This is a genomic window from Sphingomonas sp. IC081, assembly GCF_006874585.1.
GTDB lineage: Bacteria > Pseudomonadota > Alphaproteobacteria > Sphingomonadales > Sphingomonadaceae > Novosphingobium.
The window spans coordinates 3,560,001-3,615,508 of record NZ_CP029761.1; the positions used below are offsets into that span (position 1 = coordinate 3,560,001).

At 66.7% G+C, this 55,508-nt stretch carries 55 protein-coding genes and 1 tRNA gene (2 of these 56 cut by a window edge); 35 read left to right on the plus strand and 21 right to left on the minus strand.

What is annotated here, in order from left to right; all coding sequences use genetic code 11:
- Nucleotides 1-550 carry the 5' portion of an OmpW/AlkL family protein gene (locus tag DM450_RS16855; RefSeq protein WP_142636725.1) on the minus strand. It extends 149 nt beyond the left edge of the window, so the window shows 550 of its 699 coding nt (coding positions 1-550); its start codon is at nt 548-550; its stop codon lies off the left edge, out of view.
- A gap of 232 nt (nt 551-782) precedes the next feature.
- Between DM450_RS16855 and ccoN the strand changes: the two genes are divergently transcribed.
- Genes ccoN through hemN form a run of 10 tightly spaced genes read left to right on the plus strand, consistent with a single transcriptional unit; the run spans nt 783 to nt 10,038 of the window.
- Complete coding sequence (gene ccoN / locus DM450_RS16860) at nt 783-2,441, plus strand: cytochrome-c oxidase, cbb3-type subunit I (RefSeq protein ID WP_142636727.1); 1,659 nt, start codon at nt 783-785, stop codon at nt 2,439-2,441.
- A gap of 25 nt (nt 2,442-2,466) precedes the next feature.
- Nucleotides 2,467-3,216 (plus strand): cytochrome-c oxidase, cbb3-type subunit II, encoded by a 750-nt coding sequence (ccoO, locus tag DM450_RS16865; protein ID WP_142636729.1) that lies wholly within the window; start codon nt 2,467-2,469, stop codon nt 3,214-3,216.
- Nucleotides 3,213-3,383, plus strand: a complete 171-nt coding sequence (locus tag DM450_RS16870) for a cbb3-type cytochrome c oxidase subunit 3 (protein WP_142636731.1) — start codon at nt 3,213-3,215, stop codon at nt 3,381-3,383. Before ccoO ends, DM450_RS16870 begins: the two co-directional genes overlap by 4 nt.
- Nucleotides 3,376-4,278: a cytochrome-c oxidase, cbb3-type subunit III gene (ccoP, locus tag DM450_RS16875; RefSeq protein WP_142636733.1), complete on the plus strand. Its 903-nt coding sequence runs from the start codon at nt 3,376-3,378 to the stop codon at nt 4,276-4,278. Before DM450_RS16870 ends, ccoP begins: the two co-directional genes overlap by 8 nt.
- Nucleotides 4,275-5,729 (plus strand): cytochrome c oxidase accessory protein CcoG, encoded by a 1,455-nt coding sequence (ccoG, locus tag DM450_RS16880; RefSeq protein WP_142636735.1) that lies wholly within the window; start codon nt 4,275-4,277, stop codon nt 5,727-5,729. The genes ccoP and ccoG overlap by 4 nt, the downstream gene beginning before the upstream one ends.
- On the plus strand, nt 5,726-6,181 hold the full coding sequence (locus tag DM450_RS16885) for a FixH family protein (protein WP_142636738.1): 456 nt from the start codon (nt 5,726-5,728) through the stop codon (nt 6,179-6,181). The genes ccoG and DM450_RS16885 overlap by 4 nt, the downstream gene beginning before the upstream one ends.
- Nucleotides 6,178-8,313, plus strand: a complete 2,136-nt coding sequence (locus DM450_RS16890; protein ID WP_142636740.1) for a heavy metal translocating P-type ATPase — start codon at nt 6,178-6,180, stop codon at nt 8,311-8,313. The genes DM450_RS16885 and DM450_RS16890 overlap by 4 nt, the downstream gene beginning before the upstream one ends.
- On the plus strand, nt 8,310-8,471 hold the full coding sequence (gene ccoS / locus DM450_RS16895; protein ID WP_142636742.1) for a cbb3-type cytochrome oxidase assembly protein CcoS: 162 nt from the start codon (nt 8,310-8,312) through the stop codon (nt 8,469-8,471). Before DM450_RS16890 ends, ccoS begins: the two co-directional genes overlap by 4 nt.
- A complete protein-coding gene (locus DM450_RS16900; RefSeq protein ID WP_142636744.1) occupies nt 8,468-8,692 on the plus strand; it encodes a hypothetical protein in 225 nt (74 codons plus the stop codon). The genes ccoS and DM450_RS16900 overlap by 4 nt, the downstream gene beginning before the upstream one ends.
- Nucleotides 8,693-8,724: 32 nt before the next feature.
- Nucleotides 8,725-10,038 carry an oxygen-independent coproporphyrinogen III oxidase gene (gene hemN, locus DM450_RS16905; RefSeq protein WP_142636746.1) on the plus strand — a complete coding sequence of 438 codons (1,314 nt, stop codon included), beginning with the start codon at nt 8,725-8,727 and terminating at the stop codon, nt 10,036-10,038.
- A 3-nt stretch (nt 10,039-10,041) separates the two neighbouring features.
- Here hemN and DM450_RS16910 read toward each other — a convergent pair whose 3' ends face one another.
- Together DM450_RS16910 and DM450_RS16915 are read right to left on the minus strand one after the other, a co-directional pair.
- Nucleotides 10,042-10,317 (minus strand): histidine kinase, encoded by a 276-nt coding sequence (locus tag DM450_RS16910; protein ID WP_142636748.1) that lies wholly within the window; start codon nt 10,315-10,317, stop codon nt 10,042-10,044.
- Nucleotides 10,318-10,555: 238 nt separating this feature from the next.
- The gene (locus tag DM450_RS16915; protein WP_142636750.1) at nt 10,556-11,314 is read right to left on the minus strand and encodes a sugar phosphate nucleotidyltransferase; all 759 of its coding nucleotides are present in this window, start codon (nt 11,312-11,314) and stop codon (nt 10,556-10,558) included.
- A 190-nt stretch (nt 11,315-11,504) separates the two neighbouring features.
- Here DM450_RS16915 and DM450_RS16920 point away from each other — a divergent pair, with 190 nt between their 5' ends.
- The 3 genes from DM450_RS16920 to DM450_RS16930 are packed head-to-tail and all read left to right on the plus strand — an operon-like array spanning nt 11,505 to nt 17,789.
- Nucleotides 11,505-12,905 (plus strand): lipopolysaccharide biosynthesis protein, encoded by a 1,401-nt coding sequence (locus DM450_RS16920; protein WP_142636752.1) that lies wholly within the window; start codon nt 11,505-11,507, stop codon nt 12,903-12,905.
- A 19-nt stretch (nt 12,906-12,924) separates the two neighbouring features.
- Entirely contained in the window at nt 12,925-14,142 is a 1,218-nt protein-coding gene (locus tag DM450_RS16925) for a M20 family metallopeptidase (protein WP_142636754.1), read from the plus strand.
- A 50-nt stretch (nt 14,143-14,192) separates the two neighbouring features.
- Nucleotides 14,193-17,789 carry a hydantoinase B/oxoprolinase family protein gene (locus DM450_RS16930; RefSeq protein ID WP_142636756.1) on the plus strand — a complete coding sequence of 1,199 codons (3,597 nt, stop codon included), beginning with the start codon at nt 14,193-14,195 and terminating at the stop codon, nt 17,787-17,789.
- 149 nt (nt 17,790-17,938) lie between these two features.
- Here DM450_RS16930 and DM450_RS16935 read toward each other — a convergent pair whose 3' ends face one another.
- Nucleotides 17,939-18,229 (minus strand): GNAT family N-acetyltransferase, encoded by a 291-nt coding sequence (locus DM450_RS16935; RefSeq protein WP_142636758.1) that lies wholly within the window; start codon nt 18,227-18,229, stop codon nt 17,939-17,941.
- 62 nt (nt 18,230-18,291) lie between these two features.
- On the opposite strand from DM450_RS16935, the gene DM450_RS16940 reads away from it, so the two are divergent.
- Entirely contained in the window at nt 18,292-19,287 is a 996-nt protein-coding gene (locus DM450_RS16940; protein ID WP_142636760.1) for a threonine aldolase family protein, read from the plus strand.
- On the plus strand, nt 19,284-20,201 hold the full coding sequence (locus DM450_RS16945) for a DMT family transporter (protein WP_142636762.1): 918 nt from the start codon (nt 19,284-19,286) through the stop codon (nt 20,199-20,201). The genes DM450_RS16940 and DM450_RS16945 overlap by 4 nt, the downstream gene beginning before the upstream one ends.
- Here DM450_RS16945 and DM450_RS16950 read toward each other — a convergent pair.
- Nucleotides 20,111-20,959: an SDR family NAD(P)-dependent oxidoreductase gene (locus tag DM450_RS16950; RefSeq protein ID WP_142636764.1), complete on the minus strand. Its 849-nt coding sequence runs from the start codon at nt 20,957-20,959 to the stop codon at nt 20,111-20,113. The two genes, DM450_RS16945 and DM450_RS16950, sit on opposite strands and share 91 nt — an antisense overlap.
- Nucleotides 20,960-21,043: 84 nt before the next feature.
- Between DM450_RS16950 and pepN the strand changes: the two genes are divergently transcribed.
- From pepN to DM450_RS16985, 7 genes are all read left to right on the plus strand, one after another.
- The gene (pepN, locus tag DM450_RS16955; RefSeq protein WP_142638053.1) at nt 21,044-23,677 is read left to right on the plus strand and encodes an aminopeptidase N; all 2,634 of its coding nucleotides are present in this window, start codon (nt 21,044-21,046) and stop codon (nt 23,675-23,677) included.
- Nucleotides 23,643-24,455 (plus strand): peptidoglycan editing factor PgeF, encoded by an 813-nt coding sequence (gene pgeF, locus DM450_RS16960; RefSeq protein ID WP_142636766.1) that lies wholly within the window; start codon nt 23,643-23,645, stop codon nt 24,453-24,455. The genes pepN and pgeF overlap by 35 nt, the downstream gene beginning before the upstream one ends.
- 337 nt (nt 24,456-24,792) lie before the next feature.
- Nucleotides 24,793-25,326 (plus strand): ubiquinol-cytochrome c reductase iron-sulfur subunit, encoded by a 534-nt coding sequence (gene petA / locus DM450_RS16965; RefSeq protein WP_142636768.1) that lies wholly within the window; start codon nt 24,793-24,795, stop codon nt 25,324-25,326.
- A gap of 23 nt (nt 25,327-25,349) precedes the next feature.
- The gene (locus DM450_RS16970; protein WP_142636770.1) at nt 25,350-26,642 is read left to right on the plus strand and encodes a cytochrome b; all 1,293 of its coding nucleotides are present in this window, start codon (nt 25,350-25,352) and stop codon (nt 26,640-26,642) included.
- A gap of 28 nt (nt 26,643-26,670) precedes the next feature.
- Nucleotides 26,671-27,483, plus strand: a complete 813-nt coding sequence (locus DM450_RS16975) for a cytochrome c1 (protein WP_142636772.1) — start codon at nt 26,671-26,673, stop codon at nt 27,481-27,483.
- A 93-nt stretch (nt 27,484-27,576) separates the two neighbouring features.
- Nucleotides 27,577-28,113, plus strand: a complete 537-nt coding sequence (locus DM450_RS16980; RefSeq protein ID WP_142636774.1) for an adenine phosphoribosyltransferase — start codon at nt 27,577-27,579, stop codon at nt 28,111-28,113.
- A 104-nt stretch (nt 28,114-28,217) separates the two neighbouring features.
- A tRNA-Gly gene (locus DM450_RS16985) sits at nt 28,218-28,291 on the plus strand.
- A gap of 24 nt (nt 28,292-28,315) precedes the next feature.
- Here DM450_RS16985 and DM450_RS16990 read toward each other — a convergent pair.
- On the minus strand, nt 28,316-28,501 hold the full coding sequence (locus DM450_RS16990; protein WP_142636776.1) for a hypothetical protein: 186 nt from the start codon (nt 28,499-28,501) through the stop codon (nt 28,316-28,318).
- Nucleotides 28,502-28,858: 357 nt separating this feature from the next.
- On the opposite strand from DM450_RS16990, the gene DM450_RS16995 reads away from it, so the two are divergent.
- Both DM450_RS16995 and DM450_RS17000 read left to right on the plus strand, forming a co-directional pair.
- The gene (locus tag DM450_RS16995) at nt 28,859-29,452 is read left to right on the plus strand and encodes a peroxiredoxin (protein ID WP_142638055.1); all 594 of its coding nucleotides are present in this window, start codon (nt 28,859-28,861) and stop codon (nt 29,450-29,452) included.
- A 37-nt stretch (nt 29,453-29,489) separates the two neighbouring features.
- Nucleotides 29,490-29,861, plus strand: coding sequence for an ArsR/SmtB family transcription factor (locus DM450_RS17000; RefSeq protein WP_142636778.1), 372 nt, complete (start codon nt 29,490-29,492; stop codon nt 29,859-29,861).
- A 31-nt stretch (nt 29,862-29,892) separates the two neighbouring features.
- Here the strand turns inward: DM450_RS17000 and DM450_RS17005 are convergent, their stop codons facing one another.
- Nucleotides 29,893-31,488: an amino acid ABC transporter ATP-binding/permease protein gene (locus DM450_RS17005; RefSeq protein WP_260609949.1), complete on the minus strand. Its 1,596-nt coding sequence runs from the start codon at nt 31,486-31,488 to the stop codon at nt 29,893-29,895.
- Entirely contained in the window at nt 31,485-32,729 is a 1,245-nt protein-coding gene (locus DM450_RS17010) for an ABC transporter ATP-binding protein/permease (RefSeq protein WP_260609950.1), read from the minus strand. The genes DM450_RS17005 and DM450_RS17010 overlap by 4 nt, the downstream gene beginning before the upstream one ends.
- A gap of 126 nt (nt 32,730-32,855) precedes the next feature.
- Here DM450_RS17010 and DM450_RS26280 point away from each other — a divergent pair, with 126 nt between their 5' ends.
- From DM450_RS26280 to cydX, 4 genes are all read left to right on the plus strand, one after another.
- Nucleotides 32,856-33,056: a hypothetical protein gene (locus DM450_RS26280; RefSeq protein WP_260609951.1), complete on the plus strand. Its 201-nt coding sequence runs from the start codon at nt 32,856-32,858 to the stop codon at nt 33,054-33,056.
- Nucleotides 33,057-33,164: 108 nt separating this feature from the next.
- Complete coding sequence (locus tag DM450_RS17015) at nt 33,165-34,751, plus strand: cytochrome ubiquinol oxidase subunit I (RefSeq protein ID WP_142636782.1); 1,587 nt, start codon at nt 33,165-33,167, stop codon at nt 34,749-34,751.
- Nucleotides 34,752-34,764: 13 nt separating this feature from the next.
- A complete protein-coding gene (cydB, locus tag DM450_RS17020; RefSeq protein ID WP_142636784.1) occupies nt 34,765-35,913 on the plus strand; it encodes a cytochrome d ubiquinol oxidase subunit II in 1,149 nt (382 codons plus the stop codon).
- 10 nt (nt 35,914-35,923) lie between these two features.
- On the plus strand, nt 35,924-36,040 hold the full coding sequence (cydX, locus tag DM450_RS17025; RefSeq protein ID WP_142636787.1) for a cytochrome bd-I oxidase subunit CydX: 117 nt from the start codon (nt 35,924-35,926) through the stop codon (nt 36,038-36,040).
- Nucleotides 36,041-36,194: 154 nt separating this feature from the next.
- On the opposite strand, the gene DM450_RS17030 is transcribed toward cydX, so the two are convergent.
- The 6 genes from DM450_RS17030 to panC form a co-directional block, all read right to left on the minus strand.
- Nucleotides 36,195-36,815, minus strand: a complete 621-nt coding sequence (locus tag DM450_RS17030) for a hypothetical protein (protein ID WP_260609953.1) — start codon at nt 36,813-36,815, stop codon at nt 36,195-36,197.
- 3 nt (nt 36,816-36,818) lie between these two features.
- Nucleotides 36,819-38,189, minus strand: a complete 1,371-nt coding sequence (locus DM450_RS17035; protein WP_260609954.1) for a sensor histidine kinase KdpD — start codon at nt 38,187-38,189, stop codon at nt 36,819-36,821.
- Nucleotides 38,190-38,297: 108 nt separating this feature from the next.
- The gene (locus tag DM450_RS17040; RefSeq protein ID WP_142637381.1) at nt 38,298-39,230 is read right to left on the minus strand and encodes an IS5 family transposase; all 933 of its coding nucleotides are present in this window, start codon (nt 39,228-39,230) and stop codon (nt 38,298-38,300) included.
- A 39-nt stretch (nt 39,231-39,269) separates the two neighbouring features.
- Nucleotides 39,270-39,704 (minus strand): response regulator transcription factor, encoded by a 435-nt coding sequence (locus DM450_RS17045; RefSeq protein WP_312846152.1) that lies wholly within the window; start codon nt 39,702-39,704, stop codon nt 39,270-39,272.
- A gap of 155 nt (nt 39,705-39,859) precedes the next feature.
- Entirely contained in the window at nt 39,860-40,630 is a 771-nt protein-coding gene (locus DM450_RS17050) for a CsgG/HfaB family protein (protein WP_142636791.1), read from the minus strand.
- Between the two features lie 197 nt (nt 40,631-40,827).
- Complete coding sequence (gene panC, locus DM450_RS17055) at nt 40,828-41,685, minus strand: pantoate--beta-alanine ligase (protein WP_142636793.1); 858 nt, start codon at nt 41,683-41,685, stop codon at nt 40,828-40,830.
- A gap of 159 nt (nt 41,686-41,844) precedes the next feature.
- Here panC and DM450_RS17060 point away from each other — a divergent pair, with 159 nt between their 5' ends.
- Genes DM450_RS17060 through pgmG form a run of 3 tightly spaced genes read left to right on the plus strand, consistent with a single transcriptional unit; the run spans nt 41,845 to nt 44,415 of the window.
- Entirely contained in the window at nt 41,845-42,657 is an 813-nt protein-coding gene (locus DM450_RS17060; protein WP_142636796.1) for a division plane positioning ATPase MipZ, read from the plus strand.
- Nucleotides 42,658-42,667: 10 nt separating this feature from the next.
- On the plus strand, nt 42,668-42,991 hold the full coding sequence (locus tag DM450_RS17065; RefSeq protein WP_142636798.1) for a molecular chaperone DnaJ: 324 nt from the start codon (nt 42,668-42,670) through the stop codon (nt 42,989-42,991).
- 23 nt (nt 42,992-43,014) lie between these two features.
- Nucleotides 43,015-44,415 carry a phosphoglucomutase/phosphomannomutase PgmG gene (gene pgmG / locus DM450_RS17070; protein ID WP_142638061.1) on the plus strand — a complete coding sequence of 467 codons (1,401 nt, stop codon included), beginning with the start codon at nt 43,015-43,017 and terminating at the stop codon, nt 44,413-44,415.
- 20 nt (nt 44,416-44,435) lie between these two features.
- Here the strand turns inward: pgmG and DM450_RS17075 are convergent, their stop codons facing one another.
- Nucleotides 44,436-45,752, minus strand: coding sequence for an MgtC/SapB family protein (locus DM450_RS17075; protein ID WP_142636800.1), 1,317 nt, complete (start codon nt 45,750-45,752; stop codon nt 44,436-44,438).
- A 152-nt stretch (nt 45,753-45,904) separates the two neighbouring features.
- Between DM450_RS17075 and DM450_RS17080 the strand changes: the two genes are divergently transcribed.
- Nucleotides 45,905-48,367, plus strand: a complete 2,463-nt coding sequence (locus tag DM450_RS17080; RefSeq protein WP_142636802.1) for a ligase-associated DNA damage response DEXH box helicase — start codon at nt 45,905-45,907, stop codon at nt 48,365-48,367.
- 18 nt (nt 48,368-48,385) lie between these two features.
- On the opposite strand, the gene DM450_RS17085 is transcribed toward DM450_RS17080, so the two are convergent.
- The 5 genes from DM450_RS17085 to DM450_RS17105 form a co-directional block, all read right to left on the minus strand.
- The gene (locus DM450_RS17085) at nt 48,386-48,805 is read right to left on the minus strand and encodes a biopolymer transporter ExbD (RefSeq protein ID WP_142636804.1); all 420 of its coding nucleotides are present in this window, start codon (nt 48,803-48,805) and stop codon (nt 48,386-48,388) included.
- Nucleotides 48,806-49,003: 198 nt separating this feature from the next.
- A complete protein-coding gene (locus DM450_RS17090; RefSeq protein WP_142636806.1) occupies nt 49,004-49,438 on the minus strand; it encodes an ExbD/TolR family protein in 435 nt (144 codons plus the stop codon).
- 23 nt (nt 49,439-49,461) lie between these two features.
- Nucleotides 49,462-49,995, minus strand: coding sequence for an ExbD/TolR family protein (locus tag DM450_RS17095; protein WP_185928641.1), 534 nt, complete (start codon nt 49,993-49,995; stop codon nt 49,462-49,464).
- A 109-nt stretch (nt 49,996-50,104) separates the two neighbouring features.
- The gene (locus DM450_RS17100) at nt 50,105-50,878 is read right to left on the minus strand and encodes a MotA/TolQ/ExbB proton channel family protein (protein ID WP_142636810.1); all 774 of its coding nucleotides are present in this window, start codon (nt 50,876-50,878) and stop codon (nt 50,105-50,107) included.
- Nucleotides 50,879-50,950: 72 nt separating this feature from the next.
- Nucleotides 50,951-51,619 (minus strand): TonB family protein, encoded by a 669-nt coding sequence (locus DM450_RS17105; RefSeq protein ID WP_142636812.1) that lies wholly within the window; start codon nt 51,617-51,619, stop codon nt 50,951-50,953.
- A 392-nt stretch (nt 51,620-52,011) separates the two neighbouring features.
- Here DM450_RS17105 and DM450_RS17110 point away from each other — a divergent pair, with 392 nt between their 5' ends.
- Nucleotides 52,012-52,869, plus strand: a complete 858-nt coding sequence (locus tag DM450_RS17110; RefSeq protein WP_142636814.1) for a hypothetical protein — start codon at nt 52,012-52,014, stop codon at nt 52,867-52,869.
- Nucleotides 52,870-52,945: 76 nt separating this feature from the next.
- A complete protein-coding gene (locus DM450_RS17115) occupies nt 52,946-54,253 on the plus strand; it encodes a homoserine dehydrogenase (RefSeq protein WP_142636816.1) in 1,308 nt (435 codons plus the stop codon).
- Between the two features lie 111 nt (nt 54,254-54,364).
- On the opposite strand, the gene DM450_RS17120 is transcribed toward DM450_RS17115, so the two are convergent.
- Nucleotides 54,365-54,871 (minus strand): hypothetical protein, encoded by a 507-nt coding sequence (locus tag DM450_RS17120; protein WP_260609956.1) that lies wholly within the window; start codon nt 54,869-54,871, stop codon nt 54,365-54,367.
- 66 nt (nt 54,872-54,937) lie between these two features.
- Here DM450_RS17120 and glpX point away from each other — a divergent pair, with 66 nt between their 5' ends.
- Nucleotides 54,938-55,508, plus strand: partial view of a class II fructose-bisphosphatase gene (gene glpX / locus DM450_RS17125; RefSeq protein ID WP_142636819.1) — the 5' portion only. 404 nt of this gene lie beyond the right edge of the window; 571 of the gene's 975 nt are visible here — the first part of the coding sequence; its start codon is at nt 54,938-54,940; the stop codon falls past the right edge of the window.

A 55,508-nucleotide genomic window follows, 5' to 3' on the forward strand; every position in this document is an offset into this window, starting at 1 on the left:
TGATCGCGATGTCGACGCCGCCCTGCAGTGCAAAGCCGACCTTGTTCGACATCTTCACCTTGTCGACGCCCAGCGCCTTGGCGGTTTCGCCGGGCTTTTCGTCAAACACGAAGAACCAGGCCGGACCGGCACCGACATAGGGCTTGAACGGGGTCCCGGTGTCGAGGTGCGCCTTGGCGGTCACCGTGGCGGGCAGGATCAGCACGTGGTTGACGAGACCGGCGCCGGCAACGTCGCCGGTGCCCTTCACGTGATGCTGGGTGAAGCAGCAGATCGTCTCGACCGAGAAGGTCTTGTTGAAGAAGTATTCGACCGCGAGCGTGGGCACGACATTGTCGTTGGCCTTGGTGCCGACGCTGTCGAGCGATGCCAGCGTGCTGCCGAGCGTGGTGTCGGTGTCGATCGACTTGATCTTGTCGATGCCGCCGTCGGGAAGCACGGCACTGCCCAGCACCTTGACCTGCCACTTGCCATCGGGGCTGCCGGCGAGCGCCGGAGTGGTGATCGCGCTGGCGACAGCGAGCGCTGCGAGCATGGTCCGTTTACGCATGTCTCTTCTTTCCATCGCCGCCGGGGCCGCACCGTGCGATCCCCCCTCTTGAGCGGCTGCGGTCATGCTTTTGGGCGTCTTGCCGCCTGATTGAATTGATTGTGCGCAAAATCCGCAAAATTTCGAATTGACCTGAAAGTCAGGGAAATTTGACTCGCGTCAATGTCGCCGGCGATGTTAGCGTTCATCTGCGCTTCAGGTTTCGTAACTGCCTCGAAAAAAGAGAAGGCCCATGACAACGGTACTGGGGAGGGCAGGCCTTTGGCTTGCCGTGCTGTTTCTTGCCATAATGGCTGCTGCAGGGGCGGCGGACCGAAATTTCTCTATTCACATGGCAATTGTTGGCTTGGCGGCTTTTATTGCCCTGTGTGTCACGGTGAGCGGGGCGGACTACGCCGGAATCGCGCGTGGCTTCCTCAAGATGCCGGACGAGGGCCGTTATGACGACGACCCGATCCGCTGGGGCGTGATCGCCACGGTGTTCTGGGGCATGGCCGGCTTTGCCGCGGGACTGTTCATCGCGCTCCAGCTGACCTGGCCGGTGCTGAACCTCGAACCCTGGCTCAACTTCGGGCGGGTGCGCCCGCTGCATACGTCCGCGGTGATCTTTGCCTTCGGCGGCAATGCCCTGATCGCGACCAGCTATTACGTGGTGCAGCGGACCTGCCGTGCCCGGCTTGCCTTTCCAGGGCTCGCCCGTTTCGTGTTCTGGGGCTACCAGCTGTTCATCGTGCTGGCCGCTACCGGCTATCTGCTCGGCAGCACCCAGGGCAAGGAATATGCCGAGCCCGAATGGTATGTCGACTGGTGGCTGACGATCGTATGGGTCTGCTATCTCGCGGTCTTTGTCGGCACCGTGGTCAAGCGCAGCGAGCCGCATATCTACGTGGCCAACTGGTTCTACCTCGCCTTCATCATCACCGTTGCCATGCTGCACGTCGTCAACAACCTCGACGTGCCGGTCAGCCTGCTGGGATCGAAGAGCTATCCGCTGTTCGGCGGCGTGCAGGGCGCGCTGGTGCAGTGGTGGTACGGGCACAATGCCGTGGGCTTTTTCCTCACCGCCGGCTTCCTGGCGATGATGTACTACTTTGTGCCCAAGCAGGCCGAGCGCCCGATCTATTCCTACCGGCTCTCGATCATCCACTTCTGGTCGCTGATCTTCCTCTACATCTGGGCGGGTCCGCACCATCTCCACTACACCGCGCTGCCCGACTGGGCGCAGACGCTGGGCATGGTCTTCTCGATCATGCTGTGGATGCCGAGCTGGGGCGGCATGATCAACGGGCTGATGACGCTCAACGGCGCCTGGGACAAGGTGCGTACCGATCCGATCATCCGCATGATGGTGATGGCGCTGGCGTTCTACGGCATGAGCACGTTCGAGGGCCCGATGATGAGCGTGAAGAGCGTCAACTCGCTCTCGCACTATACCGACTGGACGATCGGGCATGTCCATTCCGGCGCGCTGGGCTGGAACGGGATGATCACCTTCGGGGCGCTCTACTACCTGGTGCCGCGCCTCTGGGGTCGTGAGCGGCTCTATTCGCTGCGCATGGTCAACTGGCACTTCTGGCTCGCCACCGTGGGCATCGTCTTCTACGCCGCCTCGATGTGGGTGGCGGGCATCACCCAGGGCTTGATGTGGCGTGAATACGGCGCGGACGGCTACCTCGTGAACTCCTTCGCGGACAGCGTCGCGGCGCTCCACCCGATGTACATGCTGCGCGCCTTCGGCGGCCTGCTCTACCTCTCGGGCGCGGTGGTCATGGTGGTGAACGTCTGGGCGACGATCCTCGGCAAGCTGCGCGAGGAAGCCCCGATGCGCGATGCCGCCTTCGATCCGGCCAGGGACCGCCCGATCGTCCATGTCCCGGCAGCGGCCGAATAAGCCAGCCCAACAGGGAACCTCAGCCATGACTTCCATGACCGAACGGCACAAGACGCTCGAGAAGAACGTCACCCTGCTCGGCGTCTGCGCGCTGGTCGCCGTCGCCATCGGCGGCATCGTCGAGATCGCCCCGCTGTTCTGGATCGACAACACGATCGAGAAAGTCGAGGGCATGCGGCCCTATACCCCGCTCGAACAGGCGGGCCGCGACATCTATGTGCGCGAGGGCTGCTACGTCTGCCACAGCCAGATGATCCGCCCGTTCCGCGACGAGACCGAACGTTACGGACACTACTCGCTTGCCGCTGAATCGATGTACGATCATCCGTTCCAGTGGGGCTCCAAGCGCACCGGGCCGGACCTTGCCCGTGTCGGCGGCAAGTATTCCGATGGCTGGCATGTCCAGCACCTCACCGATCCCGAATCGGTGGTGCCCGAAAGCGTGATGCCCAAGTACGGCTTCCTTGCGAAGAACGCGCTCGAGGTGCCCGACATTGCGGCCAACCTCACCGCGCTGCGCCATGTCGGCGTGCCCTATAGCGACAAGGACGTCGCCATGGCCGCCGCCGACCTCAAGGCCCAGGCCGACCCGGAAGCCGACCAGGGCGATTTCGCGGCGCGTTATCCCAAGGCCCAGGTCCGCGATTTCGACGGCGATCCCGGGCGTCTCACCGAGATGGATGCGCTGGTCGCCTACCTGCAGGTGCTGGGCACCATGGTCGACGTCAACGGCGCCGCCGCGCAGGAGGAACTCGCCGCGGAGCACGGCCGATGAGCACGCACTCCACTTACGACATGCTGCGCCATCTCGCCGACAGCTGGGGGCTGGTGGCGATGGGGGTGGTCTTCCTCGTGCTGGTCGCCTGGCCCTTCCGCGGGGCCTTGCGCGAACGCAACGAAGCGGCCGCGCGGATGATCTTCGAGGACGAGAACGATGGCTGACAGGAAGATCGACGAAGCCACGCAGACCGAGACCGTCGGCCATGAATGGGACGGGATCGAGGAACTCAACACCCCGCTGCCGCGCTGGTGGCTATGGACCTTCTACGCGACGATCGTCTTCGCGCTGGGCTACGTGATCGCCTATCCGGCGCTGCCGGGCATCAGCCATGCCAGCGAGGGCCTGCTGGGCTGGTCGAGCCGCAAGCAGCTTGGCGGCGAGTTGCAGGCCGCCGAGGAGGCCCGCGCCGGGATGCGCGCCCAGATCGCCGCGACGCCGCTCGAGCAGCTGCCCGCCAAGCCCGCGCTGATGCGCGCGGCGGTGGCCGGCGGTGCGGCGGCCTTCAAGGTCAATTGCGTGCAGTGCCACGGCGCCGGGGCGGCAGGCTCGAAGGGCTTCCCCAACCTCAACGACGATGACTGGCTCTGGGGCGGCGACCTCAGGACCATCGAGCAGACACTGATCCATGGCATCCGCCAGCCCGGCGACGACCAGACCCGCATGAGCCAGATGCCCAACTTCGGCAGCGATGCCCTGCTGACCCCGGCGCAGATCCAGGATGTCGCCAGCTATGTACTGGTGCTGGGGCGCAGGGAGCATCCCGGGGCATCCTCGGGCAGGGGCAAGGACGTGTTCGCGACCAACTGCGCGGTGTGTCACGGCACCGATGGCAAGGGCAGCCGCCAGTTCGGCGCGCCGAACCTGACCGACGCGATCTGGCTCGACGGCAGCAGCCGCGACGAGGTGGTGGCCCAGATTTCACACCCGCACATGGGCGTCATGCCGGCCTGGGGCACCCGCCTCGATCCGGTGACGATCAAGATGCTGGCGGCCTACGTCCACTCGCTGGGCGGCGGCGAGGCCTTTGCCGCGCCTGAGCAGCCGCAAGACCCATGAACCGTCCCGGGCCCGTGAAGCCGGCGCCGGTGTCGCTCTACGCCCGGCGTGAGCCGGTGTTCAACAAGCGCATCGACGGCCGGTTCCGGCGGCTCAAGTGGGCGGTCATGGCGCTGTGCCTGGCGGTGTACTGGATCACGCCGTGGATCCGCTGGAACCGCGGGCCCTATGCGCCGGACCAGGCGGTGCTGGTCGATCTTGCCCATCGCCGATTCTACATGTTCGGCATCGAGATCTGGCCGCACGAGTTCTACTTTGTCGCCGGTCTGCTGATCATGGCGGGCATCGGCCTGTTCCTGGTGACTTCGGCGGTGGGCCGGGCGTGGTGCGGCTATGCCTGTCCGCAGACGGTCTGGACCGACCTGTTCCAGCATGTCGACCGGCTGATCGACGGCGATCGCAATGCCCGCCTGCGCCTCTACAAGGCGCCGTGGACCGGGGCCAAGATCGCCCGGCGGCTACTCAAATGGGCGATCTATCTCGTCATCAGCTTCGCCACCGGCGGCGCCTGGATCTTCTACTTCGCCGATGCGCCGAGGCTCCAGCACGCGTTCTGGACCGGCAGCGCCGCGCCTGTCGCCTACGCCACCGTCGGTGTGCTGACCGCCACGACATTCGTGCTCGGCGGCTTCATGCGCGAGCAGGTCTGCATCTACATGTGTCCCTGGCCGCGCATCCAGACGGCGATGCTCGACGAGAAAAGCCTGACCGTCACCTACAAGGACTGGCGCGGCGAGCCGCGGGCCAGCCTCAAGAAGGCGCTGGCCCGGCCCGGCAGCTGCGGCGACTGTGTCGACTGCAACCAGTGCGTCGCGGTCTGCCCCACCGGGATCGACATCCGGCAGGGCCCGCAGGTCGGCTGCATCACCTGCGGGCTGTGCATCGACGCCTGTGACCGGGTGATGAAGGAGGTCGGCCGGCCGCGCGGGCTCATCGATTACGCAACGCTGGAAGATGCCGAGCGAGAGAAGGCCGGGCAGCCGCCGAGCCGTCATCTCAAGCTGATCTGGCGCCCGCGCACGATCGTCTACTTCACGGTCTGGGCGGGCATCGGCCTCGCGCTGCTGTTCCTGCTGGGCACCCGCGTGCACACCGGGCTGACTGTCGCCAAGGACCGCAACCCTTCGTACATCCTCCTCAGCGACGGTTCGGTGCGCAATGCCTATACCCTGCGCCTGCGCAACATGGAGGGCCGCCCGCGCCGCATGACGATCTCGATCGAGGGGCTGCCGGGCGCGCGGATGTGGAGCGACGACATGGCGCGCGTGGCTGCCGCACCGCGCCTCGTGCGCGAAGTGCCCGCCGACGAGACGCGCGTACTGCGCCTCTATGTGGTCGCCCCTGCAACGTCCGCCGCGCAGGAATTCCGCTTCCACGTGCAGGCCGAGGCGCAGGCGCGCGAGCAGGCCGCGGCGCCCGCCCAGTTCGACAGCCCCGGAGGTGCCTCATGACTCCGCCCGCATCCCCTTTCACCGGCCGGCACATGGCGGCGATCCTCGTGGCCGGGTTCGGCGTGGTGATCGCGGTCAACTTCACCATGGCGCATCTGGCGCTCTCGACTTTCGGCGGCGAGGTGGTGGAGAATTCCTATGTCGCCAGCCAGGACTTCAACCGCTGGCTGGACGAAGCCGCGCGCGAGAGGGCGCTGGGCTGGACGCTGGCGGCCCGGCGCACGGGCGACGGCCATGTGCGGGCCGAACTGCGCGGGGTTCCCGCCGGAGCGCGCCTGCAGGCCCAGGCGCGGCATCCGCTCGGCCGCCTGCCCGATACCCCGCTGACCTTCGGCAGCGACGGCGGCGGGCGTTTCGTGAGCCGGGAGGTGCTGCCTGCCGGGCGCTGGACGCTGCGATTCGAGGTCGAGGTCGATGGCCGCCGCTGGCGCGTCGAGGAACCGGTGGCATGAACGCGCCGCTGCCCCGTCCAGAAGCCGCCGGGCCATGCATCGACAGCCGCTTCACGGTGCCCGGCATGCGCTGCGCGGGCTGCATCGGTAAAGTCGAGCGCGGGCTTGCGCTGGTGCCGGGGGTAGCGGCGGCGCGGGTCAATTTCTCGGCCAAGCGGGTTGCGGTCAGCCATGCGCCGGACCTGACCGGCGAGGCGATCATCGCCGAACTGCGCAAGCTCGGCTTCGAGGCCGAACGCGCCGCCGACAATCCGCTCGCCCGCGACGATGCGGAAACCAAGCGTCTGCTGCGCGCCCTGGCCGTTGCCGGGTTCGGCATGATGAACATCATGCTGCTCTCGGTCTCGGTCTGGTCGGGCGCGGATGCGCCGACGCGGGCACTGTTCCACTGGCTTTCGGCGCTGATCGCGGTGCCGGTGATCGCTTATGCAGGGCGGCCCTTCTTCGCTTCGGCGCTGATGGCGCTGCGGCACCGGCGCACCAACATGGACGTGCCGATCTCGATCGGGGTGGTCCTGGCGACCGTGCTCAGCCTCTACGAGACGGCGACGAACGGCCCGCATGCCTATTTCGACGGCGCCGTCATGCTGCTGTTCTTCCTGCTCGCGGGCCGCGCGCTCGACGCGATGATGCGCAGCCGGGCCCGCTCGGGGATCGCCGCGCTGCTGGGGCGGATGGGGCGCGGCGCGCAGATCGTCCAGCCCGACGGTTCGACGCTCTATGTCGAGGCGGAGCGCATCGTGCCCGGCATGGTCATGTTGGTGGCGGCGGGCGAGGCGCTGGCGGCCGATGGCACCGTGCTCGAAGGCCGCACGCTGGTCGATGCTGCGATGCTGACCGGCGAGAGCGCGCCGAGACCTGCGGTGGCGGGCGATCTCGTCCATGCGGGCATGGTCAACCTCGGCAATCCGGTGCGGCTGACGGTGGTGGCGGCCGCGCGCGACACCGCGCTGGCCGATATCGCCAGGCTCATGGACGAGGCGGGACAGTCGCGCTCGCGCTACGTGCGCATCGCCGACCGGGCGGCGCGGCTCTATGCCCCGGCGGTCCATAGCCTGGCTTTCCTGTCGTTCTGCGGATGGCTGCTGGCGGGGGCGGGGCTCCACCAGGCGCTGCTCATCGCGGTCGCCGTGCTGATCATCACCTGTCCTTGCGCGCTGGGCCTCGCGGTGCCGGCCGCGCAAGTCGTGGCGGCCGGTGCGCTGATGAAGCGGGGCCTGCTGATCAAGGATGGTTCGGCGCTGGAGCGTCTGGCCGAAGTCGACGAGGTGATCTTCGACAAGACCGGCACCCTGACGCTGGGGGAACCGCGCCCGGTGGACCTGTCGGGGCTGGGCGAGGAGGCGCGGCGGATCGCGCTGGCGCTGGCGCAGGAGAGCCGCCACCCGTTGAGCCGGGGGCTCGCCCGGGCGCTGCGGCAAGAGGGCGTCGAACCGGCGGTGCTTGACGGTGTCGAGGAAACCGCCGGGCAGGGCATGAGCGCGCACTTCCGGGGCAGGCCGGTGGCGCTGCTCCGGCCGGAAAGCGAAGTCGCCGGGCTGGCCGCGGATCTGGTGATCGCGGGCAAGGCAGCGCGTATCGCCTTTGCCGATCCGCTGCGCCCGGACGTGCAGGCAACGCTGGCGGCGCTTTCCGGGCAGGGGCTGGCCTGTTCGATCGCCTCCGGGGACCGGCCCGAATCGGTCGCGGCGGTGGCGCGTGAACTGCACCTTTTCGCGGCGGCCGGAATGCGGCCCGCGGGCAAACTGGCCTTGCTGGAGCGCCGCAAGACCTCGGGCCATCGTCCGCTGATGGTCGGCGACGGCCTCAACGACGGTCCGGCGCTGGCCGGTGCCCATGTCTCGATCGCGCCGGGCAGCGCCAGCGACGTCAGCCAGCAGGCGGCCGATGCCGTCTTTGTCGGTGAGCGGCTGATGCCGGTGGCACTGGCGGTGCGGGTCGCGCGGCGGACAATGGCGATTGTACGGCAGAATTTCACGCTGGCGGTGCTATACAACATGCTGGCGGTGCCACTGGCGATCTGCGGTTTCGTCACCCCGCTGGTGGCAGCGCTGGCGATGTCGGCCAGTTCGCTGCTGGTGGTCGGCAATTCGCTGCGGCTCGCCCGCAGTGCCGGGAAGGAGGGCGCATGAACATTGTCGGGGTCTTGATCCCGCTGGCGCTGGCGATGGGGCTGGCCGGGCTCGGCACGTTCTTCTGGGCGATGCGCAGCGGCCAGTTCGAGGATCTCGACGGTGCCGCCCAGCGCATCCTGATCGAGGAGGACAGTGACGGGGAAGGGGCGACGTGAAGGCGGCACTGGCCCTGTTCGGCACGCTGGCGATGGTGCCGGCCATGATCGGCCCGCTCGAGGCCGAGGCGCGTGCGCTCGCCGCGCCGCTGTGCGGGGGCGGCATGGCCTCGATTCCGGTGCAGCCCGTCGACGCGCCGCCAGGACCGCAGCAGGGCCCGTGCTGCGCCAAGGGCTGCCACACCGGTTCCTCGCGCAAGCGTCTTGATCGAGCGCAATGACGATTCCCGGCAGGTGAGTGATTCTCCCCTGCATGTGGACCTATCATCCCGAATTGCTGGCCGTTCCCGTGCCGCGCTACACCAGCTTCCCCACCGCTGCGGAGTTCGGCGAGGGCGTGGGGGCATCGCAACTGGTCTCCGCGCTGGAGGAGACGAAGGGCGAAGTCTCGCTCTACGTCCACATCCCCTTCTGCGAGAAGATCTGCTGGTATTGCGGCTGCAACACCAGCGTCGCCAATCTGTCCGACCGGGTGGCGAGCTATCTCGATGCGCTGCACCGCGAGATCGCGCTGGTTTCCGAACTGCTGCCCAAGACCGCGCGGATCGCCCGCATCGCCTTTGGCGGGGGCAGTCCCAACGGGATCTCGCCAGTTGCCTTCGTGCGGCTCGTCGATGAGCTGACTCTGCATTTTGCCGCATCCAGCCCGGTCATCTCGATCGAGCTCGACCCGCGCACGCTGACGCCGGAATGGGCTGAGGTGATCGCCTCTGTCGGCATCAGCCGCGCGAGCATGGGCGTGCAGACCTTTGCGCCCGCACTCCAGACGGCGATCGGCCGCGTGCAGCCGGCCGCGATGATCGAGACGGGCACGGCGATGCTGCGCAGCGCGGGTGTCGGTTCGATCAACTTCGACCTGATGTACGGGTTGCCCGGCCAGACCCTTGCGGACCTGCGCGATTCGCTCGAACGCACGGTTGCCCTGGGTGCCGATCGTATCGCCCTGTTCGGATATGCCCATGTGCCGCACCTGATCGCGCGCCAGCGCAAGATCGATGCCGCCGACCTGCCCGATGCGGAAGTGCGCTTTGCCATGGCGGCGTTCGGTTACCTCTTCCTGGTCGAGGCGGGGTATGTTCCGATCGGCTTCGATCACTTCGCAAAGCCGGGCGATGCGATCGCACAGGTCGCGCTGTCGGGGCGGCTGCACCGCAATTTCCAGGGCTTCACCGAGGACCAGGCGCCGGTCCTCGTGGGCCTCGGCGCCTCGGCGATCAGCAGCTTCCCCGGGCTTCTGGTGCAGAACGAGAAGAACACCGGGCGCTATCGGATGATGCTGTCGCAGGACCGCCTGAGTGCGGACCGAGGCATTCTGCGCGGCGCCGAGGACCGGCGGCGCGGGAAGGTGATCGAGGATCTGCTGTGCCGTGGCCGCGCCCATATCGACCAGGACCTGCGGCGTGAGGCCTGGCCCATGCTCGCACCCTATTTTGCCGCCGGCCTGTGCGAAGGGGATGGCGACGATCTGGTGATCGCGCCCGACGGTTTGCCTTATGCACGTTCGATCGCGGCGCGATTCGATCCCTATCGCAAGGATTCGCTGCGGCGCTTCAGTTCGGCGGTGTGACCCTCACGCCGCCGGCGTTTCGAACTCCACGCCGAACAGGTTGCCCTCGGCCCAGCGCACGAGGCCCCACAGTTCGCGCCCATCCTCCAGCTTTGCCCGCACCACTGCATTCAGCGCGGGCGCTTCCCGCAAGGCGGCAGCGCTCAGCCCGCGCGCGGAGATGTCGCGGACGATCACTTCGATCGGCTGCCCTTGCGAGTCGGTCAGGGTGAAGCGGGTGAGCTGCCCGCGCCGGCGCGCGCGGGGGACCGGTGTCGGCTTGAAACGATGGGCGTCCATAGGCGCGCAAGGACGGCGGTGACCCGCGGATTTTAAGAGCAGCGGTCGATAAATCGAAAGCGCTGCTCCAATTTGACCGCGATCAATGGCGAAATCCGGAATGCCTGCAAGAGAAATGCCTGCCGGTCTTGCACCACCCGCCACGGCGGATGGTGCGAACCGCTTCTCCCCAACTTACAGGGCGGTCTTTCGGGACCGCCCATTTTTTCGGCTTCCGGTTCCCGGGGGCAGGCCCTTTTTACGCCCAGGTGTCGGTCAGCTTCGTTGCGATCTCGATGTCGTTGAGGAAGTCGACTTCGGCCCAGTTCATGCCCTCGATCGAGTTGGTGCCGACCTTGCCGGTGGGCGCGATCGAATCGATCACCTTCAGATACCAGTGCTGAACGCCTTCGGGGGTGCGCATCGCCTGGCGTACGGTTTCGCGGAACAGGTCCGCCCCTTCGCCGCGGAAGGCAAGGAAGCCGATCGATTCGGAATTCGACTGCTCGGCGGTCAGCGTCTTGCCGATGTGGACGAGACGGCCGTCACCGGTGCGCTCCACCTTCATGTCGTCGCTGTCGTAGCCGTCCTGCTTGACGTCGACGGTGACCGCGATCGGCCAGAGATTGCCGTCCTTGTCGGTCGCGCCCTGCTGGACCTTGTGGACGATCTCTTCCGAAACCAGCGTGTCGCCGTTGAGGATCAGGAAATCGCCGCGCATCGCCTCGCGGGCGATCCAGCATGAACCGAGGTTGTCCGCCACCTTGAAGAAGGGGTTGAAGCGCACGGTGATCTCGACGCGCGGGTCCTTGATCGACTGGAGGTGGTCTTCGAGCATGTCGGTCATGAAGCCGGTGACGACGTCGATGCGCTTGACGCCGCCGCGTGCGAGCATCTCGATCTGCCATTCGATCAGCGAGCGCCCGGAAAAGTCGATCATGCACTTGGGGCGCTCGGCGGTGAGCGGAAGCAGGCGCGAGCCCTGGCCGGCGCTGAGAAGAATGGCGTGTTCGATCATCGGGTTCACATTCATGTTCACGGGGGAGATGGGTCAGCATCTAGTGATCGCGGGGCAAAAGGGAAAGGTGCGGCGTGAAGGGCCGGGGCAGGCAAGCCTGCGCGGTTTGCGCGGTTGACGTTCATGCAAGGGCAATCGGGATTAGGCGACTGGCTTGCAAGTCGCCTTCCCCTCGTCCAATGCAGGCTCAATGTCTCCCAAACGCCCACCCAAAGAGAGCAGCTCTCCACTGGGCCGGATCCTTCAGAACACCGCCTGGTTGCTGGGCGGCAAGGGGTTCGGCGCGGTATGCGGCATCGGTTATCTCGCCATCCTCACGCGTACGCTGGGGCTCAAGGATTTCGGGCACTTCTCGCTGATCTTCGGCACCGCGCAGGCGCTCATCGCGATTGCCGGTTTCCAGACCTGGCGCGTGGTCGTGCGGTACGGCAGCGAGCATGTCCACAACCAGGACTGGGGCAAGTTCGGGCGTCTCGGCATGCTGTGCGGGGTGCTCGATGCGCTGGGCGCGGTCATGGGCTGCGGGCTTGCCGCGATTCTGATCTACGGCTTTGCGCATATGCTGGAGCTCAATCCCCAGTACATGGACGTGGCCTTCTGGTTCTGCTGTGCCTCGCTATGGGCGCTGGTTTCGGCGCCGACCGGGATCGTGCGTGCGCTGCACCGCTTCGACATGGCCGTCTACGTCGAGGCGATCGTGCCCACCGGGCGTCTCATCGCCGCCGTGGTGATCTGGCTGACGGGGCCGACGGTGGGTCGCTTCCTGTTCGCTTGGGCGGCGATCGACCTGCTCGAGGCGCTGCTCTACTGGATCATGGCACGCCGGCTCGCGCCCGCGGCGGTGAACTGGCGCACGGCGCTGCAATGGCGCCAGGCGCTGGCCGAAAACCCCGGCATCGGCCGCTTCTTCATGGTCACCTATGTCGGCTCGACGCTTGATGCCGCGGTCAAGAACGGCCCGCTGCTGGTCGTCGGTGCCTGGGTCGGCACCAAGGCGGCGGGTCTCTACCGGCTGGCCTCGCAGCTGTCGCAGGCGCTCACCAAGCTGTCCTCGTTGCTGACCCGCTCGGTCTACGCCGAAGTGGCGCGCGCCCGCGTTTCCTCGCAGGCCGACGAGTTCCGCAAGCTGGCGATGCAGACCAGCAAGATCGCCGGTATCGGCGGCGTCGTCGTGGTGACGGTGGCGATCCTGCTCGGCAAGGAACTGCTGGCAATCATCGGCGGCGACGTGTTCGAGCGCGGCGAGGCGATCCTCGTGCCGCTGACTGTGGGGGCCTGCTTCGATTTCGCCAGCGTGGCTTTCGAGCCGGTGCTGCACTCCACCGGCCGCGCGCAGCACTCGCTGATCGCGCGCCTGCTTTCGGTGGTCGCCCTGGCGCTGGGCATGGTGTTCTTCATTCCGCTCGGGCCCAGCGGTGCGGCCTGGGCCGTGGCGCTGGCGGGCGCGGTCTCCTACCTCGCGATGGGGGCGATGGCCTGGCACACGCTCAACCTCATCGATCGCAAGCAGATCAGCATCATCGATCCGCAAGCGGAAGCGGAAGCGGCAACGGGGGCGGGGGCGGGCGAACCCGGCTCGACAGCCGGCTAACCCGCGGTATCATGGCGGGATGTCTGCTGATCTCCTGACGCGTGAAGCCTCCCGCCTGTCCGACCGCATCGTTGCCCTGCGCCGTGCGGTTCATGCCGAGCCCGAGATCGGGCTGCACAACCCGAAAACGCGCGACAAGATCCGCGCAGCGCTGGCTCACCTGCCGCTCGAATGGCGCGAAGGGCCATCGACCACCGGCCTCGTCGCCACGCTGAAAGGCGGTGCGGGAGAAGGCGGAGCGGTCCTGCTGCGCGGCGATACCGATGCCCTGCCGATGCCGGAGGAAACCGGGCTGCCCTTCGCCTCGACCGTTCCCGGGGTGATGCACGCCTGCGGCCACGACACCCACGTCGCCATGCTGGCGGGGGCGGCCGAGATCCTTGCGGGACAGGCGGAGCGGCTGAAGGGCGAAGTGCGCTTCATGTTCCAGCCGGGCGAGGAAGGCCACCACGGTGCCCGCTTCATGCTCAACGACGGGCTGCTGGGCGGCGAAGGGCTGGACCGTCCGCTGCCCGGTGCCGCTTTTGCGCTGCACATCATGCCCAATGCGCCGCATGGTCTGGTCGCCGGGCGCGCCGGGCCGCTGATGGCGGCGGCCGACGAACTGCGCATCACCGTCACCGGGCGCGGCGGCCATGCCTCGATGCCGCATGACACGGCCGATCCGGTGCCGGTCGCCTGCGAGATCGTGATGGCCATCCAGACCATGGTGGCGCGTCGTTACGGCGTGTTCGATCCGGTCGTGGTGACCATCGCGAAGATCGAGGCGGGCAGCGCCCACAACGTCATTCCCGACAGTGCCCGGCTGACCGGCACGATGCGCACGCTCTCGGCGGACACCCGCGCGCGACTGAAGGAGGAGCTGCCCCGGCTTGTCTCCGGCATCGCGGCGGCGCACGGCCTCACCGGGGAAGTGACCATCCGCGAAGGTTTCCCGGTGACCATGTGCGATCCCCGCGCGGTGACTTTCGGGGAAGGCGTGGCGCAGGCACTGTTCGGGCCGAGCGCGTTCCGCCGTCTGCCCGATCCGATCATGGGCGCGGAGGACTTTGCCTACGTGCTTGAAAAGGTGCCCGGCGCGATGTTTTTCCTTGGCGTCGCGCATGAGGGGGCGGACTGGCAGCATTGCTGCGGCATCCACTCGACCAAGATGATGGTCGACGAATCCGTGCTGCCGCGCGGCGCGGCCTTCCTGGCAGGTCTGGCGCAGAACTGGCTGGAGCGCGGTTTCGGCTGAGGCACTTTTGGCCTTCCCTCATGGCGCCCCCGCCGTCATGAAGCGGGGCCATGAGCACATGGCAATTCTGGGTCGATCGTGGTGGCACCTTTACCGACGTCGTGGCGCGCGCGCCCGATGGGCGGTTCGAGCGGCTGAAGTTGCTCTCCGAAGATCCCGGCCGTTATGACGATGCCGCTGTCGAGGCGATGCGGCGGCTGACCGGCACCGGCAAGGGCGCGCTTCCCGAATCCGAACTGCGCCTTGGCACCACCGTTGCCACCAACGCCTTGCTCGAAGGCAAGGGCGAGCCGGTGCTGCTGGCGATCACGCGCGGCTTCGGCGATGCGCTGAAGATCGGCACGCAGGAACGGCCCGACATTTTCGCGCGCCATATCGTCCTGCCCGAGCCGCTCCATTCCGCCGTGCTGGAAATCGACGAGCGCGTCGGGGCCGATGGCGCCGTTCATCGTCCGCTCGATCTGGAGGCCGCGCGCGCGGGCCTGCAGCGCCACTTCGACGCGGGGCTGCGCGCCGTGGCCGTGGTGCTGATGCACGGCTATCGCCACAAGGCGCATGAGGCGACGCTGGCCGATCTCGCGCGGGAGATCGGCTTCACGCAGGTCTCGGTGAGTCACGAAGTCGCCCCGCTGATCAAGCTGATCGCGCGCGGCGATACCACGGTGGTGGACGCCAACCTCTCGCCGGTGCTCGCCCGCTATGTCACGGGTCTGGAGGCGGGGCTGGGACCCAAGGTCTCCGCGCTCTACATGCAGTCGAGCGGCGGGCTCACCACGGGTGATGCCTTTGCCGGCAAGGACGCGATCCTGTCCGGGCCGGCGGGGGGCATCGTCGGCATGGCGGCCATCGCCAAGGAGGCCGGGTTCGATCACGTGCTGGGCTTCGACATGGGCGGCACCTCCACCGACGTGTCGCACTATGCCGGCGCCTATGAGCGCGACAGCGAGACGCGCGTGGCCGGTGCCCGCGTGCGCGTGCCGATGATGCGGATCGAGACGGTGGCGGCGGGCGGCGGATCGATCTGCCGTTTCGACGGCGCACGCTTCCTCGTCGGGCCGGAGAGCGCCGGCGCGGTGCCCGGCCCGGCCTGCTACCGGCGCGGCGGCCCTCTGGCGGTGACCGATTGCAACCTGCTGCTCGGCAAGCTGCGTCCCGAACATTTCCCGCATGTCTTCGGCCCCGAAGGCAACGAACCGCTCGACCTTGCCGCGGCCGAGGCGCGGATGGACGAAGTCCTGGCTGAAGTCCGCGCCGCTACGGGGCGCGAACTGACGCGCGAGCAGGCGGCGGAAGGGTTCCTCGAAATTGCCGTCGCCAACATGGCCAATGCGATCAAGACCGTCTCGCTGCGGCGCGGCCACGACATGACCCGCGCGGCGCTGGTGACGTTTGGCGGCGCGGGCGGCCAGCATGCCTGCAAGGTGGCCGATGCGCTGGGCGTGACGAGTGTGCTGTGCCACCCGCTCGCCTCGGTGCTCTCGGCCTACGGCATGGGCCTTGCGGATCGGCGAATGTTGCGCCAGCGCACTTTGGCGCTGCCGCTGGAGGGTGACGCCATGACGTCACTCGATGCGGCCGTTGAGGCTCTTGGCGATGAGGCACGGGCGGCGCTCGCCGCGCAGGGCATCGCTTCGGAGGAGATCGCGATCGAGGCGGCCCTCGCCGTGCGTCCCAAGGGCAGCGACAATGCCATCGAAGTGCCGGTCGGCCCGCTCGATGCCATGCGGGAGGCCTTCCGTGCCGGCTGGCACCAGCGCTTCGGCTTCGGCGCGGGCGAGCAGCTCATCGGCGAAACGCTGCGGGTGGAGGCGGTCCATGCGGGGCATTCGGGTGGCGGCGCGACGCTGGTTCTTCCCGCAGAGTCCTCGCCTGCGGCCGAACAGGTCGGTCTCTGGACGCAGGGCGCACACCACCGCGTGCCGCTCTATCTGCGCGAGGGGCTCGCGGAGGGCTTTACAGCCGATGGTCCGCTGCTGGTGGTGGATGACGTCTCCACGACTGTCGTCGAACCCGGCTGGCGGGTACGTGTCGATCATGTCGGCAACCTGATTCTCACCCGTGATGCGCCGCAGCAGGTGCAGGCCGATCTCTCGACCGAATGCGATCCGGTGCGCCTCGAAATCATGGGCGCGCTGTTCATGGCGATTGCCGAGGAAATGGGCGCCGCGCTCCAGCACTCGGCCAGTTCGGTGAACATTCGCGAGCGACTGGATTTCTCCTGCGCGCTGTTCGACCGGGAGGGCAATCTCGTCGCCAATGCGCCGCATATGCCGGTGCATCTGGGCTCGATGGGGGAGAGCGTGCGTACGATCCTCCAGCGGCGCGGGGACGCGAAGGACGGACGCGGCATTCTGCCCGGTGACGCCTACGTTCTGAATGCGCCCTACGATGGCGGCACCCATCTGCCCGACATTACCGTGGTCATGCCCGTGTTTATCGAGGGCGAGACGGTTCCGGCGTGGTTCGTCGCCGCGCGCGGGCACCATGCCGACATCGGCGGGATCAGTCCCGGCTCGATGCCGCCGGGCTCGCGTTCGCTGGGTGAGGAAGGCGTGCTGATCGACAACGTGCTGCTGGTCGATCGCGGCACGCTGCTGGAGGCACCGCTGCGCGATCTGCTGGGCTCCGGCCCGCACCCCTCGCGCGCCATCGAGCAGAACCTTGCCGACTTGCGCGCTCAGCTCGCCGCCTGTCAGCGCGGCGCCTCTGAACTTCGCCGCGTCGCGCGTGAGCAGGGGCGCGAGGTAGTCGACGCCTATATGGCCCACGCGCAGGCTCATGCCGAACAGGCCGTCCGCGCGCTGATCGAGCGGCTTCAGGAAGGCCATTTCCGCGTGCCGATGGACAACGGCGCCGAGATCGCGGTTTCGGTGACCATCGACCGCATGGCGCGCGGGGCGACGATCGACTTCGCCGGCACCAGCGCCCAGCTTCCCGACAATTTCAACGCGCCGCTGCCGGTGGTGCGCGCGGCCGTGCTCTATGTCGTGCGCACGCTGATCGATGATGCGGTGCCGATGAACGAGGGTTGCCTGCGGCCGATCACCTTGCGCGTGCCGGAAGGCTCGATGCTCTATCCCAGGGCTCCGGCTGCCGTGGTCGCGGGCAATGTCGAGACGAGTCAGGCGATCACCGATGCGCTGTTTGGCGCGCTGGGTGCCATGGCCGCTTCGCAGGGGACGATGAACAACTTCACCTTCGGCAACGCCCGCTATCAGTATTACGAGACGATCTCGGGCGGTTCCGGCGCGGGGCCGGATTTTGACGGCACGCCGGTGGTGCAGACCCATATGACCAACAGCCGCCTCACCGATCCCGAGGTGCTGGAAAGCAATTATCCGGTGCTGCTGGAGGAGTTCTCGATCCGGCGCGGCTCGGGCGGTTCGGGCGCGCACAAGGGCGGCGATGGCGCCACCCGGCGCGTGCGCTTTCTGGAGCCGATGCAGGCGGGCATCCTCTCGCAGCGGCGCAAGACTTCGCCTTTCGGCCTTTCGGGCGGTGCGGATGGCGAACCGGGACGGAACCGGATCAAGCGGGCCAATGGCTCGGTCGAGGAACTGGGCGCGACCGCCACGGCGCAGTTGGGGCCGGGGGATGTGTTTGTGATCGAGACGCCGGGCGGCGGGGGATTTGGGCGAGGGCAGTAAATCCGGGCCCCACTCTCCCCACCCCTACCTCGTCATCCCCGCGAAGGCGGGGATCCCGCTTGTTCTTTCAGGCCGCGCACAGGGAAAGCGGGGCCCCCGCCTTACGATGGCGACGGGACTTTGGCGGGGAACGGTAGCGTTGGCGCGCCTCAGGCCTTCACATCCGCCCACTCGGGGTGCCGTTTGAACGCGGCGGCGACGTAGCTGCAAGAAGGGCCGATCCTGAAGTGGTTCTCCCGCGCGTCGGCCACCATCGCCTCTACCAGTCGGCCAGCCACGCCGCGTCCGCCGATCGCGGGCGGCACCAGCGTATGCTCGGCATAGCGAATGCCGTCGCGTTGCGCCCAAACAAGGCGCCCGGTGGCATCGCTGTCGGCGACGTGGGCGACATACTCGCCGGAATTTCCGTTTTCATGCGCAGTGATAGTCACGCCGACCATATGTGAGGGCTCCTGAAAAGGTCTGCTTGACGGCAAGTGTGTCCGCTCTAGGGCATATGGCCATGAAGTTCCTTTCCGACAACGCCGCACGGGTCCACCCGAGGGTCTGGGATGCCATGAAGGCTGCCGACGAGCCCGATTCGCCTTACGATGGCGACGGTCTCAGCAAGGCGCTGGACGCGCGCTTTTCCGCGCTGTTCGGGCGTGACTGCGCGGCGCTCTGGGTGGCGACGGGCACGGCGGCGAACTGTCTGGCGCTTTCGGCCATGGTCGAGCCGCATGGCGCGGTGATCTGCCACCGGGAGGCGCATATCGAGATGGACGAAGGCGGCGCGCCCGGCTTCTATCTTCACGGCGCCAAGCTGCTGCTGGCCGATGGTGAGAGCGCGAAGATCACACCCGAGGCGATTGCCCGCGTGATCGACCCGATCCGCGACGGCGTGCATCAGGTGCAGCCGCATGCCGTCTCGATTACGCAGGCCAGCGAATATGGCTGCGTCTATCGGCCCGAGGAATTGGCCGCGCTCTCCGCCTTCGTGAAGGGCAAGGGGCTCGGTCTGCATATGGACGGCGCGCGCTTCGGCAATGCCGTGGCGTTCCTCGGCGGCAGCGCGGCGGATGCGGCGCTGGGCGTCGATGCGCTGAGCTTCGGCATGGTCAAGAACGGGGCGATGAGCGCCGAGGCCATCGTTTTCTTCGACCCGGCGATGGCCGACAAGGTCCGCTTCCGCCGCAAGCGCGCTGGGCATCTGCAATCGAAGGGGCGTTATCTCGCCGCGCAGATTCTGGCGATGCTGGAAGGCGACCTCTGGCTAGGCAATGCGCGCGCCGCCAATGCTGCCGCTTCCGAGATCGCCGCCGCCGCTGGCACGCGCCTGCTGCACCCGGTCGAGGCGAACGAGATTTTCCTCAGTTCCACCGCGGCCGAACGTGCGGCGCTGCGGGCGCAGGGCTTCGAGTTCTACGACTGGGGTGATGATGCGGCCCGGCTCGTGACCGCTTGGGATGCCCGCGAAGAGCACGTCTGTGCACTCGCCCGCGCGATTGCCGCGCTGTGAGCGGTGCCGATACCGCGCCGAGCTTCCTCAAGCCGGCGGTGGCGCTGCCGTTCCTGTTGGTGGCGCTGATCTGGGGATCGACCTGGTTCGTCATCACCGGGCAGATCGGCGCGGTGCCGGCCAGTTGGTCGGTGGCGTGGCGCTTTGCACTGGCGACGCCGGCGATGTTCCTTGTGGCGATTGCCATGCGCAAGAGCCTGAAGCTGGGCAAGGCCGGGCAATTGCTGGCTTTCGCGGTCGGCCTCACGCAGTTCTGCGGCAATTACAACTTCGTGTATCGGGCGGAGATGCACCTGACTTCGGGCATCGTCGCGGTCATGATCGGGCTCTTGCTGGTGCCCAACGCAATTCTCGCGCGGGTGTTGCTGAAGCAGCCGATCACCTTGCGCTTCGCCGTCGGCAGTCTGATCGCCATCGGGGGGCTCGCGCTGCTCCTGCTTCACGAGGCGCATGAGGCGCCGCTGGGCGGCAAGGTGGTGCTGGGCACCGTCTTTGCGCTGATCGCGATGATGTGCGCCTCGGTCTCGAACGTGATTCAGGCGAACGATACCGGCAGGGCGCTGCCGATGGTAAGCCTGCTGTCCTGGGCGATGCTCTACGGCACGATCTGCGACGTGCTTCTGGCGCTCGTCTTCGCCGGCCCGCCGGTGATCCCGCACGATGCGCGCTACTGGATGGGCACGGCCTATCTCGCCATTCTCGGCTCGGTGGTGACGTTCCCGCTCTACTACACGCTGATCCGCCAGCTTGGGGCGGGCAAGGCGGCCTACAACGGCGTGGCGGTGATCGTGATCGCCATGTTCATCTCGACGCTGTTCGAGGGCTACCGCTGGTCGCCGCTGGCAATTGCCGGAGCCGGGCTGGCAACGGTGGGGCTGGTGGTGGCGCTGATGTCGCGCAGCCCTTCGCGGTAAGTCGCAAAGCGCGGTTTCCAGCCGAGTACCTGCCGCGCCTTGCCATTGGCGACGCGGCGGTTCTCCGCATAGAACGCCCGCGCCATCGGGGAGAGCGCGGCTTCTTCCAGCGTCTGCAAAGGGGGCAGCGGCGCGCCGGTGAGGCGGCAGGCTTCCTCCACCACCCGGTTCTGGGCGCAGGGCAGGTCGTCGGCGAGGTTGTAGGCTCCTGCGGGGCCCTGAAGCCCCGCGATCACGCCCGAGGCGATGTCCGACACGTGCACGCGGCTGAACACCTGCCCGGGCAGGTCGATGCGATGCGCCCGGCCCTCGCGCACGCGGTCGAGCATGGAGCGGCCCGGGCCGTAGATCCCGGGTAGCCGGTAGACCCGCGCCCCCAGCGAGAGCCATTCGTGGTCCGCCTGCGCCCGCTCGGTACGGCGGCCTGTGCCGATGGGGGCGCTCTCGTCCACCCAGGCGCCGCCGGCATCGCCATAGACGCCGGTGGAGGACAGGTAGGACAGCGCCTTGCCCTTCAGCGCGTCGCCATAACGCTCCAGCACCGGATCGAGCGGTTCGCCGCGCCCTTCGCTTCCCGGAGGGACCGAGGAGAGCACATGATCGGCATCGGCCAGCGCGAGCCGCACATTGCCCTCGTCCTCGAAGGAAAGTGTGCCGTCGCGGCCGGTGGAGATCACTTCCCAGCCCATGCGGGACAGCCGCGCGGCCACCACAGAGGCGGTATAGCCAAGGCCGAAGATGAACAGGCGGGGCGGCATCGCTTTTGCTTTCTCTCAAAAATCGCCGCGGATTCGTAGCGGCACGGCTGGCAATCGCAAGGCGGGGGGCTTAACTCGATGCTTATGGACATCGCCAGCAACGCCGCCCACCCCGAAGCTGCTCCCGCCATCACGGCGCCGCCCGTGATCCGCCGGGAGGATTACCGGCCGCCCGAATGGCTGGTGCCGCAGATCGCGCTGGACTTCCGGCTGGGCATCGATGCCACGCATGTGACTGCGAAGCTCTCGGTCACGCGCAATCCGGCCGGCGAGGGCAGTTCGACTCTGCGCCTCAACGGCGACCAGATCGCCCCGCTTGCCGTGCGGGTCGACGGCGAGGCGGTGAACGACTGGCGGCTCGACGGTCCCGACCTGCTGGTGGCGCTTTCGGGCGAGGCGCACGAGGTCGAAGTCGAAACGGCAATGAACCCGGCGGGCAACAGCCAGCTCATGGGCCTCTATGCGTCGAACGGCATGCTCTGTACCCAGTGCGAGGCCGAGGGTTTCCGCCGCATCACCTTTTTCCCCGATCGCCCCGACGTGCTCTCGACCTATTCGGTGCACATGGCCGGCGACAAGGCGCAGTTCCCGATCCTGCTTTCCAACGGCAACTGCACCGCCACGGGCGAGAATGCCGACGGCACGCACTGGGCGGAATGGCACGATCCCTGGCCCAAGCCGAGCTATCTTTTCGCGCTGGTGGCGGGCGACCTGGTGGCCAACCATGCGCAGTTCATCACGCTGTCCGGCCGCAAGGTCGATCTCAACATCTGGGTCCGCGCGGGCGACGAGCAGCGCACGCAGCATGCGATGGATTCGCTGATCGCCTCGATGAAGTGGGATGAAGAGGCCTTCGGGCGCGAGTACGACCTCGACCTGTTCAATGTCGTTGCCGTGTCGGACTTCAACATGGGGGCGATGGAGAACAAGGGCCTCAACGTCTTCAACACCCGCTACGTCCTCGCCGAGCCGGAAACCGCCACCGATGCCGATTACGACGGGATCGAGAGCGTGATCGGCCACGAATACTTCCACAACTGGTCGGGCAACCGCGTGACCTGCCGCGACTGGTTCCAGCTTTCGCTGAAGGAGGGCTTCACGGTCCTGCGCGACCAGCTGTTCAGTGCCGACATGGGCAGCGAGCCGGTCAAGCGGATCGAGGATGTGCGCACCCTGCGGGGCGGCCAGTTCCCCGAGGATTCGGGCCCGCTCGCCCATCCGATCCGCCCCGATTCCTATCAGGAAATCAGCAATTTCTACACGGCGACCGTCTACAACAAGGGCGCCGAGGTGATCCGCATGATGCGGACGATGGCAGGCACCGAACGGTTCCGGCAGGGCACCGACCTCTACTTCGACCGCCACGACGGCGAGGCGGCGACGTGCGAGGACTTCGTCAAGGCGATCGAGCAGGGCGCCGGGCTGGACCTTACGCAGTTCCGCCTGTGGTATTCGCAGGCCGGCACACCGCAAGTCGCGGTCTCGCTCACCTACGAGGGCGATGTGGCGACGCTGACCCTGGCGCAGACCGTCCCCGCCACGCCGGGGCAGCCGGACAAGCAGCCAATGCCGATCCCGCTGCGCATCGCGCTCTATGACCGCGATACCGGCACCCATGCGGGCGAGCGGCTGATCGTGCTCGACAAGGCCGAGGACAGCTTCACGTTCGAAGGTTTCGCGCGCCTGCCGGTGCTGTCGATCAACCGCGGCTTCTCGGCCCCTGTCGCCATCGAGTTCGAACGCGATGCCGAGGATCTGGTGTTCCTTGCCGCGCGCGATGACGATCCCTTTGCCCGCTACGAGGCCATGCAGAGCCTGGTCGTCCAGCACCTTGTCGCGGCCGTGGGCGGCGGGCTGGCGGATGCCGACCGGGCCGCCGGGCGCGCGGCCATCGGCAAGGGCTTTGCCGCGATCATCGCCGACGAGGCGCTGGACGACCTGATGCGCGGCGAACTGATGATGCTGCCGACCGTCGCCTACCTGTCCGAGCAGGTGCTGGTGGCCGATCCATACGCGATCCACGAGGAGCGCGAGGCGCTCAAGCACTGGCTGGGCGGTGAACTGGCAAGTGAACTCAAGGCGCTGCACGACCGCGTTTCGGCGGTGTCCTATGGCCGCGATGCGGCAGCACGCGGGGCCCGCAAGGCCAAGGCGCAGGCGCTGATCCTGATCGCCTCGGGGGATGCCGCCGAGGGCGCTGCCCGCGCCATCGCCCAGTACCGCGCGGCCGACAACATGACCGACCGCCAGTCTGCGCTCACCGTCCTGTGCAACCTCGAGGGTCCCGAGCGGGACGAGGCCCTCGCCGACTTCCACCAGCGTTATCAGGGCAATGCCCTGGTGATCGACAAGTGGTTCCAGCTTCAGGCAAGCTGCTTCCACCCGCAGGTCCTGGACCATGTGAAGGCCTTGGCCGGGCATCCCGATTTCACGCTGTCCAACCCCAACCGGGTGCGGGCTCTGTTCATGTCGCTGGCGCTCAATCCCAAGGGTTTCCATGATGTGAGCGGCGAGGGCTACCGCCTGATCGGTGACCTGATCCGCCGCCTCGACCCGCTCAATCCGCAGACGACTGCGCGGTTCGTTCCGCATCTCGGCCGCTGGCGCCGGATCGAACCGGTGCGCGCGGCGATGATGCGCGCCGAACTGGAAGAGATCATGGCGCAGGGCGAACTCTCGCGCGATGTGCGCGAACAGGTGGGCAAGAGCCTTGGCTGAGCCCGCCCCGTTCCAAACCGTCGAAGTCCATCGCGCCGGGCTGCTCGAAGGTCTGCCGCACGGTTTCCTCGGCCGCCGCGGCGGGGTGAGCCTTGGGGAGGTTTCCGGGCTCAACGTCGGCCTCGGCTCGGGTGACGATCCGGAGGCGATTGCCGAGAACCGCCGCCGTGCGGTCGAAGCGGTACTGCCGGGCGGGCGGCTGGCGAGCCTCTACCAGGTCCATTCGCCCGATTGCGTGGTGGTGGACGCAGATCCCTGGAGCGATGCCGAGCGGCCGCATGCCGATGCCCTCGTCACCGACCGTCCCGGCGTGGTGCTGGGGGTGCTGACGGCGGACTGCGCACCGGTCCTGCTGGCCGACCGCGAGGCGGGCGTGGTCGGTGCCGCCCACGCCGGCTGGAAAGGAGCGGTCGCGGGGGTGACGGACCGGACGATTGCGGCGATGGTGGCGCTTGGCGCGGAACCGTCACGCATCGTGGCCGCTGTCGGCCCCTGTATCGCTGCGGTTTCCTATGAGGTGGACGATGGGTTTCGCGCGCGTTTCCTGTCTGAGGCCGCCCGCAACGATGCCTTTTTTGCCGAAGGGCGGGCCGGGCACTGGCAGTTCGATCTCGAGGCTTATGTCGCCGCGCGTCTGCGCGCAGCCGGAATCGCCGGGGTCGAGTGTCTTGGCCTCGATACTTATGCGCAGCCGGAGCGATTCTATTCGTTTCGCCGCGCGACGCACCGCCATGAAGCGAGCTACGGGCGGCAGTTCTCGCTGATCGCTGCGGCCTGATCGCCCCGGGGATCGATGCCGCCTCCGCGAGGTTGCGGTGCGTTCCCCGAGTCGCCGGATTTTCGCGCCTGCTCGCCGCAGTGCCGATCGGCGGGCCCGGTTCGTGCCATCGTCGTGCCAAAAAGGCGATTGGCTTGCTGGATTTTCGTGTATATCAGCCCAATTAGGTCGGTATTCGATCCGGGGCAGGCACAGCGATGTGTCCGGATATCCAGACCCTCTGCGGGGGATACCAGACTAGAAAACAGAATGTGGTCAGGATCTGGGCTCGTTTTCCGGATTATGCCGGGGCGGGTTGTCGATAAGAACAAGTCAATAACGTAGGGCAAGGGCAAACATGGCTGAGGCAGACGGCGTGCGCCGGCGCGATTTCATCAATATCGCCGCAGTAAGCGCGGCGGGAGTTGCAGGCGTCGGGGTGGTCGTTCCGCTCGTCAGCCAGATGTCCGCTTCGGCAGACGTGCTTGCCGCAAGCTCCACGGAAGTCGACATTTCCTCGATCCAGCCGGGACAGGCGATCAAGGCGATCTTTCGCAAGCAGCCGGTCTTCGTGCGCAACCTCACCCCTCACGAGATCGAGGAAGCCAACAAGGTCGACGTCTCCAGCCTGCGCGATCCGCAGACGCTGGAAGAGCGGACCAAGGAAGGCAAGGAGAACTGGCTGATCACCATGGGGGTCTGCACCCATCTGGGCTGTGTGCCGCTGGGCGCCGGGGAGGGGGAGCCGCGCGGCGAATTCGGCGGCTACTTCTGCCCCTGCCACGGCTCTTCCTACGATACCGCCGCCCGTATCCGTAAGGGCCCCGCGCCCAAGAACCTCGAGGTTCCGGCATACGAATTCTCCACTGACACGGTCGTCAAGATCGGCTGAGGCGAAGCGAGAGGATAACGAAAATGAGCTTTCCCTGGGCCAAGCAGTACACGCCAAGCCACCCCTTCATGCAGTGGATGGATGAAAAGCTTCCCATCCCCCGCCTCGTCTACAACGCGGTCGGTGGCGGCTACGAGGTCCCACGCAACCTCAACTATTTCTGGAACTTCGGTTTCCTTGCGGGGCTTTGCCTCGTGCTGCAGATCGTCACCGGTGTCGTCATGGCCATGCACTATGCGGCCAACACCGCCGTGGCCTTCGACACCATCGAGCAGACCATGCGCGACGTGAACTGGGGCTGGCTGATGCGCTATGCCCATGCCAACGGCGCCTCGGCCTTCTTTGTGGTCATCTACATCCACATCTTCCGCGGCTTCTTCTACGGTTCGTACAAGGCCCCGCGCGAGATGGTGTGGCTCCTGGGCGTGGTGATCTTCCTCTTGATGATGGCCACCGCTTTCATGGGCTACGTGCTGCCGTGGGGCCAGATGAGCTTCTGGGGCGCCAAGGTCATCACCGGCCTGTTCAGCGCCATTCCCTTCATCGGCGAGCCGCTCCAGCAGTGGCTGCTCGGCGGTTTCGCGCCGGACAACGCCGCGCTCAACCGCTTCTTCTCGCTCCACTTCCTGCTGCCCTTCGTGATCCTGGGCGTGGTGATCCTGCACATCTGGGCCCTGCACATTCCCGGCTCGTCGAACCCGACCGGCGTCGAGGTGAAGAGCAAGAGCGACACGGTTCCCTTCTATCCCTACTATGTCGCCAAGGACGGCTGGGCGATCGGCGCTTTCGCGATCCTGTTCTGCGCGGCGGTGTTCTTCTTCCCGAACTACCTCGGCCACCCGGACAACTACATTCCGGCCAACCCGATGAGCACGCCGGCACACATCGTCCCCGAATGGTACTTCTGGCCATTCTACGCGATCCTGCGCGCCTTCACCCAGGACTTCCTGTTCATCCCGGCCAAGCTGATGGGCGTGCTGGCGATGTTCGGCGCGATCATAGTGTGGTTCTTCCTGCCCTGGCTGGACAAGTCGCCGGTGCGTTCGGGGGCCTACCGCCCGCTCTACCGCAAGTTCTTCTGGATCCTGGTGCTGGACATGCTGGTGCTGTTCAAGTGCGGCGGCGCCCCGGCGGCGGAGCCCTACGTCATGATCAGCCAGCTTGCGGCGCTCTACTACTTCGCGCACTTCCTGATCATCATCCCGATCGTCTCGGCCATCGAGAAGCCGGATCCGCTGCCCTTCTCCATCACCGAGGCCGTTCTCGGCGCGGATGAAGAAGCCAAGCTCGCTCCCGCCGCCGCGCCGGAAGCCTGATCAACAGCTGGAACGAAAGACGAAAGACATGGCACGCATTCTCTCGATCCTCGTCGGGCTGTTCTTCACGGTGGCTCTGGCCTGGTCCTTCGGTGTGGGGTTCTACACCTGGGCCACCGAGCCTCCGGCGCCCACCGCCGAGCATGAATTCCACATCAAGCCCGAGGAATTCCATTTCGCCAGCGATGGGCCCTTCGGCAAGTTCGATCGCCAGCAGCTCCAGCGCGGCTTCCAGGTTTACAAGGAAGTCTGCTCGGTCTGCCACGCGCTGCGCCACGTTGCCTTCCGCGATCTTGCCGCGCTCGGCTACAACGAGGCGGAAGTGAAGGCGATCGCCAAGGGTTTCCAGGTGCCCGTCTACAACCCGGCGACCGGTGAAGTGGCGACGCGCGAAGGCACGGCGACCGATTACTTCCCGCCGGTGGTCTATGGCGGCCAGGGTAGTCCGCCGGATCTCTCGCTGATCGCCAAGGCCCGCGAGGAAGGTCCGCAATATGTCCGCTCGCTGCTCAACGGCTATCGCGACCAGCCGGCCGAGCTTCTGAAGCAGTTCCCGGATTCCAGGACTCCGGATGGCCTGCACTACAACCCGTACTTCGCGAACCTCAATCTCGCGATGCCGCCGCCGCTGACCGCCGATGGCCAGGTGACCTATTCGGATGGTACCAAGGCGACCAAGGATCAGATGGCAACCGATGTGGCCGCCTTCCTGATCTGGACCGCCGAACCCAAACTGGAGAAGCGCAGGCAGACCGGTTGGGCGGTGCTGGGTTTCCTGCTCTTCGCTACCGTGCTGGGCTACATGTCCTACCGGAACATCTGGGCCGGCAAGAAGCACTGACGGCCCGGCCGCGCCATCAAATCGAAGGCCCCGCCTCCCCTTGGGACGGCGGGGCCTTTTGTTTGTCACGTATAGGGGGTAGGGGCCGGGGCCATGACACTCGACGAGATCAAGGCGATCGTCCGCACGGTTCCGGACTTTCCCAAGCCCGGCATCCTGTTCCGCGACGTGACAACGCTGGTCGGCAACGGACCGGGTTTTGCCGCTGCGGTCGAACTGATGGCCGAGCGGGCCCGTGCCGTCGGGGCCGAGGCCATCGCCGGGATCGAGGCGCGGGGCTTCATCTTCGGCGCCGCGATTGCCTCACGCCTGGGCCTGGGCTTTGTCTCGGTGCGCAAGCCGGGCAAGCTGCCGGTGCCGGTGCTCGCCATCGATTACGCACTGGAATACGGTACCGACACGCTGGAGGTCGATCCCGAGGCGGTGGCGGAGGGGCAGCATGTCGTCCTGGTCGACGATCTGCTGGCGACCGGGGGCACGGCGCTGGCGGCAGTCGAACTGCTGCGCAAGGCGGGCGCACGGGTTGACCATGCGCTGTTCGCCATTGATCTGTTTGAACTGGGCGGCGGTGAACGGCTGAAGCGAGCGGGTGTCGCGGCCGATGGGCTGCTCGCCTTCGAGGGCCACTGACCCTCATTCACGAAATTTCACAAGAGAAGCGTTGACGAGCCGCCGCTTCTCGTGGCAAGCGCCTGCCTCTGGCGGCGCAAGCCCCATCGGCAGGTTCCGAGCGGGCGGGTATAGCTTAGTGGTAAAGCTCCAGCCTTCCAAGCTGGCTATGCGGGTTCGATTCCCGCTACCCGCTCCAGCCGCCCTTTACGACATCCTGGTTTTACTCCGGCGGCAGGGCCGCGGCAGTGACCACCATGCGCCCGAGGAACACCGGCTTGTCCGCACCGACCACGATTGGCTGGCCGGGCTGCGGGAGTGTGTCCTTGCGCTCCAGTCCGGGGGCAATGCCGTAAGCCAGCGAAGAGGATGCGGCGATGGCGGCGGCGGTCTGGAACAGGCGGAACATCCGGAAAAGCCCTTTGCGAACTGGCGACGTCTTCCCTTGTGAGGGGCAGCTGTCGCAGGGCTATGTTCGGTCCGCACCACTTTGTGTAAAAGTGTCTCCGTCTCGCGACCATGGCGAAAGCGCCTCGCAGTTTCAGTCGGCCTTGAGGCGATAATATGTTTTGGTGCGGCTTTCATTTACGAAACTGGGCATAGTGACGGGATGAATTCCAGCGCCTGGGCGGAATTCCGTGCGAATGCACGAAGTGTCGTTTTCCGATTGAGCATAATCCTGTAAGCGTTCGTTCCGTAAATCGTGTGGAGGATCGCCTTGGACAGTCAGGAGCCGCTTTTGCAGCCGCTGCGTATCGGTGAAAGGATGCCGCGTTTCGTGGCACGCAGCACGCAAGGGCCCTTCGATCTTGATGCCTATCGCGGGGAGTGGCTGATCCTGTTTTCCCACCCCGCCGACTTCACCCCTGTCTGCACCAGCGAAGTGCTGGCGCTTGCGCGTGCGGCGCCGCGATTCGAGGCGCTGGGCTGTCGACTGGCCGGGCTTTCTGTCGATAGCCTCTATTCACATCTCGCCTGGATTCGTCTCATGCGAGACACGACGGGAGTGGCGATCAATTTCCCCATCATCGAAGATCCGACGATGGAGATCGCCCGGGGGTTCGGCATGGTCGGGGCGGGCGCACATGATTCCGCGACGGTGCGGATGACCTATTTCATCGATCCGGACGGGGTGCTGCAGGCGCTCAACAGCTATCCGCTGACGGTCGGGCGTTCGATCCCGGAAATGCTGCGGCTGCTGACCGCGCTGCAAGGCGTGGGTGAGGGCGCGGGGCTGGCGCCGGCGGACTGGCAGCCGGGAGACGCCTTGTGGCCGGTTCCCGCGGAGACGGCGGAAGCAGCGCTGGCCAGCGCAGGGCCCGCAGCCTGGTTCTACGCCCCTCAAGACAAGGGGCGCTGACATGGAGTCGCAAGGCGTACCCCCAGGCGGGGAGAGAATGGCGCTCGAACACATCGCCGAATTGCTGAGGGCGCTTGCCCATCCGCTGCGTTTGCAGATTCTGGATGCAGTATGCGAAGCGGAACTGTCGGTTGGGGAGATCGAGGAGGTCACGGGCATTGGCCAGCCGGGCCTTTCGCAGCAGCTGGCCGTGCTGCGGAAGGCGGAGCTGGTGGTGACCCAGCGGACCGGCAAGCAGGTGTTCTACCGAGTCGATGGTGAGCGCATGCAGGCACTCGCGCACTATCTCGGAGGGCGGCTGGGAGGCGCCGGTCCGGCGCTTCCAGCCGGTGGCGACTCGGCGGTGGCAGGCGAGACGGCGGTCACCGTGAGGGGCGGCGCGGCAGGCTTTGCGCGGGTCCTGAGGTGATCCAGACGGCGGACCACCCGTCCCACGCCGCCTAGCAGAGTGCGCGAACCTCGATCCGCGAATCACACAGGACAAGCGGTGCAGGGCGGTGCGAAACGAGGACAAGGCCCGTTTCCGACTGTGCCAGCCAAGAGGACAGGGCCGTTACCAGCGCCGCTTCCGTCTGTCCGTCAAGCCCTTCGGTCGGTTCGTCCAGCAGCAGCCAGGGGCGATTTGCCAGCAGCGCGCGCGCGAGCGACAGGCGTTTGCGTTCGCCGCCTGACAGGATTCCGCCTGCCTCGCCGATGGGGGTGGCAAGGCCGTGTTCGCTGCGTGCGACGCGGTCCTTGAGCTGGGCCACATCGAGCGCGGCCCACATTTCCGCCTCGCTCACGCCAGGGCGGGCCAGTCGCAGGTTGTCGGCGATCGTGCCGATCAGTAGCGGCGCATCCTGCGGCGCCAGCGCGAACTGGGCGGAAAGGCGGCGCGCCGCGCACTGGTCGACCGGGGTGCCGTCCACGCTCAGCGGTACGGTTGACGCGCGCATTCCTGCCAGGGCCAGCAGCACCCGGGTCTTGCCCGAGCCGGAAGGGCCCGTGAGGGCGATTCGCGAGCGTGCGGGAAAGTCGTGATGGCCGATGCCTAGCATCGCGGGCGGTGCCGATTCCTGCGGAGACAGCGCCGGGTCGAGCGCGTTGATCGCGGCAATCCGGTTCAGTCCGGCGTGGAGCGAGGCGCGGCGCAGCAGGCTGCGGGCAAAGCCTCCCATGGCCTCGACCGCGGCGGCGGTTGCCAGCATGGCCAGTGCGACAATCGGGGCAGGCGCTGTTGCGAGCAGCAGGAGCCCTGCCATCGCGAGGGCGCCGTACAGTGTCATAAGCCCGCCTTGCAGCGCTTCGGCGCGAAACAGCGCGCTGCGGGCGCGATCGAGCTTGCGGGCCAGCGGCTCCAGCTCTCCGAACGCTCTTTCCGCGAGCCCGTAAGCGGTGATTTCGGCGCGCGAGGCGGCAAGCTCGATGTATCGGCTGCGCAAGTCGCCAAGCGCCTCGGCGGCCTGTTGTGCCGGTGCCCGGGTGAGCGCCGCCGAGATGCGGGCGAACAGCAGCGGCAGCAGGCCCAGCGCGGCCAGGAGGAACAGCAGGGCGGGAAGACCGGCAAGGCTTGCCGCGACGAGCCCCACGGCCGCCGACACAAGCGCCGCGTGGCGCGCCGGCTCACGGATGACGAGGTCTTCCAGCGCGGCGACATCGTCGATGAGGCGGGAGGCGGCCTCGCCAGGAGAAGCATCGGCAGCCTTGCGGCTGTCTTGTGCGGCCAGCTTGTCGAACAGCGATCCGCGCAGGTCCGCCATGCTTTCGAGTGCGACCTTGTGCGAGAGCAGCCGTTCTCCATAACGGGCCAGCGTGCGCACGATCGCCATCAGGCGAATGAGGGCGCTCGGGATCAGGTAGTTGAAGGCGGCCACGGCGAGGGTGCCTGCCGACCCGGCCAGGGCTGCTCCGGTCAGGAACCACCCCGAAACCCCCAGGAGGCCGATCGCCGCCACGGTCGCAAATCCGGCGCAGAGGCTGGCGAAGAGCAGCCGCCGGCGGGGCAGGCCGGCAATGGCGAGAGGATTGTCGGACGAGGCGGAAACGGAGGCGTTCACAGCGCGATCTCCTGCCGGGCGGCGGCGGTCATGGCGGGGTCATGGGTGGCCACGAGGATGCAGCGGCGACGTGACAGGTCGCTCAGCAGGGCGACGATGGCGGCGGCGGAGGCGGTGTCGAGGTCGGCGGTGGGCTCGTCGCAGAGCAGCAGTGGACGGTCCGAGAGGATCGCGCGGGCGAGGCCGATGCGGCGCCGCTCGCCGCCAGAGAGACCTGAGCCGTTATGGTCGATCGCCATGTCGAGGCCGCCGCGCCGGGCCAGCATGGCGCCGAGGCCGACACGTTCGGCCACCGCGAGGATCTCCTCGCGGGGGGCATCGGGGGCCGCCAGCGCCAGGTTTTCGCCCAGCGTTCCCGTCAGCAGCAGCGGCCGCTGGGCGGCCCAGGCGATCTGGCTGCTGACCAGCGGGGCACCGACCCGGTCGCATATCTGCCCGGAGTTGGGGGCGACCTGTCCGGCGATGGCGGCCAGCGTGCTGGTCTTGCCGCTGCCGGTGGGGCCGGTCAGCGCGACAAGGTCGTGACGGGACAGGCTGAAATCGAGGGGGCCGACGCTGATGCCGGGGAAGGCCAATGTCAGGTCCGCGACGCGCAGGCCGCTGAAAGGGGCGGGGGCGTTTCCCGGAAGGGGGCTGGCCGGCAAGGCATCGCGCAGCGGCTCGAGCGCCGTTTCGGCGGCCTCGCCCAGCTGCTTCTCGTGATAGGCAGCGGCGAGGCGGCGCATCGGCAGGTAGAATTCCGGGGCCATGGCCAGAACAAAAAAGGCGGGCACCAGCGTCAGCGTTTCCGGCGCGCGGAACGGCAGCAGGCCGAGCAGCGAGAAACCGCAATAGACCGCCACCAGCGCGATCGAGAGCGCGGAGAAGAACTCCAGCACGGCGTTGGAGAGGAAGGCGGCGCGCAGGACGGAAACCGTGCGGTCCGCAACTTCGTGGGTGGCATCGCGGACCTGGCGCGAGATGCGGGTTTCGGCGCCGAAATGGCGGATCAGCGGGAGATGCGTGAGACGGTCGACAAACAGGCCGGACAGTGCGGCGAGGGCTGCCAGTTGCCGCTCGGACGCCCGGCGCGCGGCGGTGCCGGCAAGGATCGAGCCCAGCACGAAGGGCAGCAGCGTTGCCAGCATGATCAGCGCGGCGACCCAGCTTGCGGGGGCGACGATCGCCGCCACCACCAGCGGGCCGATCACGGCATTGAGCCGCACAGGCGAAAAACGGACGTCGCGATTCTCGATCGCCATGGTATGGTCCAAGGCAAGTGTGGCGCTTTCTCCGATGCTTAGCGGCTTTGAAAGGCGCGATCCAAGGAGGGAAGTCCACAAGCCGCGACGTCGCTCGCGGCTGTTTGCCTGCGCGGCAGCCACGGCGTGGCGGTCAAGAGCGAAGGCGGAAATGGCGCGCAGGCACGCCCCTCCCAGGATGAGCGCGGCCGGTGCGAGCAGCGGGGCCTGCGTCGCGACGTGTCCAACGCCGCTGGCGAGACCCCAGGAGAGGACGGCGGCCCCGGCAATATCAAGCAGCCAGGGTACAGCCAATTTGACATAGATCAAATTAAAGAAACCATGTAAGTATCGTTTGACAGCCCTCTTGGGCGGGCCTAACGCGACCCTACGAAACCAACCTGCCCGAGGCAACCTCTCTCTCCCTCTCGGGCCGCTAAAAAGGCGGGATTCGACATGATCGACATGGCAGTTGTTGAATTGTCCCGGCTACAGTTCGCCCTCACGGCGCTGTACCATTTTCTCTTTGTACCCTTGACCCTCGGGCTTTCCTTCATTCTCGTAATTATGGAAAGTGTTTATGTGATTACGGACCGCCCCATCTGGCGGGACGTGACCCGTTTCTGGGGCAAGCTTTTCGGCATCAATTTTGTCCTCGGCGTGGCCACCGGTCTCACCATGGAGTTCGAGTTCGGCACCAACTGGGCCTACTACTCGCACTACGTCGGCGACATCTTCGGCGCTCCGCTGGCGATCGAGGGCCTGATGGCCTTCTTCCTCGAGGCGACGTTCGTGGGCCTGATGTTCTTCGGCTGGGACCGGCTTTCCAAGCGCGGCCACTTGCTGACGACCTTCATGGTTGCGCTCGGCTCGAATCTGTCGGCGCTCTGGATTCTCGTCGCCAACGGCTGGATGCAGCATCCTGCGGGTGCGGTGTTCAACCCCGAGACGATGCGCATGGAAGTCTCGAACTTCAAGGACGTGATCTTCAATCCGGTCGCGCAGGCGAAGTTCGTGCATACCGTGAGCGCAGGCTATGTCTGCGCCAGCCTCTTTGTGCTGGGTGTCTCGGCCTATTACCTGCTGCGTGGACGTCATCTGGAGCTTGCCAAGCGCAGCTTCACGGTGGCGGCGGCCTTCGGCCTTGCCTCCTCGCTCTCGGTCGTCGTGCTGGGTGACGAAAGCGGTTATGCCGTTTCCGACAACCAGAAGATGAAGATGGCGGCGATGGAGGCCATGTGGGAGACCGAAAAGGCTCCTGCCGGGCTCACGCTGGTCGGCTTGCCGTCGAACGAGAAGCACGAGACCGCTTACGAGATCCAGGTCCCCTATGTTCTCGGCCTGATCGCCACGCGCAGCCTGTCGGGCGAAGTGACCGGCATCATCCCGCTGGTCGAGCGCGCCGAACAGCGCATGCGCACCGGTATCGTTGCCTATGACGCGGTCGAGAAGCTCAAGGTCAACCGTAACGACCTTGCCGCGCGCGAAGCATGGGAGCGCAACAAGGACGATCTCGGTTACGCCCTGCTGCTCAAGCGCTTTGTCGCCGATCCGCGCCTGGCCGACGAGGCGACCATCACCAAGGCAGCCTGGACCACGGTTCCCAACGTGCCCGCGCTGTTCTGGATGTTCCGCGTGATGGCGGGGCTGGGCTTCTTCTTCATCGCCTTCTTCGCCACCGCTTTCGCCTTCTCGGTGCGCCGCCGGTTCAACGCCAGGTGGTTCCTGCGCGCCGCGGTGCTGGTCATGCCGCTGCCGTGGATCGCGATCGAAGTGGGCTGGCTGGTTGCCGAACTCGGGCGTCAGCCCTGGGCGGTGGACGGGGTGCTGCCGACGTTCCTGGCCGCATCGAGCCTGACCGTGCCGCAGATCTGGACCACCATCATCGGGTTCACGCTGCTCTATGGCACCATGGCGGTGATCGAGGTGAAGCTGATGCTGGCGACGATCCGCAAGGGTCCGGAAGTCTACGAGGGCCATGAAGGCGCGCCGGTTCGCGAACGCGCACCTGCCAGCACCTTCACTGCCATCCCGGCCGAGTAAGCAGGAGGCAAGAATGTCCATTCCTTTCGACTATGAAACGATGCGGGTGATCTGGTGGCTGCTGATGGGCGTGCTGCTCATCGGCTTCGCCCTCACCGACGGTTTCGACCTGGGCTCGGCTTCGCTCCTGCCCTTCGTCGGCCGCAGCGATGCCGAGCGCCGCATGGTGATCAATGCCATCGGTCCGACCTGGGAAGGCAACCAGGTCTGGTTCATCCTGGGTGGCGGCGCGATCTTCGCGGCATGGCCTTACGTCTATGCCGTCAGCTTCTCGGGCTTCTACATCGCGATGTTCCTGGTGCTGGCGGCCTTCATCCTGCGGCCCGTGGGCTTCAAGTACCGTTCGAAGAAGCCCGATCCGGCCTGGCGTTCGCGCTGGGACTGGGCGCTGTTTGTCGGCGGTTTCCTGCCCTCGCTGGTGTTCGGTGTGGCGGTCGGCAACGTGCTGCTGGGCGTACCCTTCCGGCTCGATAGCGACATGCGCAGCTTCTACGAAGGCACGCTGCTGGGCCTGTTCACGCCCTTCGCGCTGCTCTGCGGCGTGGTGTCGGTGGCGATGATCGTGCTGCACGGTGCCGGCTGGCTGACGCTCAAGCTCGAGCAGGGGCCGGCACGTGACCGCGCGCAGCGTTATGGCCAGGTCGCGGCGCTGGTGGCCTTTGTGCTCTACGCCCTTGGCGGCGTCTGGCTGGCGATGGGCGATCTTGGCTACCAGTTGGTCGGCGCCGTCGATCCGCAAGGGCCGTCGAACCCGCGCTTTGCCGAAAGCGCCCACGTTGCCGGAGCATGGCTGGCCAATTACGCCGCCCATCCCTGGATGATCCTGGCCCCGGCGCTGGGCCTGGCCGGGCCGCTGGTGGCACTGGCGGGCATTCGCGGGCGCAAGGACACGCTGGTCTTTGCGGGCTCCTCGCTGGCGAACCTGGGCATCATCGCCTCGGTCGGCCTGTCGATGTTCCCCTTCATCCTGCCCAGTTCGATCGATGCGCGCTCCAGCCTGCTGGTGTGGAACGCCTCGTCCAGCCACACGACTCTGTTCATCATGCTGCTGGTGACGGTGATCTTCCTGCCGCTGGTGCTGACCTACACGGCCTGGGCCTACAAGGTCATGTTCGGCCGCGTGACCGAGCGTGAAGTGGGCATGAATCCCGACTTCTATTGAGGAACCGACTATGTGGTACTTTTCCTGGATCCTTGGCGTCGGCCTGGCGGTCGGCTTCGGTATCATCAACGGGGTGTGGCACGAGTTCCACACCGATCCGGCCGAAGAGAAGACGGTCCTCGACTGACGTCATGACAGCGGCGGCGCTCCACCAGGGAGTGCCGCCGTTTTCCTATCGGCGCGCTAGCCCATCCATGCACCAGGTCCGGGGCGATGCCGCAAGCGCCAGATGAGTCCGGAAAACGTGCCGAAAAATGTGGCTACGGTCCCGGCTTCCCCCGTCAATCGACCACGAGGTAGTAGTTCGCCAGATACTGGCCGCCGTTGTGGACCTCGATCCGGTAGCGCTGGGTGAACAGCGGCACCCAGTTGCAGGCCGGACCGTCCTTGCCGGACTGGCAGACGATACGCTTGTCGCCGTCGGTCACGCGCAGGCTGACGGGCTTGCCGCCTTGCGTGGCGACCGAGACGCTGGCCTTACGGCCGGAGAGGAACACCTGTTCGAAACTATCGCTCTGGCCGGCCGGGACTTTGCCGAGCCGGTAGCCGGGGCCGAGCGGGCTGCCGCGCAGCGGCGAACCGGCGGGGGCGACGGTGCTGCGCCATTCGGGCACGGGGTCGGCGCCGGTCCAGCCATCCAGCGGATGGGCGCCGGACCGATCGATCACGCCGAGCGCGCGGGCCAGGGTCTCGCTGTCGCCGCCGTCGCGTGCGGCCTGCGCCTGGGCCAGTGCCTCCGCCACGCGCTGCCCGCTAGTGGGGACGGCGGCATAGGCGCTGGGCGCTAGTGACGTCATGGCGGCAACGCTGCCCATCAGGCTGCCCACCAGTCTGCCCATCAGGCTGACGGCCAGACAATCGCCAACAGGCAGGCAGAAACGCAGGTAACCGGTCTTGCTCACGGGCTATCGCCTGGCTTGCGGGGCAACCTTGAAGCAGGCGCCGCGCGTGGAGGGCAGGAGGGTGATTTCAAGCTGGTGGCGCTCGGCAATCGCCCGGCACAGCGCCAGCCCGAGGCCCGCGCCGTCCTGCGTTCCGGGCTCGCTGCCGCGGGCGAATTTGTCAAATATCTTTTCGCGATCGGCCGGGGGTACACCGGGACCGTCGTCGCAGACCGTCAGGCTGGGGCCGGGCGCGAGCCGAAGTTCGACGGTGCCGCCGACCGGCACGAACTTGAAGGCATTGTCGAGCAGGTTGGTGATGAGCCGGGTGATCTGCATTTCCTCCCCCTCGATCATGACGTCGGGGGCGATCGCCAGTTTCAGGGTGTGACCCGATTCCTCCGCGCTGTCCGCGTAGAGTTCGCCGAGCCGGAGCGCGAGGGCACTGAGATCGACGGGGGCAAGGCCGTGGCGGTCGCCGCGGCGGGCCTGGCTGGCGGCAATGTCCAGCAGCGATTCGAGCATGCGCACGATGTGGCGGATCTCCTGCCTGGCATCGGCGATCCGCGCCGCGGTTTCCGCCTCCGGTGCGGCGGCCAGTGCCTTTACCAGCCGGTTGTCGAGATGCATCAGCGGGGTGCGCATCTCGTGGGCAAGCTGATCGGTCGTCTCGCGCTGGGCGCCCGCGAGGCGGCCCAGCCGGGCCAGCGCTTCGCTGGAATGGCGGGTCAGTTCGTCGATCTCGTCACGGTCGAGCGAGCCCTTTTCAAGCCGGGCCAGCGCTTCGTCGTCGGGATGGCGGAAGGCGGCATTGATGCGCTCGATCCGCGTGCGCAGCCGGTGCGCGGCGGTCATCCCGATCAGCGCCACCGCCAGCGTCGCCAGCAGGCCGCCGGTCACGTAGACCAGCGCCACTTGCCGGCGCAGCGCGTGGATGTCGTGGTCCTCGTGGGCTACCAGCAGCCTGAGGTCCGGGCCAAGCTGGGTGGCACGCGCAAAGGCGCTGCCGCCACCGGGAAGGGCAATCGGACCCGATTCCGAAATCCCGGCATGAAGCCCGGGCCACTGGCGCAGGTCGCCCGCCAGGCGCCGACCTGCCGTGTCGGCCAGCAGGTAATGCGCCAGCTGGCCGTCGCGCGGTTGCAGGGCGAGGCGATCGGCGATCCGCCGCGCCAGTTCCTCGCGTCCGCCGCTGGCGTGGATATCGACCATGCCGGCAAGATCGAGGTCGACCGCACGTTCCAGCGCGATCTGGTTGGTATTGCGGATGGTCGCGTCGGTCAGCAGCCAGAGACAGGCGGTGATGGCGGCGGCAATGATGATTGCCCAGAGCACGGTCCGCGCGAAGATCGAGCGGTGGAAGCGGGTCGGCGGCGAGGTGGACTGGTGCGGCACGCGCTTATCGGCGGCCGTCGAGCAGGCGATAGCCCGAGCCCCAGATGGTTTCGAGGGGCTTTGTTGCATAACGCGTGACAGGCGTAAAATTATGATTACTTGTAATTATTATGCGACCCGTACGGTGTTGGGCGTTCCGATTTGCGAGAAGCGATTGAGGATTGCAGCACGGACTTTGAGCTCGGTTATCTGACGCTCAAAGGTGCGCGCGGCGACGCGCGGACCGAGCAACTTGAAGCAGTGCATCTTGGTCTCGACCAGGCTGCGTCGATGGTAGCCGCTCCATTTCTTCCAAATTGCCCTGCCCAGGCGTTTCATCGCGCGCAACGTCTCGTTGCGGGCCTCGACGCCGGGGCCGTCCTCGGTCCATGCCTTGCCGTTGCGGCGAACCGGGATGACCGGGTCGGCACCGCGCGCATCGATGGCCGCGTGGCAACCTCTGGTGTCATAGGCACCGTCGCCGCCGACGGTGACAATGGTCTCATCCTCGGGGATCTGCGCCAACAGATCGGGCAGCGTCTGGCCATCGCCGACGGCATTGCTTGTGACCTCGATCGCTCGGATATCGAAGGTTTCCGCGTCGATGCCGATGTGCACCTTGCGCCACTGGCGGCGGTAAGAAACGCCGTGTTTCCTCGCTTTCCATTCCCCCTCACCGATCATCTTGATCCCGGTGCTGTCGACCAGCAGGTGCAGGCCTCCCGCGCTGGCGCGCGCGCCCAGATCAACCGACAAACTCTTCTGGCGCCGGCACAGCGTCGTATAATCCGGTGCCGGCCAGTCCAGACCCGCCATCCTTAGCAGGCTCTCGACCAGACCCGTCACCTGCCGCAGCGGGAGTTGGAACAACCCTTTCAGCGTCAGGCAGAACTCGATCGCCCGGTCCGAAAACCGCAGCGGCCGACCAGGCCGACCATCGGGCGCCGCAAACCAGTCCATCCCTGGGTCGAACCACACATCCAGCGAGCCTCGCCGCCGGAGCGCTGCATTATATTCGGGCCAATTGGTCGTGCGATACTTCGGCGGGGTCGGTCTGGGCATCCGGCCCATCTATGACATCCGATTCCTCAAGGGAATCCATCACCTTGTTATGCAACAAAGCCATTCGAAGGCGCCGTAGAGGATCACCGCGCTATGCGTGCGGCCCGAGGCCCGCCGGTGCAGCGCGCGCAGGCGGGCGAGCAGTTCCTCGGCCTCGAAGGGCTTGGCCAGATAGTCGTCGGCACCGCCATCGAGCCCTTCGGCGCGGTCGGAGCTGCGCCCAAGCGCGGAGAGCATCAGCACCGGCGTGCCGACCCCCGATTCGCGCAGGCGTTCGAGGATCGTCAGTCCCTCCAGATCAGGCAGCATGCGGTCGAGGATGATGACGTCGAAACGCTCCACCCCGGCGAGCTTGAGCCCGTCCTGCCCATTGGCCGCCCAGGTCAGTGCCAGGCCTGCTGTTTCGACGACTTCGCGCACCTGCCGGGCGGCGCGGGCATCGTCTTCGATGTAGAGGATGCGTGCGGCGCTCATGATCCCGTGCGCCGTGCCTGTGATGCCGAATTGCCTGTCAAAACCTGAGCCCCGTGATGACGGGGCCCCGGCATGGGCCGGGCCCCCGATCAGATAGCCATTGGCGGATGGGATTTCCGCTGACAATGCCTGTTATAGCACGAAATTTCAGGATGTTACTTCGCTGGTGGGGCTGCTGCCGAGGCGTTTTCGGGAAGCCCGCCGAGCTGGCTGACCAGCTTGGTATAGGCATCGAGGTAGGCGAGCACGATGATCTGGCCGATCTGGGTGTTCTGGTAGCCACCCCCGCCGACGCCGCCGAAGGTGCCCCCGAAGAAGCCGCCGCCGCCCGCGCCGAAGCTGACGTCGGACTTGCGGGCATAGCCCTCGGTCAGCGCCTCCTCGACCGTGGTGCGCGAATTGACGATCGAGAGGGTGACGTTGGCCTCGCCCTTCTTGATGTTGAGTCCGCCGGCGATCGCGCCGACGCCGTGGCCGAACAGACCGCCCACCCCGCCCAGCACGCCGCCGATGCCGCCGCCGCCGGAATTGTTGTTGGTCGAGACGATGTCCGGCTGGAGGAAGTAGTCCGCTGCCTTGATCTGGCCCTTGCCGATGTTGGAGCCGCCCTGCAGCTCGCCTTGTTCGGCCAGCGCGCGTTCCATCGCGCTGTTCTGGAGCGAGCGGCCGCGATTGACGAGGGTGAAGCAGCGCGACTGCTGCACGAAGACGCGCAGGATCGCCTCGGGACTGCCGAGGTTGAACTCGCGCCACCACTGGTTGTCAGGCTCGATGATGGCGACGGTGCCGAGATTTTTGCGGCAGACGGGAATCTGCCGGGTGCCATTGTCCTGGGCCTTGCGGGCCGATGACCGGTCTTCCGCAAAAGCTGCAGGAGCACTTGCCACGATGGCAAGCGCGGCGAGCGCGCATGCGAACGTTTTCATCGTTCTGGTCCCTCCGTTACGCCGCTCGGGCAATTGCCGCTGCGGCGATCTGGTCTCCGGCCGGTACACGGCCGGTATTTGGCCGTTTCACTGGAATAGTGTCGGCGCCAGACCTTAAGATGGAATCGATTGTGGGCAAATGACTAATTCTGTCAGATTCGATCCTTGAAGCCGGTGTCCATGCACCGAAGGGAGCATCAGCGCGGGGCGACCGCCATGTTGTCGATCAGGCGGGCCTTGCCGATCCGGGCGGCAACCAGCAGCCGCATCGGCCGGTCGGAGCGGGCATCGAGCAGGGCGAGATCGTCCGCGTCGCGCAGCTCGGCATAGTCGAGCGAGGCGAACCCACCGGAAAGCAGGGCCTTTTCGAGGTCCGCGAGCGCATCGGCAACGCGGGTGTCGCTTTCGATGGCGGCGATGGCGGCCTTCATCGCAGTGGGCAGGGTGACCGCGGCGGCGCGCTGCTCGGCGGTGAGGTAGGCATTGCGCGAGGACCGGGCGAGGCCGTCCGTCTCGCGCACGGTCTCGACGCCGATGATGGCACCGGCATGCGGCTGGGTCAGGTCGAGGTCACGCGCCATGCGGCGGATCACCGCGAGCTGCTGCCAGTCCTTCTCGCCGAACAGGGCGACGTCGGGCAGCACCTGGTGGAACAGCTTGCACACGACCGTGGCAACGCCGTCGAAATGGCCGGGGCGGGCGGCGCCGCACAGGCCTTCGGACACACCCGTCACCGAGATGTTGGTGGCAAAGCCCTGCGGGTACATTGCCTCCACGGTGGGCGCCCAGATCAGCGCCACGCCTTCGGGTTCCAGCAGGGCGCTGTCGCGCTCCAGCTGGCGCGGATAGGCGTCGAGATCCTCGTTGGCGCCGAACTGCAGCGGGTTCACGAAGATCGAGACGACCACGTGATCGGCGTGCTTGCGGGCCTCGCGCACCAGCGTCAAATGGCCTTCATGAAGCGCGCCCATGGTCGGCACCAGCGCCACGGTCCCGGTCTCTCGCAAGGTCGCGACGGCACGCCGCAGTGGATCAAGGCTGTGGACGGTTTGCATTGGGGGTGGCTGCTCCGTTAGAATGGACTTGACCGGTTCTCGCGCCCGCCCTTAGCGCCGGCGTGCCCCGGGCGGCAATTGATATCCGCTTCCGGTGGAAGCAGATCGGTATTCGCCAGTCAGGCAGGACCGGCGGCAACAGGGAAAGCGACAGGGTCCGTGACAACGCATCGCATCGTCTTCGCCAATGAAAAGGGCGGCACCGGCAAGTCCACGACGGCGGTCCATGTCGCCATCGCACTGGCCTATCAGGGCGCCAAGGTGGCCGCGATCGATCTCGATCCGCGCCAGCGCACGCTCTACCGCTATCTCGAGAACCGCATGGAGACCGAGCGCCAGCGCGAGATCGCGCTGCCCGGCGCCCGTTTCGCGGTCTACGACGGCGAGGATATCGACGAACTCGACGATCTTGCCGAGCAGATCGCCGAGGGCTACGATTTCCTGATCTTCGACACCCCCGGCCGCGACGACCAGTTCGCGCGCCACGTCGCCGCCACCGCCGACACGCTGGTGACGCCGCTCAACGACAGCTTTGTCGACTTCGACCTGATCGGCCAGGTGGAGAGCGATACCTTCCGGGTGAAGAAGCTCTCGTTCTATGCCGAACTCATGTGGGAAACCCGCAAGAAGCGCGGCCTCAAGACGATCAACGAAGGCCGCCGCGAACTGGACTGGGTGGTGGTGCGCAACCGTGTCCAGCACGTCGAGGCCAAGAACATGCGCCGCCTCGAAGGCGCGCTCAAGGAACTGTCGAAGCGCGTGGGCTTCCGCATCTCGCCGGGGCTTTCGGAACGCGTCATCTTCCGCGAGCTGTTCCCCTCGGGACTGACCCTGCTCGACAAGGGCCACCTTGGCGAACTGGGCACCAGCCATCTGGTCGCCCGCCAGGAACTGCGCGGCCTCGTGGCCGGGCTTAACCTGCCGATGCCCGCGCGCCGCGAAGCGCAGCTCGCACTGAGCGACGAGGGCTGACGCTGCCGCCATGAAGCTGATCTGGCTCATCGCGCTGGGCTGCATTGCCTGCAAGATGCTGACGGGCCGCTGGCCTTGGAACTATCTGGGCTACGACTGGCCGGCGTCCGGGCGGCGCAAGCAGGGGGGCTTTGCCCGGATCCACGCCGAGGCGCAGGCGCGGGCTCTGCTGGGCCTGTCCGAAGGCGCCAGCCGCGAGGCGATCCTCGAGGCGCATCGCCGGCGGGTGGTCCAGGTCCATCCCGATCGCGGCGGCTCGAACGAGAAAGTCCACGAGGCCAATGCCGCGCGCGACCTGCTGATCGGCGCGCTGGATCAGGACACAGGATCCTGAGCGGCAGCGTACAGCGCGGTGAACTGCAGGGCTACCGCATCGACCCGACGATCCTGCGCGAATACGACATTCGCGGTGTGGTCGGCGAGAAGCCGGGAGGCAACCTTGGAGCCGGGGATGCCCGTGCCATCGGCCGCAGCTTCGCTACGCTGGTGCGGGCGCAAGGCGGCGGCAAGGTCGTGGTCGGGCGCGATGGCCGGCTCAGTTCGCCGATGCTGGAAGCGGCTCTGGTCGAAGGGCTGACCGCCAGCGGCGTCGACGTCGTGCGGATCGGGATTTCGAGCAGCCCGATGCTCTATTTCGCCGAACTGTCAGCCGAAGATGTGCAGGGCGGCATTCAGATAACTGGCAGCCACAATCCCGCCGATCAGAATGGCTTCAAGATGGTAATGGCGGGTCGGCCCTTTTACGGGGCGGCGATCCAGCGGCTGGGGGAACTGGCCGCCGCCGGGGAATGGAGCCGCGGTGCCGGCCGCGTCGAAGACCGCAGCGTCATCGATGCCTATGTCGAGGGCATGCTGGGCGCACTTGCCGACTTGCCCGCCGACCGTCTTGCGGCGCTGAAGATCGGTTGGGATGCGGGTAACGGTGCCGCCGGTCCCGTGCTGGAACGATTGACCGCGCGATTGCCTGGCGAGCATCATCTTCTCCACACCGACGTTGACGGGACCTTCCCCAACCATCACCCGGATCCGAGCGAGGAGGCCAATCTTGCAGACCTGCGCGCGCTCGTCGCGGCGAAGAAGCTCGATTTCGGAGTGGCCTTCGATGGTGACGCCGATCGTATCGGGGTGATCGACGGGCAGGGGCGGGCATTGGCCGGGGATCAGTTGCTGCTGATCTATGCCGAGGATGTCTTACGCAAAAACCCGGGGGCGCGGGTGATCGCCGACGTGAAGGCCTCGCGCGTGCTGTTCGATCGGGTCGCGGCGCTGGGCGGGGTGCCGGACATGTGGAAGACCGGGCATGCGCTGATCAAGTCCAGAATGAAGCAGACCGGCGCCGTGCTGGCGGGTGAGATGACCGGGCACATGTTCTTCGCGGACGACTATCACGGCTTCGACGATGCCTTCTACGCGGCGCTGCGCCTGATGGCGGCCACCTTGCGGCTGGATCGCAGCGTCGCCGAGTTCCATGACGCCATGCCGCAGCCGGTCTCCACGCCCGAACTGCGCTTCGCGGTTGGGGAAAGCCGCAAGTTCGCGGCCGTCGAGGAAGTGCGGGGACGACTGGCCGAGGCGGGCGCCGAGGTGGTCGCGGTCGACGGGGTGCGGGTGACGACCGCGGACGGCTGGTGGCTGCTGCGTGCGTCGAACACCCAGGCCATGCTGGTCGCACGGGCGGAAAGCGAAACGCCCGAAGGTCTGGCCCGGCTGGTCGGCGAGATCGACCGGCAACTCGCGGCCTCGGGGCTGTCGCGCTGATCGCACGCGATGACGGCAGGTCAGGGGAGGGCCAGCGCGGCGATGCCGATCCCGGCGGCGCTGGCGATGAGCGGCAAGGCCGCGGCCCGCCCCTGCTGCCATCCCGCCAGGCTGATCGATAAACCTGCCTTGAACAGGGTGTTGAGCGCGACGGGAACGGCCAGGACCAGTCCTGCCGTTCGCGCGTCGAGCGACTGTCCGGCAAGACCGCCCATCGTGATGATCGCGGAATCGACATCGACGCTTCCCGATATCGCCAGCACGACCGCAAGGCCGCGTTCCCCGAAGGTGTTCAGAACCCAGAGCGAGGCGACCGTCAGGACCATGACGAGGCCGGCCAGCACCAGCGCCGGTCCGATGTCGAAGGGATTGCGCACCGGCATGTCGCTCGCTGCCGGGGTGGGCGCCGGCGGGGAGGGTGATGGGAGGGCCGGAGATGGGGAGGCTGGCGCGGCCTTGCGGGTGCGGTGCAGCAACAAGGCCGCAGCGACCAGCGCGATCACCAGGCCCGGGACGACCAGCCGTGCGAACGTCGGCAAGGCGGCGGGGGCGAGGGCGCTTGCCAGCAGCAGGACACGCACGAACATGATGGCCGAGGCGCAGGCGATCCCTGCCGGCAGCGCCGCATCGGCGTCGCCGGCCTGTTTCATCCGGCTGGCGAGCGAGGCGGTCACCGCGGTCGAGGAGACCAGCGATCCGGCGGCGGCGGTGGCGATCACGCCGCGCGTGGCCCCCAGCAGGCGGGCGGCAAAATAGCCGGCGAAGGAGAAGCCGGAGACCAGCACGACGATCAGCCACAGCTTGCGGGGGTTCCAGGCCTGATAGGGGCCGAACGGCTGGTCCGGCAGGAGCGGCAGGATGACCAGCGCGATCAGCGCGAAGCGGGCGATCGACAGCACTTCGCGCTGGCTCAGCCGGTCGATCCAGCCATGGAGCTGATCGCGCAAGGTCAGCAGCAGCACCATCACCACGGCAATGGCCGTGCCGGTCAGCCGCTGGCCGAGGCCGACATAGAAGCCGCTCGCCAGGGTCAGCAGTGCGACCAGGGCGCCGGTGCCGCTGACCGTCGCATTGATCCGGCTGTCCTTGAGATAGCCGATCAGCACAAGCAGCGCGGCGGCGGCAAGGACGACCGTGGACGGCCCGGGGGCCTGGATAAAAAGCTGACCGGAAATCCCGCCGCTCAGGCCCATCAGCGCGAATGTGCGCACGCCTGCAAAGCGGGTGCCGGCAGCCTGTTCGCGCAGTACCCAGCCGCGCTGGATGCCGACCAGCAGACCCAGCGCCAGCGATACGGCCAGCAGGGCGAGATGGGATTGGGCAAGATCGGTCGGCATGATCGGTCGGCGGGGGCCTTGCCTTTCGTGACACGGAAACGGTCATCGTGGCGGCAACGGGCGGCCCAGGCAACTCTTCGTTTCGGCGGGCTTTTCTCGGCGTGCGGGCTATGCTCCAAGGGACGGGTGATGGTTGTGAGACGAACCTGGCGATGACACCCGCGCTGCCCGCCGAGATTGCCGCTTGGTTCGCCGCGCGTGGCTGGCGCGTGCGGCGCCACCAGGCCGAGATGCTGGCGGCCTCCGATCGCGGCAACCATGCGCTGCTGGTCGCCGATACCGGTGCGGGCAAGACGCTGGCGGGGTTCCTGCCGACGCTGGCCGATTTCTGCCCCTCGCGGCTGGACGGTGGCCCGCCGCCCGAGGGCCTGCACACCATCTACGTCTCGCCGCTCAAGGCGCTGGCGCACGACGTGCAGCGCAACCTCTTGGCGCCGGTCGAGGAGATGGGCCTGCCGGTCCGCATCGAGACGCGCAGCGGCGATACCCCGTCCGACCGCAAGGCCCGCCAGCGCGCACGGCCTCCGCATATCCTGCTGACGACGCCGGAATCGCTTTCCCTGCTGTTGACCTATCCCGAGGCGGGAGAGCTGTTCTCAGGGCTCAAGCGGATCGTCGTTGACGAGATCCACGCCTTCGCTACCGGCAAGCGCGGCGATCTGCTGGCCCTGTCGATGGCGCGGTTGCAGGCCTTGTCGCCGGGGCTCCGGCGGGTGGGACTGTCGGCGACCCTGGCCGATCCCGACGGGTTCCGCGGCTGGCTGGCGCCCTGGGGCGACATCGAGGCGGTGGAACTGGTCGAGGGCGAGGAGGGGGCCGAACCCGACGTCTCGATCCTGCTGCCGCAGCAGGAACGTATCCCATGGAGCGGTCATGCCGCGACCTGGGCGATCCCGCAGCTCATCGCGCAGATCGCGGCGTACCGCACGACGCTGATCTTCACCAACACCCGCTTCCTGGCCGAATATATCTTCCAGGAACTCTGGAACGCCAACGAGGACAACCTGCCGATCGGCATCCATCACGGCTCGCTGTCCCGGGAAGCGCGGCGCAAGGTGGAAGGCGCGATGGCCGAGGGGCGGCTTAGGGCACTCGTGTGTACCGCCAGCCTCGATCTAGGTGTCGATTGGGGTGACATCGATCTGGTGGTGCAGATGGGGGCGCCCAAGGGCTCCTCGCGCCTGCTCCAGCGCATCGGGCGTGCCAATCACCGGCTGGACCAGCCGAGCAAGGCCATGCTGGTGCCGGGCAATCGCTTCGAGTTTCTCGAGGCTTTCGCCGCGCAGGAAGCGGTCCGCGAGGGGCAGCGCGACGGGGAACCGTTCCGACCGGGCGGTCTCGACGTTCTGGCGCAGCATGTGATGGGAAGCGCCTGTGCGGGGCCGTTCCGGGAAGCGGAACTGGCGGCGCAAGTACGGTCCTGCTCGGCCTATGCCTGGGTGGACGACGCCAGATTTGCGCGGGTCCTGGAATTCGTCGCGACCGGGGGCTACGCCCTGCGCTCCTATGACCGGTTCCGGCGCATCGTGCGGGAAAAGGACGGTGCATCGGGCTGGCGCTGGCGGCTCACCCATCCCGAACACGCCGCCCGTCACCGCCTCAATGCCGGGATCATCGTGGATGCCGAGATGCTGGAGGTGCGCTTCCGCAATGGCCGCTCGCTGGGCAAGGTCGAGGAAGGTTTCGGTGCCAGCCTGAAGGCGGGCGATACCTTCCGCTTTGCGGGCATGGACCTGGAGGTCGAGGCGCTGCGGGAACTGGAACTGATCGTGCGTGCCGCCAGACGCTCGGCAACGATCCCCAGCTACATGGGCCAGCGCATGCCGATCTCGACCCATCTTGCCGACCGGGTAAGGGCGATGCTGTGCGATCGCGCGGGCTGGGCGCGGTTCCCGGACGACGTGCGCGAATGGCTGGAAGTGCAGGACTGGCGTTCGCACCTGCCGGCACCGGGACGGTTGCTGGTGGAGAGCTTCCCGCATCAGGGCTGCGCCTATACCACGTATTATACGTTCGAGGGCTGGCCGGCGAACCAGTCGCTCGGCATGCTGATTACCCGGCGCATGGAAGAGCGCGGGCTGGGGCCGCTCGGCTTTGTCGCCACCGACTATGCGCTGGTGGTATGGGGGCTGCGGCCGGTGGAGGACCCCGCCGCGCTGCTCTCGCCCGATATCCTGACCCACGAATTTGTCGACTGGGTTGAGCAGTCCTACCTGCTGCGCCGTGCCTTTCGGGAGGTGGCGGTGATTTCCGGTCTTGTCGAGCGCCAGCAGCCCGGCACCCGCAAGTCGGGCCGGCAGGTCACGTTCTCGACTGACCTGATCTACGACGTGCTGTGCAAGTACGAGCCGGATCACCTGCTGATCGAGGCGGCCTGGGCCGATGCCCGCGCGCGCATGACCGACGTTGCCCGTGTCGCCGATGTGCTTGATCGGGCGGCCAGGGAGGTGGACCATGTCCGTCTGGACCGGATCAGCCCGCTGTCGGTGCCGGCCCTGTCGATGATCGGGCGCGAATCGCTGCCGGCAGGATCGGCCGACGAGGATCTGCTCATGGAGGCGGAGAGCCTGGCCTCGCTGGCGATGCGGGTCGATCCGCCCGCCAGCAAGGACTGAGCGTCTTGCAACGGCCGGCTATTGTTCGAAGTGGCCGAAACGATCGTTGTCGACGAAGCCGAAATTGGTGACCCCCGATGCCTTGATGGCGGCGAGCACTTGTGCGGCGCGGTCGTAGCTGGCGCCGGCGTCGGGCCGGAAACGGAGTTGCGGTTCGGTCGGCATCCGGGTGGTGCTGTAGAGCAGTTTGGCCAGTTCGGCGCTTTCCACCGCCTCGCCGTTCCAGCGGATCGTTCCATTGGCGTCGAGAGAGACGGTGTTCTGCAGCGGCTGCACCACCTGGGTGGTCAGGCCCGAAGGCAGGTCGATGGGAACAGAGTTGGTGGCAACCGGGATGGTGATCACGAACATGATCAGCAGCACCAGCATGACATCGATCAGCGGGGTGGTGTTGATGGTGCTGATCGGGGTTTCTGAAACGGCCTCTCCAGTGGTCATGGGCAAGTCCTCTCTATCGGGTCTTTTCCGCACTGGCATGAGATCTAACGCGAAACCGTCAGTGCTCCAAGTGAACATCCTGTCCGCGCGCCGACTTGGAGGCGGCCACGGATCGCGGACATAGAAAGCGGACATAGAAAAAGGGGCGGATTTCTCCGCCCCTTCCCTGGTCCCGAAGGTCCTGTTCGCGCTTTCGGCTTACTTGCCGAAGGTGCTGAACTGTTCGTTGCCGACGAAGCCGAACTTGGTCACGTTCGCAGCCTTGATGAGCTGGAGAACCTGAGCCGAAAGTTCGTACGACGCCTGCGGTTCCGGCTGGTACTGCAGTTCGGGCTCGACCTTGTAGGTCAGCGACTGCGCCAGCAGGTTCTGCAGGGTGCCCTGGTCGACGGCATTGCCGTTCCACAGGATCCGTGCATCCGCGGTGAGCACGATCTTGTTCTTGATCGGGTCCACCGGCGGCGGGTTGTTCGTCGGAGGGGTTGCAACCGGCAGGTCGATGTCGATCGAGTTGGTCGCAACCGGAATGGTGATGATGAACATGATGAGGAGAACGAGCATGACGTCGATCAACGGCGTCGTGTTCATTTCCATCATCGGCGCGCCATCATCCTTGCCGCCTGACATTGCCATGGAATGTTACTCCTTCTCGAACGTCAGGCGTTCGGGTCGACCGGGTTGGAGATGAAGCCAACCGTCGGGTAACCCGCAATCTGAACGTTGTAGATCGCGCCGGCCACGCAACGCCACGGGGCGTTCACGTCACCACGGATGTGGACCTGCGGGACCAGATCCGGGTTGTCCTTCAGGGCTTCCGGACCACCAGCACGCTTCACGATAGCGTCGAGACGCTTGAAGGCCTGGTCGTAGAGTTCCTTGGAGGTAACCGGCGTGATGTTGTTGAAGTAAACGCGGCATTCGCCATTGCGCGAAGCGCCCTGGTAGCCGGGTTGACCCGCGCTGAGACCCGCATCGTCGGTGGTCGTGACAGTGAGGAGGAGGTTCTCCACCTTGTCCTTCGATTCTTCCGACTTGATGATGGGGATCTTCAGCTTTTCGATCGTCTGGATCGCGACCGGGACCGCGATCAGGAAGATGATCAGAAGCACCAGCATGACGTCGACGAGCGGCGTCGTGTTGATGTCGGACATCGGTGTTTCGGCACCGCCTCCGCCCGAGGATATCGCCATAGTCTTATCCTATTCCTTGCGTTGCCCTGGGGAGGCGGCGGACGCAGCCTGCGCCGCCACCTGGGTTCCCCGTGGGCACGCCGCCCTGAAGCGGCGTACCCCGTGCTGCTTACGGCTTGGCCGGAGCAGCAGCCGGCTTGGCCGGAGCAGCGGCGGGCTTCGCCGGGGCAGCAGCAACCGCGGGCTTCACAGCGCCCTTCGAGTTGATGTTGGCAAGCAGGTCGCTCGAGAAGCCGGTCAGCACTTCGGCGATGCGCTTGTTGCGGCTCTGCAGGTAGTTGTAGGCAAGAACGGCGGGAACGGCGACGATCAGGCCGAGGGCGGTCATGATCAGCGATTCACCGACGGGGCCGGCAACCTTGTCGATCGAAGCCGAACCGGCGATGCCGATGGCGATCAGGGCGCGGTAGATGCCGACGACGGTACCGAACAGACCGATGAACGGAGCGGTTGCGCCGACGGTGGCGAGGAAGGGCAGGCCCTGGGCCAGGCGCGAGTTGATCGAGGCTTCCGAACGCGCGAGCGAAGCGTGCATCCAGTCGTGGGCTTCGAGCGAGTCGGTCATCTTCGAGTGCTGTTCTTCAGCAGCGATGCCGTCGTCGACGATCTGGCGCCATGCGCTGTTCTTTTCCAGCTTGGCAGCGCCTTCACGAAGGGTCGGGGCCTTCCAGAACTGGGTGCGGACGGCACCGAACTGGCGCATGATCTTGGCCTGTTCGAACCACTTGGTGAACAGGATGTAGAACGAACCGAACGACATCACGCCCATGATGATCACGGTCGCGTACGAAATGAAACCACCGGCCTGAAGAGCTTCGACGAAGCCGAACTTGTTCTGCGGCGCGGCTTCGCCAGCGGCGGCAAGGATGTCAACGATAAGCATGCGAATTACCTCTCAAGAAGAATGCAGGATTTGGCGGGACCCAGCGTCTGGTAGTCCCGGCCGTGCCGTGGATTAACTGAGCTTGTAGACGATCGACGTCGCGAAGGAGCCGCTGGTCGGGTTACCCGCGTCATCAAGAGCGGGGTTGAAACGACCGAAACGGTTCATACCTTCACAGGCGGCGGAATCGAGCTCGGGGCTGCCGCTGGAGCTGGTGACGGTGCAGCTCGAAACACGGCCATCGGGACCGATGCTGACACGCACGCCAACACGACCTTCACGTTCTTCGCGCAGGGCCTTTGCAGGGTATTCCTGGTTGAAACGCTGGGTCCAGTTGCCCTTGACCGAAGCGCCACGCGCCTTGGAGGGAGCCGGGGGAGCCGGAGGTGCCGGCGGGGCCGGAGCGGCCGGAGCCGGGATCGGAACCGCGGGCAGCGGAACCGGCGGCGGCGTGTTGACAGTCGTCACCGGCGGCGGGGCCGGCGCGATGTTGATAGGCGGCGGCGGCGCCACGATCGGCGGCGGCGGCGTATCCTGCTGCTTGGGAGGCGGCGGCGGGGGCTCTTCCTCCTTCGGTTTCTCTTCCTTGATGTCGACTGTGGTCACCTTGTTGATGACCTTTTGCGCGGCTTCGTATGCCAGACCCGTGACGAGTGCATAGCCTACAAAGACGTGAATCAGCGCGACAATGACAAGCGCGGTAATCTTGTTACCGCTCATTTGCTGGTCAGCGTAAGCCATTCAAACGCATCACTCCATTACCAAGCCCAGAACCCGCCCGGGTGCGGGACAGGTCCAAAGGCGCCCATGGCCCGCCCCGTGAGGAGAGGTCCATGACGAAACTCCAAATTACCCACCCTGACGGCTAACAGTCTGCCGATCCGTAAACGATGCAACGGGTTGGCGAACCGCGGGGCATTTTCGTTTTTTTGCCCCATTTTGCGAGTTTCCTTAGCGGTACCGTTGCTCCTGTGCAACGCCTTATCGGCAGCGGAACCGTTAACGCCCGATTCAGGGCATATAAGTTCCAAGGGTAAAAAGGGGATTTTGTCTGAGGAATGCGGCGACGAATTTGTGCCGCATGTCCCTGGCGGCTATGGCCAGCCCCCAACGTTTCCCAGAGTGAGACACCGATGCCTGCGAATCCGACCCGCGTTGCCCTCAGACTGGCATGCCTTGCCCTTGCCGCGCAGACGCTTCCGGCCCATGCGCAAGTGCAGGTCGGTGCGGCCGTGCCGGCGCGCGGGGAGCCGACTTTCGCGGATGTCGCCGATCTTGCCGATTCGTCGGCTCTGGTGGTGCGCGCGACGGTCCGCAAGATCGTGCGGGTCGAGGATGCCCGGGCGCCGGGACTGACGGCGGGCATGGGCCGTTTCTACATCAATGCCCAGACCGTGGCCTTGCTGACGGGCTCCTCGCCGATCGGCGAATCGATCGCCTATCTGGTCGACCTGCCGCTCGATGCCCGTGGCAAGCCGCCCGCGCTCAAGAAGCAGGACGTGCTGCTCTTTGCCCGCGCCGTGCCCGGCCGTCCGGGCGAGCTGCAGCTGATTACGCCGACCGCTCAGCAGCTCTGGAGCGAAGCGGCCGATGCGCGCCTGCGCGGCATCCTCAAGGCGCTCATTTCGCCCGATGCGCCGGCGCGAATCACCGGCGTGCGCGAGCTGCTCTATGTCCCGGGCAATCTGGCCGGGCAGGGCGAGACGCAGATTTTCCTCAACACCGCCAATGGCTCGGCAGCGTCGATCACCGTCGTTCACGCGCCCGGCGCGGCCCCGGCATGGGGGGTGTCGTTCTCCGAACTCGTGGCAGACGTCGGTCATCCGCCGCAGGCCGACACGCTGGAATGGTACCGCCTGGCCTGCTTCCTGCCGGCCAATCCGCCCTCGCGCGCCAATGTCTCGGAAGGTGTCGAGGCGATGCGTCAGGCCGCTGCCGACTACCGCCTCGTCCTTGCGCAACTCGGCGGTTGTCGCCGCAATCTTCGCTGAGCGCGGGGGAAGAGGCGTGAAGGTACTGGAATTTCGCGTGCGGCTCGCTTAGGGCCCGCACGCGAAAGGGAAGTCCATGGTTGAACCGCTGAATATTGCGCTGGCCGGTCTCGGCACGGTCGGGGCGGGCGTTGTCCGTCTCATCGAGACCAATGCCGAACTGATTGCCCGGCGTGCGCGCCGCCCCATCCGTATCGCCGCCGTGAGCGCGCGTGATCGCAGCAAGGACCGCGGGGTCGACCTCTCGGGCTACGACTGGGTGGACGATACCGCTGCCCTGGCCGCCCGGCCGGACGTGGACGTGGTTGTCGAGATGGTCGGCGGCTCGGACGGTCCGGCGCTGGCGCTGGCCCGCAACGCCATTGCGCAGGGCAAGGGTTTTGTCACCGCCAACAAGGCAATGATCGCGCACCACGGCCTTGAACTGGCCTCGGCGGCGGAGGCCGCGGGGGTGGCGCTCAAGTTCGAGGCGGCGGTCGCGGGGGGCATTCCGGTCATCAAGGGGCTTGCCGAAGGGGCCGCTGCCAATGCCATAGAGCGGGTCTACGGCATCCTGAACGGCACCTGCAACTACATCCTTTCGACCATGGAAGACACCGGGCGGGACTTTGGCGACGTTCTCGCCGAAGCCCAGCGCATGGGGTATGCCGAGGCCGATCCCACGTTCGACATCGAAGGCGTTGACGCCGCGCACAAGCTGTCGATCCTGGCTGCGATCGCCTTTGGTTCGCGCCTGCGTTTCGACGCGGTGGAGACCTCCGGGATCTCGCGCGTGAAAGCGGCGGATATCGAACAGGCGCGCTCGCTTGGCTACGTGATTCGCCTGATCGGCATGGGCGAGATCGACCGGACCGGTGGCGCGCCGCGCCTGTTCCAGCGGGTGCGCCCGCACCTGGTGCCGTTCGATCACCCGCTGGCCAGTGTCGACGGGGCGACCAATGCGGTCGTAGCCGAGGGCAACTTCATGGGCCGGCTGCTGTTCCAGGGGGCCGGTGCCGGCGACGGTCCGACCGCCAGCGCGGTGGTTGCCGACATCATCGACATTGCGCGCGGCGAAAAAGGCGCGGCGTTCTCCATGCCGGCAGGCGAGCTCGAGGCGATGGAGCCGGCCGAGACCGGCCATCGCCGCAGCCGCAGCTACATCCGTTTCACCGTGCCGGACCGTCCGGGCGTGCTGGCCGACATCACCGCGGCCATGCGTGATGCCGGGGTGTCGATCGCCAGCATGATCCAGAAGGGGCTCGCCGGGCAGGAGGGCGAGGTGATCCTTGCCATCGTCACCCATGAAGGGCCGGAATCGGCGGTCTGCGAGGCGATGCGGGTGCTGGAGGGGTCGCAGAGCCTGACCGCCGCGCCGCTGGTGATGCAGATCATCGAGGGATAGATGGGCCGTTTGGAAATTCGCTGAAGGGCGATTTTCGACGGGCCGGTCCAGAACCGTCGCGGACGCCCCGGCTCCTCCCAGAGCCGGGGCGTCCGTCCTTCCGGCGGCGCCTCAATGCGCGCGCAGTTCGCCCTTGGCGACGAGATCGGCGTCCGATCCGGCAGGAGCCTCGGGAATCTGCGAAAGGTCGATGATCAGCGGCTGGGCGGGCGGGCAGGGCGGAATGAAGCAGCCCTTGGCCACCGTCACGCCGGGCATGTGCTTTTCGAAATCGGGTGCGCGCAGCCGTCCGTCGTTGGTCCCGGCCTTGCCGGTCGGATCGCTGTCCGCCGTCGATTCGACGCGGAACTGGTCTTCATCGGGGGCGCAGACGACGATTTCCCCGGCGCGGGTGTTGCGCACGCAGGCACGGTGGCTGCGATCCGGGGTGATCCGGCCGCCACCTGCCATCATCTTTTCGGCGATGGCCTTGTCCGCATCCGAGATGGTGCTGCCCGTCGTCGCGGCGGTGCCGGACGAGGCCGTTGCGGCCGCCGAACCGGCCGGGTTTTCCTGCGCCATCGCGGCAGCGGGAGAGAGGGTCGCGATTGCGAATAGCGCGCGCCATATCCTCGACAAGTGGTATTCCTCTGTCTAATCCCCCTCCCCGAACCTTATCCCTCCACGCCTTCATGCGGAGTGTTCATGCCCGAAGCAAGCAAAGTCCTCGATCGCGTCCTCGTTCTCGAGATGGTGCGCGTGACCGAGGCGGCGGCCATCGCGGCTTCGGAGCTGGTCGGCAGGGGCGACGAGAAGGCAGCGGACCATGCCGCGGTGGAGGCCATGCGCAAGGCCTTCGACACGCTCTACATGGACGGCACCGTGGTGATCGGCGAGGGTGAGCGCGACGAGGCGCCGATGCTGTTCATCGGCGAGAAGGTCGGCGGCGCTCCCGGGCGCGGCCCGAAGATCGACATCGCGCTCGATCCGCTGGAGGGCACCACGATCACCGCCAAGGCCGGTCCCAATGCGCTTGCGGTGCTGGCGGCGGCGGAAGAGGGCGGCCTGCTCAACGCGCCCGACGTCTACATGGAGAAGCTGGCGATCGGCCCGGGCTATCCCGAGGACCTGATCGACCTCACCAGGAGCCCGACCGAGAACGTCCAGGCGGTCGCCGCCGCCAAGGGCGTGAAGCCCGAGGAAATCATCGTCTGCGTGCTCGATCGTCCACGCCATGCCGGACTGATCGCCGAACTGCGCGGTATCGGCTGCGGTG

What these genes read in the sequence shown, in the direction of transcription:
- ccoN (WP_142636727.1), top strand. Translation starts at nt 783, where the DNA reads ATGACAACGGTACTGGGGAGGGCAGGCCTTTGGCTTGCCGTGCTGTTT.
- ccoO (WP_142636729.1), top strand. Translation starts at nt 2,467, where the DNA reads ATGACTTCCATGACCGAACGGCACAAGACGCTCGAGAAGAACGTCACC.
- DM450_RS16870 (WP_142636731.1), top strand. Translation starts at nt 3,213, where the DNA reads ATGAGCACGCACTCCACTTACGACATGCTGCGCCATCTCGCCGACAGC.
- ccoP (WP_142636733.1), top strand. Translation starts at nt 3,376, where the DNA reads ATGGCTGACAGGAAGATCGACGAAGCCACGCAGACCGAGACCGTCGGC.
- ccoG (WP_142636735.1), top strand. Translation starts at nt 4,275, where the DNA reads ATGAACCGTCCCGGGCCCGTGAAGCCGGCGCCGGTGTCGCTCTACGCC.
- DM450_RS16885 (WP_142636738.1), top strand. Translation starts at nt 5,726, where the DNA reads ATGACTCCGCCCGCATCCCCTTTCACCGGCCGGCACATGGCGGCGATC.
- DM450_RS16890 (WP_142636740.1), top strand. Translation starts at nt 6,178, where the DNA reads ATGAACGCGCCGCTGCCCCGTCCAGAAGCCGCCGGGCCATGCATCGAC.
- ccoS (WP_142636742.1), top strand. Translation starts at nt 8,310, where the DNA reads ATGAACATTGTCGGGGTCTTGATCCCGCTGGCGCTGGCGATGGGGCTG.
- hemN (WP_142636746.1), top strand. Translation starts at nt 8,725, where the DNA reads ATGTGGACCTATCATCCCGAATTGCTGGCCGTTCCCGTGCCGCGCTAC.
- DM450_RS16910 (WP_142636748.1), bottom strand. Translation starts at nt 10,317, where the DNA reads ATGGACGCCCATCGTTTCAAGCCGACACCGGTCCCCCGCGCGCGCCGG.
- DM450_RS16915 (WP_142636750.1), bottom strand. Translation starts at nt 11,314, where the DNA reads ATGATCGAACACGCCATTCTTCTCAGCGCCGGCCAGGGCTCGCGCCTG.
- DM450_RS16920 (WP_142636752.1), top strand. Translation starts at nt 11,505, where the DNA reads ATGTCTCCCAAACGCCCACCCAAAGAGAGCAGCTCTCCACTGGGCCGG.
- DM450_RS16925 (WP_142636754.1), top strand. Translation starts at nt 12,925, where the DNA reads ATGTCTGCTGATCTCCTGACGCGTGAAGCCTCCCGCCTGTCCGACCGC.
- DM450_RS16930 (WP_142636756.1), top strand. Translation starts at nt 14,193, where the DNA reads ATGAGCACATGGCAATTCTGGGTCGATCGTGGTGGCACCTTTACCGAC.
- DM450_RS16935 (WP_142636758.1), bottom strand. Translation starts at nt 18,229, where the DNA reads ATGGTCGGCGTGACTATCACTGCGCATGAAAACGGAAATTCCGGCGAG.
- DM450_RS16940 (WP_142636760.1), top strand. Translation starts at nt 18,292, where the DNA reads ATGAAGTTCCTTTCCGACAACGCCGCACGGGTCCACCCGAGGGTCTGG.
- DM450_RS16950 (WP_142636764.1), bottom strand. Translation starts at nt 20,959, where the DNA reads ATGCCGCCCCGCCTGTTCATCTTCGGCCTTGGCTATACCGCCTCTGTG.
- pepN (WP_142638053.1), top strand. Translation starts at nt 21,044, where the DNA reads ATGGACATCGCCAGCAACGCCGCCCACCCCGAAGCTGCTCCCGCCATC.
- pgeF (WP_142636766.1), top strand. Translation starts at nt 23,643, where the DNA reads ATGTGCGCGAACAGGTGGGCAAGAGCCTTGGCTGAGCCCGCCCCGTTC.
- petA (WP_142636768.1), top strand. Translation starts at nt 24,793, where the DNA reads ATGGCTGAGGCAGACGGCGTGCGCCGGCGCGATTTCATCAATATCGCC.
- DM450_RS16970 (WP_142636770.1), top strand. Translation starts at nt 25,350, where the DNA reads ATGAGCTTTCCCTGGGCCAAGCAGTACACGCCAAGCCACCCCTTCATG.
- DM450_RS16975 (WP_142636772.1), top strand. Translation starts at nt 26,671, where the DNA reads ATGGCACGCATTCTCTCGATCCTCGTCGGGCTGTTCTTCACGGTGGCT.
- DM450_RS16980 (WP_142636774.1), top strand. Translation starts at nt 27,577, where the DNA reads ATGACACTCGACGAGATCAAGGCGATCGTCCGCACGGTTCCGGACTTT.
- DM450_RS16990 (WP_142636776.1), bottom strand. Translation starts at nt 28,501, where the DNA reads ATGTTCCGCCTGTTCCAGACCGCCGCCGCCATCGCCGCATCCTCTTCG.
- DM450_RS16995 (WP_142638055.1), top strand. Translation starts at nt 28,859, where the DNA reads ATGCCGCGTTTCGTGGCACGCAGCACGCAAGGGCCCTTCGATCTTGAT.
- DM450_RS17000 (WP_142636778.1), top strand. Translation starts at nt 29,490, where the DNA reads ATGGCGCTCGAACACATCGCCGAATTGCTGAGGGCGCTTGCCCATCCG.
- DM450_RS17010 (WP_260609950.1), bottom strand. Translation starts at nt 32,729, where the DNA reads ATGGCGATCGAGAATCGCGACGTCCGTTTTTCGCCTGTGCGGCTCAAT.
- DM450_RS17015 (WP_142636782.1), top strand. Translation starts at nt 33,165, where the DNA reads ATGATCGACATGGCAGTTGTTGAATTGTCCCGGCTACAGTTCGCCCTC.
- cydB (WP_142636784.1), top strand. Translation starts at nt 34,765, where the DNA reads ATGTCCATTCCTTTCGACTATGAAACGATGCGGGTGATCTGGTGGCTG.
- cydX (WP_142636787.1), top strand. Translation starts at nt 35,924, where the DNA reads ATGTGGTACTTTTCCTGGATCCTTGGCGTCGGCCTGGCGGTCGGCTTC.
- DM450_RS17040 (WP_142637381.1), bottom strand. Translation starts at nt 39,230, where the DNA reads ATGCCCAGACCGACCCCGCCGAAGTATCGCACGACCAATTGGCCCGAA.
- DM450_RS17045 (WP_312846152.1), bottom strand. Translation starts at nt 39,704, where the DNA reads ATGAGCGCCGCACGCATCCTCTACATCGAAGACGATGCCCGCGCCGCC.
- DM450_RS17050 (WP_142636791.1), bottom strand. Translation starts at nt 40,630, where the DNA reads ATGAAAACGTTCGCATGCGCGCTCGCCGCGCTTGCCATCGTGGCAAGT.
- panC (WP_142636793.1), bottom strand. Translation starts at nt 41,685, where the DNA reads ATGCAAACCGTCCACAGCCTTGATCCACTGCGGCGTGCCGTCGCGACC.
- DM450_RS17065 (WP_142636798.1), top strand. Translation starts at nt 42,668, where the DNA reads ATGAAGCTGATCTGGCTCATCGCGCTGGGCTGCATTGCCTGCAAGATG.
- DM450_RS17075 (WP_142636800.1), bottom strand. Translation starts at nt 45,752, where the DNA reads ATGCCGACCGATCTTGCCCAATCCCATCTCGCCCTGCTGGCCGTATCG.
- DM450_RS17080 (WP_142636802.1), top strand. Translation starts at nt 45,905, where the DNA reads ATGACACCCGCGCTGCCCGCCGAGATTGCCGCTTGGTTCGCCGCGCGT.
- DM450_RS17085 (WP_142636804.1), bottom strand. Translation starts at nt 48,805, where the DNA reads ATGACCACTGGAGAGGCCGTTTCAGAAACCCCGATCAGCACCATCAAC.
- DM450_RS17090 (WP_142636806.1), bottom strand. Translation starts at nt 49,438, where the DNA reads ATGGCAATGTCAGGCGGCAAGGATGATGGCGCGCCGATGATGGAAATG.
- DM450_RS17095 (WP_185928641.1), bottom strand. Translation starts at nt 49,995, where the DNA reads ATGGCGATATCCTCGGGCGGAGGCGGTGCCGAAACACCGATGTCCGAC.
- DM450_RS17100 (WP_142636810.1), bottom strand. Translation starts at nt 50,878, where the DNA reads ATGCTTATCGTTGACATCCTTGCCGCCGCTGGCGAAGCCGCGCCGCAG.
- DM450_RS17105 (WP_142636812.1), bottom strand. Translation starts at nt 51,619, where the DNA reads ATGGCTTACGCTGACCAGCAAATGAGCGGTAACAAGATTACCGCGCTT.
- DM450_RS17110 (WP_142636814.1), top strand. Translation starts at nt 52,012, where the DNA reads ATGCCTGCGAATCCGACCCGCGTTGCCCTCAGACTGGCATGCCTTGCC.
- DM450_RS17115 (WP_142636816.1), top strand. Translation starts at nt 52,946, where the DNA reads ATGGTTGAACCGCTGAATATTGCGCTGGCCGGTCTCGGCACGGTCGGG.